The organism is Serinicoccus sp. CUA-874 (assembly GCF_001942225.1).
Lineage (GTDB): Bacteria > Actinomycetota > Actinomycetes > Actinomycetales > Dermatophilaceae > Ornithinicoccus > Ornithinicoccus marinus.
On record NZ_MKJZ01000002.1, the window covers coordinates 1 to 56,152 of the forward strand.

52 protein-coding genes, 2 tRNA genes, 6 pseudogenes and 1 riboswitch (1 of these 61 cut by a window edge) are annotated in these 56,152 nt (G+C 70.8%); of the genes and pseudogenes, 18 read left to right on the forward strand and 42 right to left on the reverse strand.

Annotated features, from left to right (window positions below):
* Nucleotides 1-141 precede the first annotated feature (141 nt).
* Nucleotides 142-633: a DUF1801 domain-containing protein gene (locus tag BJF80_RS00545; protein ID WP_083673369.1), complete on the forward strand. Its 492-nt coding sequence runs from the start codon at nt 142-144 to the stop codon at nt 631-633.
* A gap of 10 nt (nt 634-643) precedes the next feature.
* On the opposite strand, the gene BJF80_RS00550 is transcribed toward BJF80_RS00545, so the two are convergent.
* The 9 genes from BJF80_RS00550 to BJF80_RS00595 all read right to left on the reverse strand — a co-directional run bounded on the left by BJF80_RS00550 (nt 644) and on the right by BJF80_RS00595 (nt 10,696).
* Complete coding sequence (locus BJF80_RS00550; RefSeq protein ID WP_075810814.1) at nt 644-1,333, reverse strand: ABC transporter permease; 690 nt, start codon at nt 1,331-1,333, stop codon at nt 644-646.
* Complete coding sequence (locus tag BJF80_RS00555; RefSeq protein WP_075810815.1) at nt 1,330-1,959, reverse strand: ATP-binding cassette domain-containing protein; 630 nt, start codon at nt 1,957-1,959, stop codon at nt 1,330-1,332. Before BJF80_RS00555 ends, BJF80_RS00550 begins: the two co-directional genes overlap by 4 nt.
* A 457-nt stretch (nt 1,960-2,416) precedes the next feature.
* Nucleotides 2,417-2,578 carry a hypothetical protein gene (locus tag BJF80_RS18650; protein WP_158068449.1) on the reverse strand — a complete coding sequence of 54 codons (162 nt, stop codon included), beginning with the start codon at nt 2,576-2,578 and terminating at the stop codon, nt 2,417-2,419.
* 236 nt (nt 2,579-2,814) lie between these two features.
* Complete coding sequence (locus tag BJF80_RS00565) at nt 2,815-3,288, reverse strand: hypothetical protein (RefSeq protein ID WP_075810817.1); 474 nt, start codon at nt 3,286-3,288, stop codon at nt 2,815-2,817.
* 63 nt (nt 3,289-3,351) lie between these two features.
* The gene (locus BJF80_RS00570; protein ID WP_143456357.1) at nt 3,352-4,017 is read right to left on the reverse strand and encodes a hypothetical protein; all 666 of its coding nucleotides are present in this window, start codon (nt 4,015-4,017) and stop codon (nt 3,352-3,354) included.
* On the reverse strand, nt 4,017-6,593 hold the full coding sequence (locus BJF80_RS00575; protein WP_075810819.1) for a DEAD/DEAH box helicase: 2,577 nt from the start codon (nt 6,591-6,593) through the stop codon (nt 4,017-4,019). The genes BJF80_RS00570 and BJF80_RS00575 overlap by 1 nt, the downstream gene beginning before the upstream one ends.
* A gap of 2 nt (nt 6,594-6,595) precedes the next feature.
* A complete protein-coding gene (locus BJF80_RS00580; protein ID WP_075810820.1) occupies nt 6,596-8,716 on the reverse strand; it encodes a site-specific DNA-methyltransferase in 2,121 nt (706 codons plus the stop codon).
* Between the two features lie 333 nt (nt 8,717-9,049).
* Complete coding sequence (locus tag BJF80_RS00590; RefSeq protein WP_143553919.1) at nt 9,050-9,616, reverse strand: hypothetical protein; 567 nt, start codon at nt 9,614-9,616, stop codon at nt 9,050-9,052.
* Nucleotides 9,617-9,619: 3 nt separating this feature from the next.
* Nucleotides 9,620-10,696 carry a hypothetical protein gene (locus BJF80_RS00595; RefSeq protein ID WP_143553920.1) on the reverse strand — a complete coding sequence of 359 codons (1,077 nt, stop codon included), beginning with the start codon at nt 10,694-10,696 and terminating at the stop codon, nt 9,620-9,622.
* 300 nt (nt 10,697-10,996) lie between these two features.
* Between BJF80_RS00595 and BJF80_RS00600 the strand changes: the two genes are divergently transcribed.
* Both BJF80_RS00600 and BJF80_RS00605 read left to right on the forward strand, forming a co-directional pair.
* Nucleotides 10,997-11,254, forward strand: coding sequence for a helix-turn-helix transcriptional regulator (locus BJF80_RS00600; RefSeq protein WP_075810879.1), 258 nt, complete (start codon nt 10,997-10,999; stop codon nt 11,252-11,254).
* Between the two features lie 50 nt (nt 11,255-11,304).
* A complete protein-coding gene (locus BJF80_RS00605; RefSeq protein WP_075810824.1) occupies nt 11,305-12,108 on the forward strand; it encodes a hypothetical protein in 804 nt (267 codons plus the stop codon).
* Between the two features lie 126 nt (nt 12,109-12,234).
* Here the strand turns inward: BJF80_RS00605 and BJF80_RS00610 are convergent, their stop codons facing one another.
* Complete coding sequence (locus tag BJF80_RS00610) at nt 12,235-12,456, reverse strand: hypothetical protein (RefSeq protein WP_202817120.1); 222 nt, start codon at nt 12,454-12,456, stop codon at nt 12,235-12,237.
* 215 nt (nt 12,457-12,671) lie between these two features.
* Between BJF80_RS00610 and BJF80_RS00615 the strand changes: the two genes are divergently transcribed.
* Entirely contained in the window at nt 12,672-13,625 is a 954-nt protein-coding gene (locus BJF80_RS00615; protein WP_075810825.1) for a site-specific integrase, read from the forward strand.
* Nucleotides 13,622-15,352 (forward strand): hypothetical protein, encoded by a 1,731-nt coding sequence (locus BJF80_RS00620; protein WP_075810826.1) that lies wholly within the window; start codon nt 13,622-13,624, stop codon nt 15,350-15,352. Before BJF80_RS00615 ends, BJF80_RS00620 begins: the two co-directional genes overlap by 4 nt.
* Before the next feature lie 218 nt (nt 15,353-15,570).
* Here the strand turns inward: BJF80_RS00620 and BJF80_RS00625 are convergent.
* Both BJF80_RS00625 and BJF80_RS17400 read right to left on the reverse strand, forming a co-directional pair.
* A tRNA-Lys gene (locus tag BJF80_RS00625) sits at nt 15,571-15,646 on the reverse strand.
* A gap of 152 nt (nt 15,647-15,798) precedes the next feature.
* On the reverse strand, nt 15,799-16,743 hold the full coding sequence (locus BJF80_RS17400) for an NUDIX domain-containing protein (protein ID WP_083652736.1): 945 nt from the start codon (nt 16,741-16,743) through the stop codon (nt 15,799-15,801).
* Nucleotides 16,744-16,910: 167 nt separating this feature from the next.
* Here BJF80_RS17400 and tdh point away from each other — a divergent pair.
* From tdh to BJF80_RS00655, 4 genes and pseudogenes are all read left to right on the forward strand, one after another.
* Nucleotides 16,911-17,962 (forward strand): annotated as a pseudogene (gene tdh, locus BJF80_RS00640) (L-threonine 3-dehydrogenase, zinc-binding type).
* 10 nt (nt 17,963-17,972) lie between these two features.
* Entirely contained in the window at nt 17,973-19,166 is a 1,194-nt protein-coding gene (gene kbl / locus BJF80_RS00645) for a glycine C-acetyltransferase (RefSeq protein WP_075810827.1), read from the forward strand.
* A gap of 52 nt (nt 19,167-19,218) precedes the next feature.
* Nucleotides 19,219-19,707 carry a hypothetical protein gene (locus BJF80_RS00650; protein ID WP_075810828.1) on the forward strand — a complete coding sequence of 163 codons (489 nt, stop codon included), beginning with the start codon at nt 19,219-19,221 and terminating at the stop codon, nt 19,705-19,707.
* Nucleotides 19,708-19,736: 29 nt separating this feature from the next.
* Nucleotides 19,737-20,207: a hypothetical protein gene (locus tag BJF80_RS00655; protein WP_075810829.1), complete on the forward strand. Its 471-nt coding sequence runs from the start codon at nt 19,737-19,739 to the stop codon at nt 20,205-20,207.
* Nucleotides 20,208-20,386: 179 nt separating this feature from the next.
* Here the strand turns inward: BJF80_RS00655 and BJF80_RS20615 are convergent, their stop codons facing one another.
* Nucleotides 20,387-20,590: a hypothetical protein gene (locus BJF80_RS20615; RefSeq protein WP_269087359.1), complete on the reverse strand. Its 204-nt coding sequence runs from the start codon at nt 20,588-20,590 to the stop codon at nt 20,387-20,389.
* On the opposite strand from BJF80_RS20615, the gene BJF80_RS00660 reads away from it, so the two are divergent.
* Entirely contained in the window at nt 20,591-22,564 is a 1,974-nt protein-coding gene (locus BJF80_RS00660; RefSeq protein ID WP_414819932.1) for a heavy metal translocating P-type ATPase, read from the forward strand. It abuts the gene before it with no gap.
* A 32-nt stretch (nt 22,565-22,596) separates the two neighbouring features.
* Here the strand turns inward: BJF80_RS00660 and BJF80_RS00665 are convergent, their stop codons facing one another.
* Nucleotides 22,597-22,875, reverse strand: coding sequence for a DUF3618 domain-containing protein (locus BJF80_RS00665; RefSeq protein WP_022924315.1), 279 nt, complete (start codon nt 22,873-22,875; stop codon nt 22,597-22,599).
* Nucleotides 22,876-22,963: 88 nt separating this feature from the next.
* Between BJF80_RS00665 and BJF80_RS00670 the strand changes: the two genes are divergently transcribed.
* Nucleotides 22,964-23,446 carry a peroxiredoxin gene (locus BJF80_RS00670; RefSeq protein ID WP_075810831.1) on the forward strand — a complete coding sequence of 161 codons (483 nt, stop codon included), beginning with the start codon at nt 22,964-22,966 and terminating at the stop codon, nt 23,444-23,446.
* 92 nt (nt 23,447-23,538) lie between these two features.
* Here BJF80_RS00670 and BJF80_RS00675 read toward each other — a convergent pair.
* The 6 genes and pseudogenes from BJF80_RS00675 to BJF80_RS19500 all read right to left on the reverse strand — a co-directional run bounded on the left by BJF80_RS00675 (nt 23,539) and on the right by BJF80_RS19500 (nt 27,726).
* Nucleotides 23,539-23,621: transfer RNA gene (locus tag BJF80_RS00675), tRNA-Leu, on the reverse strand.
* Between the two features lie 66 nt (nt 23,622-23,687).
* Nucleotides 23,688-24,584, reverse strand: coding sequence for a homoserine kinase (locus BJF80_RS00680; RefSeq protein WP_237767360.1), 897 nt, complete (start codon nt 24,582-24,584; stop codon nt 23,688-23,690).
* A gap of 7 nt (nt 24,585-24,591) precedes the next feature.
* A pseudogene (gene thrC, locus BJF80_RS00685) lies at nt 24,592-25,677 on the reverse strand (threonine synthase); the annotation flags it as partial.
* Between the two features lie 161 nt (nt 25,678-25,838).
* A complete protein-coding gene (locus BJF80_RS00690) occupies nt 25,839-26,570 on the reverse strand; it encodes a non-canonical purine NTP pyrophosphatase (RefSeq protein ID WP_075810881.1) in 732 nt (243 codons plus the stop codon).
* Nucleotides 26,567-27,359, reverse strand: a pseudogene (gene rph / locus BJF80_RS00695) (ribonuclease PH). The gene BJF80_RS00690 and the pseudogene rph overlap by 4 nt, the downstream one beginning before the upstream one ends.
* Before the next feature lie 91 nt (nt 27,360-27,450).
* Nucleotides 27,451-27,726, reverse strand: a complete 276-nt coding sequence (locus BJF80_RS19500; RefSeq protein WP_237767361.1) for a hypothetical protein — start codon at nt 27,724-27,726, stop codon at nt 27,451-27,453.
* A gap of 42 nt (nt 27,727-27,768) precedes the next feature.
* On the opposite strand from BJF80_RS19500, the gene BJF80_RS00705 reads away from it, so the two are divergent.
* A complete protein-coding gene (locus tag BJF80_RS00705) occupies nt 27,769-28,053 on the forward strand; it encodes a DUF7218 family protein (RefSeq protein ID WP_075810832.1) in 285 nt (94 codons plus the stop codon).
* A gap of 42 nt (nt 28,054-28,095) precedes the next feature.
* Here BJF80_RS00705 and yczE read toward each other — a convergent pair.
* A pseudogene (gene yczE, locus BJF80_RS17410) lies at nt 28,096-28,808 on the reverse strand (membrane protein YczE).
* Nucleotides 28,809-28,914: 106 nt separating this feature from the next.
* Here yczE and BJF80_RS00715 point away from each other — a divergent pair.
* The gene (locus BJF80_RS00715) at nt 28,915-30,513 is read left to right on the forward strand and encodes an aminotransferase-like domain-containing protein (protein WP_237767362.1); all 1,599 of its coding nucleotides are present in this window, start codon (nt 28,915-28,917) and stop codon (nt 30,511-30,513) included.
* A gap of 90 nt (nt 30,514-30,603) precedes the next feature.
* Nucleotides 30,604-31,914, forward strand: coding sequence for an MFS transporter (locus BJF80_RS00720; RefSeq protein WP_075810833.1), 1,311 nt, complete (start codon nt 30,604-30,606; stop codon nt 31,912-31,914).
* Between the two features lie 39 nt (nt 31,915-31,953).
* On the opposite strand, the pseudogene BJF80_RS00725 reads toward BJF80_RS00720, so the two are convergent.
* The 6 genes and pseudogenes from BJF80_RS00725 to BJF80_RS00750 form a co-directional block, all read right to left on the reverse strand.
* Nucleotides 31,954-33,575, reverse strand: a pseudogene (locus BJF80_RS00725) (molybdopterin-dependent oxidoreductase).
* Nucleotides 33,576-33,627: 52 nt separating this feature from the next.
* Nucleotides 33,628-34,047: a hypothetical protein gene (locus BJF80_RS00730; RefSeq protein ID WP_075810834.1), complete on the reverse strand. Its 420-nt coding sequence runs from the start codon at nt 34,045-34,047 to the stop codon at nt 33,628-33,630.
* A 154-nt stretch (nt 34,048-34,201) separates the two neighbouring features.
* Entirely contained in the window at nt 34,202-34,960 is a 759-nt protein-coding gene (locus BJF80_RS00735; RefSeq protein WP_075810835.1) for an MBL fold metallo-hydrolase, read from the reverse strand.
* 104 nt (nt 34,961-35,064) lie between these two features.
* On the reverse strand, nt 35,065-36,081 hold the full coding sequence (locus BJF80_RS00740) for a CNNM domain-containing protein (RefSeq protein ID WP_075810836.1): 1,017 nt from the start codon (nt 36,079-36,081) through the stop codon (nt 35,065-35,067).
* On the reverse strand, nt 36,078-37,490 hold the full coding sequence (locus BJF80_RS00745; RefSeq protein WP_075810837.1) for a hemolysin family protein: 1,413 nt from the start codon (nt 37,488-37,490) through the stop codon (nt 36,078-36,080). Before BJF80_RS00745 ends, BJF80_RS00740 begins: the two co-directional genes overlap by 4 nt.
* A 132-nt stretch (nt 37,491-37,622) precedes the next feature.
* Nucleotides 37,623-39,194 carry an inorganic phosphate transporter gene (locus BJF80_RS00750; protein ID WP_143553923.1) on the reverse strand — a complete coding sequence of 524 codons (1,572 nt, stop codon included), beginning with the start codon at nt 39,192-39,194 and terminating at the stop codon, nt 37,623-37,625.
* Nucleotides 39,195-39,323: 129 nt separating this feature from the next.
* On the opposite strand from BJF80_RS00750, the gene BJF80_RS21380 reads away from it, so the two are divergent.
* On the forward strand, nt 39,324-39,620 hold the full coding sequence (locus tag BJF80_RS21380; RefSeq protein WP_075810838.1) for a ribbon-helix-helix protein, CopG family: 297 nt from the start codon (nt 39,324-39,326) through the stop codon (nt 39,618-39,620).
* The gene (locus BJF80_RS00760; RefSeq protein WP_075810839.1) at nt 39,571-39,948 is read left to right on the forward strand and encodes a type II toxin-antitoxin system VapC family toxin; all 378 of its coding nucleotides are present in this window, start codon (nt 39,571-39,573) and stop codon (nt 39,946-39,948) included. Before BJF80_RS21380 ends, BJF80_RS00760 begins: the two co-directional genes overlap by 50 nt.
* Here BJF80_RS00760 and murI read toward each other — a convergent pair.
* The 5 genes from murI to BJF80_RS00785 are packed head-to-tail and all read right to left on the reverse strand — an operon-like array spanning nt 39,942 to nt 42,649.
* The gene (gene murI, locus BJF80_RS00765) at nt 39,942-40,769 is read right to left on the reverse strand and encodes a glutamate racemase (protein WP_022924334.1); all 828 of its coding nucleotides are present in this window, start codon (nt 40,767-40,769) and stop codon (nt 39,942-39,944) included. The two genes, BJF80_RS00760 and murI, sit on opposite strands and share 7 nt — an antisense overlap.
* A 13-nt stretch (nt 40,770-40,782) precedes the next feature.
* Nucleotides 40,783-41,211, reverse strand: coding sequence for a TA system VapC family ribonuclease toxin (locus BJF80_RS00770; protein WP_075810840.1), 429 nt, complete (start codon nt 41,209-41,211; stop codon nt 40,783-40,785).
* Nucleotides 41,208-41,459, reverse strand: coding sequence for an antitoxin (locus tag BJF80_RS00775; RefSeq protein ID WP_022924336.1), 252 nt, complete (start codon nt 41,457-41,459; stop codon nt 41,208-41,210). Before BJF80_RS00775 ends, BJF80_RS00770 begins: the two co-directional genes overlap by 4 nt.
* A 31-nt stretch (nt 41,460-41,490) precedes the next feature.
* Nucleotides 41,491-42,270: a fumarylacetoacetate hydrolase family protein gene (locus tag BJF80_RS00780; protein WP_075810841.1), complete on the reverse strand. Its 780-nt coding sequence runs from the start codon at nt 42,268-42,270 to the stop codon at nt 41,491-41,493.
* Nucleotides 42,271-42,313: 43 nt separating this feature from the next.
* A complete protein-coding gene (locus BJF80_RS00785; RefSeq protein WP_414899262.1) occupies nt 42,314-42,649 on the reverse strand; it encodes a DMT family transporter in 336 nt (111 codons plus the stop codon).
* A gap of 21 nt (nt 42,650-42,670) precedes the next feature.
* A riboswitch (guanidine-III (ykkC-III) riboswitch) is annotated at nt 42,671-42,737 on the reverse strand.
* An 81-nt stretch (nt 42,738-42,818) separates the two neighbouring features.
* Between BJF80_RS00785 and BJF80_RS00790 the strand changes: the two genes are divergently transcribed.
* Nucleotides 42,819-43,700, forward strand: coding sequence for a 3-methyladenine DNA glycosylase (locus tag BJF80_RS00790; protein WP_075810842.1), 882 nt, complete (start codon nt 42,819-42,821; stop codon nt 43,698-43,700).
* Between the two features lie 47 nt (nt 43,701-43,747).
* Here BJF80_RS00790 and BJF80_RS00795 read toward each other — a convergent pair whose 3' ends face one another.
* Nucleotides 43,748-44,848, reverse strand: a complete 1,101-nt coding sequence (locus BJF80_RS00795) for a branched-chain amino acid aminotransferase (protein ID WP_075810843.1) — start codon at nt 44,846-44,848, stop codon at nt 43,748-43,750.
* Nucleotides 44,849-45,197: 349 nt separating this feature from the next.
* Here BJF80_RS00795 and BJF80_RS21385 point away from each other — a divergent pair.
* Nucleotides 45,198-45,614: pseudogene (locus tag BJF80_RS21385) on the forward strand (ketol-acid reductoisomerase); the annotation flags it as partial.
* Between the two features lie 402 nt (nt 45,615-46,016).
* On the opposite strand, the gene BJF80_RS00805 reads toward BJF80_RS21385, so the two are convergent.
* From BJF80_RS00805 to gatA, 9 genes are all read right to left on the reverse strand, one after another.
* A complete protein-coding gene (locus tag BJF80_RS00805) occupies nt 46,017-46,859 on the reverse strand; it encodes an ABC transporter permease (protein WP_414899263.1) in 843 nt (280 codons plus the stop codon).
* Nucleotides 46,856-47,713, reverse strand: coding sequence for an ABC transporter permease (locus BJF80_RS00810; protein ID WP_075810844.1), 858 nt, complete (start codon nt 47,711-47,713; stop codon nt 46,856-46,858). Before BJF80_RS00810 ends, BJF80_RS00805 begins: the two co-directional genes overlap by 4 nt.
* The gene (locus BJF80_RS00815) at nt 47,706-48,629 is read right to left on the reverse strand and encodes an ABC transporter ATP-binding protein (protein WP_083673370.1); all 924 of its coding nucleotides are present in this window, start codon (nt 48,627-48,629) and stop codon (nt 47,706-47,708) included. The genes BJF80_RS00810 and BJF80_RS00815 overlap by 8 nt, the downstream gene beginning before the upstream one ends.
* 56 nt (nt 48,630-48,685) lie before the next feature.
* A complete protein-coding gene (locus BJF80_RS00820) occupies nt 48,686-49,090 on the reverse strand; it encodes a SixA phosphatase family protein (RefSeq protein WP_083673371.1) in 405 nt (134 codons plus the stop codon).
* A gap of 257 nt (nt 49,091-49,347) precedes the next feature.
* The gene (locus BJF80_RS00825; protein ID WP_075810846.1) at nt 49,348-50,121 is read right to left on the reverse strand and encodes a cell wall-binding repeat-containing protein; all 774 of its coding nucleotides are present in this window, start codon (nt 50,119-50,121) and stop codon (nt 49,348-49,350) included.
* Nucleotides 50,118-52,193 (reverse strand): S8 family serine peptidase, encoded by a 2,076-nt coding sequence (locus BJF80_RS00830; protein ID WP_158068450.1) that lies wholly within the window; start codon nt 52,191-52,193, stop codon nt 50,118-50,120. Before BJF80_RS00830 ends, BJF80_RS00825 begins: the two co-directional genes overlap by 4 nt.
* 237 nt (nt 52,194-52,430) lie before the next feature.
* Nucleotides 52,431-53,375: an NAD(P)-dependent oxidoreductase gene (locus BJF80_RS00835; RefSeq protein WP_075810848.1), complete on the reverse strand. Its 945-nt coding sequence runs from the start codon at nt 53,373-53,375 to the stop codon at nt 52,431-52,433.
* A gap of 7 nt (nt 53,376-53,382) precedes the next feature.
* Complete coding sequence (gene gatB, locus BJF80_RS00840) at nt 53,383-54,939, reverse strand: Asp-tRNA(Asn)/Glu-tRNA(Gln) amidotransferase subunit GatB (protein WP_075810849.1); 1,557 nt, start codon at nt 54,937-54,939, stop codon at nt 53,383-53,385.
* Nucleotides 54,936-56,152: the 3' portion of an Asp-tRNA(Asn)/Glu-tRNA(Gln) amidotransferase subunit GatA gene (gene gatA, locus BJF80_RS00845; RefSeq protein WP_075810850.1), read on the reverse strand. The gene runs 334 nt beyond the window's last position; only the last 1,217 of its 1,551 coding nucleotides appear in the window; its start codon lies off the right edge, out of view; its stop codon occupies nt 54,936-54,938. The genes gatB and gatA overlap by 4 nt, the downstream gene beginning before the upstream one ends.

Sequence of the window (56,152 nt, forward strand, 5' to 3'; positions counted from 1 at the left end):
TCCTTCGAGTAGGCGTGTGGTCAGAGACCGCCATCATCGAAGGAGCCCCGCTCCGTCCCCGGATTGGGGCCACAGGGTGGGGAATTTCAGTGAGCAGAACTGGGGAGAATCACCTGAGCGCCGTCACGGCTGAAGGAGGCGATGGGTGACGAAGGGCTGGCGCTGCGGGACGGGCACGCGGTCTGGAGCGCGACCGACCGCGGGGAGCGGCCGCTCGCCGGCAGCGGCGGCCGCACGGCGGAGGCGAAGACGACCCCGACCGGCGAGTCGCCCCGTGCCTGGATCGAGTCGCTCCCCTGGCCCAAGCGGGTGGAGCAGGGGCTGGAGCTGCTGGAGCTCTTCGAGGACGTCACCGGGGCACCACCCCGCATGTGGGGCCCGTCGATGGTGGGCTTCGGCGAGGCGCACTACCAGTACGCCACCGGCCGCGAGGGCGACACCGCCCGCGTGGGCTTCTCCCCCCGCAAGGGCGCGATCACCCTCTACGGCCTGCAGTCCTATGGCTCGCGCGAGGACCTGGTCGAGGCGCTCGGCAGGACGAGGCTCGGCAAGGGCTGCATCTACGTCAACAAGCTGGAGGACATCGACCTCGCCGCGCTGCGACGGCTGGTCGCCGCCGCCTGGGCGGGCTGAGGCAAGTACGTCACGCAGGAGCGGCGTGTCTCACGACGTGAGGACGAGCACGCAGGCTGCGCCAGGCGAGCATGAGACTCAGCAGCACCAGCGCGGCTCCGTAGACGCTGGCGTGGATCGCGGCGGATCTCAGGTCGCCCGCGCCCTCGACCCCGTGAGTGAGCAATTCTCTGATGGACCAGAGCGGCAGCAACTTCGCCACAGCGGACTCGGGGTCGACGATGGTCTGGAGCCCGACGACGGTGATCAGGACGAGCATTCCCTCGAAGTCCCGTGGGACGAGTCGAGCGATGAGCATGCCCAGCGGCACGGAGATCACCGCCGACAGCAGCAGCGCCGCCGTGATCGACCACGGGTTCTCCGGCGCCTGATCGGCAGCGATGAGCGCGGCATACACCCCACCGACCACCAATGCCACTATCACCAGCGCGAGGACCCGGCCCGCCAGCAGCGCGCTGACCCGGGCACCGGCCAGTCGAAGTCGCGGTTCAAGTGATTTGGCGCTGATCGTGGAGAACAGTGCGACCGTGCTCAAGGCCCACGCGAGACCCATGCAGGCGAACCGGATGCCCTGCCAGCTAGCGTCCCCCCGGCGAGCGCCATAGAAGACCAGCGGCACCAGAATGAGGAGGAGCAACGCCCATCGACGCCCGACAAGATCGCGCATGGTCATCTCCGCCGTCCGGAGGAAAGCGCTCATGCCGCCCTCCCCGCGCCGAGATCGAGCACCTCATCCACACGGTGCAGTTCTCGCAGCAGATGAGTGACCACGATCACTGCAGCACCGCCGGCGCACCATCTGTCGACCATGTCCCAGAAGTCGAGGTAGCTGCCCTCGTCGAAGCCTTGGTAGGGCTCGTCGAGCAGGATCACCTGCGGATCGCCGAGCACGGAGCAGGCCACATTGAGCTTCTGCGTCGTGCCGCCGCTCAAGTCGCCGACCTGCTTGGACGTCACCTGCCAGTCGAGGGAGGCCGCGAGGGCCCGACCGCGCCGACGGCTTCCCCGCGCCCTCAGGCCCCCGGCCGCCCCGAACCATGTGAAGTGATCGTCCGATGTCAGGAAGTGGCCGAGGTCCGCCTGCTGCGGGCAGTAGCCCACTCGCCCGGAGACCCTGACGATGCCTGCGTCCGGTGACAGCAGGCCCGCACAGATCTTGAGCACCGTCGACTTGCCGCAACCGTTGGCTCCGATGATTGCGAGGGAGCGCCCGGGCCGCACCTCGAACGAGACGTCGTCCAGCACCGCGTGCCGTCCGTAGGACTTGGTGACGCCACGTACCTCGATGAGCGGGTGCTGGCCCTCGGTCCCGGCGGGCTGTTGCATGGCGCCCCTCCTTCGTCTGCTCCCTGCAGACAGCACCTTAGATGAGGACGGCTGTCGGTGTCCTTCGCCGCGTCGGTTGCTGCCCCCCAGGAAACTTGCTCGGACACGGCGAAACCCCCGGTCAGATGTGATCTGACCAGGGGCTTCGTGAATCTAGGTGACAGTTCACCGCGATGTACATGTGGTGGGTACTTCACGAAATCCCCTGACCACGGGGTATGCAGACCCTCCGGTCGGGGCGGGTACGTAAGTCGGGCGGGATTTGTACACCGACCCATAGAGCGACGCGCCGAACCTGCCCTCCGGACGCCTGACAGCATCCTGTGAGGTTCGTGGCAGTCGGTCATTGGCGCGCTCGCGAAGCAGTCGTAGCCCGTGCCATGCACCGAGAGGGTGAAGTGGGGCATCGGGTCGCAGAACCCACGCTCGCACTTGAGAGGGCCCGCATCCCGGATCGCTAGTGGCTCCCGAGGTCCAATTTCAGGATACGAACCACGGGATGCGGCGTCAGCCCTTCCGACACCTGGAGGCCAGCGTGAAACTGATAGTCGATCCGGGCCATGGAACTCGCCTCATAGTGGTAGATGGGCGACCAGCCGTCCTTGGCGTACTTCTTCATGCCCTTCAACTTGCTGCACCGTCCGATGGATGGCTGCTTCCCCGGCTGCATCGCGAGGTGGTCCCAGGCTCGCTGTGCATTCGCCAGCCCTAGCCGATCCACCAGCACGTCCCACTCATCGAGCCACTTGTGATGGACGAGGACCCGGTACTCCGGCTTGGTGCTTGGCCTGCCCCCCGGCCTGCGGGCGGGCGTGTAGGGAGAGTAGGCACTACTGGTACCCGGGCTCACTCCACTCAGTCCTCCGCTTGCTCTGGGCGCAAGACCTCACTGAAGTCCTCGATGCCGCCGTCAAGTGCTGCAACGGCATCCTCGTCAGCCATGAAGGAGGCAGTGGCTCGCCACTCGTCCAGAAGGCTGTCCACGGTGTCGACGCCGGAGCATGCACGCATGAGGGCATCGCTCATCTCGTCGCGGAACTCGACAAGTTGGTCCTCGTCCAGTGAGAACGCGAACGCCCACGCGCCGAAGTCAGCCGCTCGACGCTCTTCGCGGGGCCGACGAAGGGCACTATCCAGCATGACGAAGCCGAGTGCGTGGTCCTTGATGTGGGACAGTCGCTCCAGTTCTGCGTGAGGCAGAAACGCCAGCGCGTCCCCGCTGGGGGTTCGGAGCAGGGTAGGCCCACGCTGGGCGGCCTCCACGATCTCCTTGCGTCGGGAGCCAGCCAAGTCGGAACTCTGGTAGATGTGGTGGGTGTCGACGCTCATGCACTCAGCATAGCCTGCGCACCAAGATCATGGGCAAGATTTTGGTTACGATTTGGACACTCGTCAGAACAGCCGCAGACCGGCGTCCAACTGGAGGTGTAGCAGCCAGAGGTCAGCCGTGAACTGCTCCAGGGTCATGTCGTGGGCGTCAGCGGACATCTGGAGGACCGCAGTGACCCGCGGCAGCAGCAAGGTGATCAGTTGGGCGTCTCCCAACTCATCGCGAGCATCGAAGCAGAGCACCCAGTGCAGGATGTGCACACCCGTTGCGAGTTGCCCCAACGCTTCAGGTGTCAGACGGTCTCGAATGCCCCACGGCTGTCGTCCCGACCTGACGAGCAGATGACTAGCCAGCGCGGTCTGGGCTGCGCGAACCGCACGTTCCAACGACGGCGGAAGCCCCTCGAACTCTGTCCCTATGACGGTGATGGCCAGAGACCGGGGGTCGACTCCGCGCTCCCTCGCCACTGCGTCCAGGACGTCTCCGAGCATCCACTGGAGGAAGTTGAACCTCGCGCTAGCAGTGTCTGTCGACCCGACAACAGTGGAGGCGAAGAAGAAGTCCAAGAAGCAGGCGAGCATGTTCTCGTCGCAGCAATACTCTGAGAGCAGGGAGTCCCGAAGGTCGACGTCACCCCGAATGTGGGCGCTGATGACTTCCTGTGCCTGCTGCCGATGGGCGGGTCCATACTCTGCACGGGCGCTCCCTCCTGCATCATGGCTGCTCATCAGTAATCGCTGGCGATCTTGGAGTCATAGAGCCCCTTGGCGCTGGTCGCGTCACGGATGGCCTGCCGCACGTTAGCCTGCGTGAGGTCGAGCACTCGCAGCCTTCCGTTCGTCTCTGCCACGGACTCGATGCGCCGGAAGTCGCCCTTGAACTGCTCTGCGAACTCGACCAGGCCGCGCAACTTGGGCAGCGCGTCCGCAAGGTGGTGCCCGTGCGGGTCCACCAAGTCCGCGACGACCGTTCCATCGTGCTGGGTGGCGAAGAAGATGAAGTCTGGGCGCAACGCTCTCCAGGTGCCTTCGGCGTCCTTGTAGGCGACTGCGAGGGACTCCTTGGTGGCGCGGGACGGGTTGCGATACCAGGCGGCGAAGCCTGGCTGCTTCATCTCGGAGTCGAGAACCTTGCGCTCCCAGTCGTTGAGGTCGATGGGATACGTGCGGTCCTCGGCTGCCATGAGATGCAGACGGCGCGTCGGGAGGTCGCGCTCGGTGCCGTCCTTCTCACGGACCTTGGTGTCGGCTTGCGCCGTCTTCGGCTCGGTCAGGGCTACCCGCTCGGGCTCGGTCGACATGCCTTCGAGGCGGTCGTATTCGGCCTGGCGCTCGTCGGGGAGCCCCTTGCGGGCAACGCGGGTCTCGCTCAGCCACTCCTTGGCGAGGTCGTCTGCGGCGCGCTCGACGGCACCTACGACCTCTGGCACCGCACCGAGAGAGGCGACCTTGACCTCGGCCTCCAGCAGTTCTTCAGGCTCGGCGTCCGGAGGCGTGTCGTGCTCCACGTAGGCCTTGGCCAGGGCGGGGGTCAGCGCCTGGCCAGCAAGCCGGTAGGAGTCGTGGATGGCGCGCTCGTCCGCGCCCATCTCGAAGCCGTCGTAGGAGAAGCCTTCAGCGCCGAGGCGACCGCGCACCTCCTCTCCGGTCATCGTGAGGACATCGGTGCGCGCGGAAGCGACCTTCTCGTCGTGCTGGGCTGCCTGACCGTCGAGGACCTTGCACAGGTGCTGCCGCGCCTGCTCGACCGCGCCAGGGACGATCCGGTCGTTGGACAGCGCTACGGCCAGAGCGTCGAGCCGCCTGATCGGCTTGACGTGCGCCTTGGGGATGGTCACCGAGGGGATCGTCACGAGCAGGTCCCAGACCTCCTGCGGGACGTCAGGGTTCTGGTCAAGCCGCACCGGGTCGAAGAGCACCCTGCGTGTGTCGTCCTCGCGGTCCTCGTCGGTGTCATCGGAGTCCAGTGCGGTCTTGCCCTTCATGAGCATCTGCGCGATGACTGTGGACGTCTCGCGGTCGAAGTGCGGCAGCAGGCAGTCGACCGAGTTCAGGACCTCGTTGCCGGGGATGCGCCGAGCCAACGGCGTGCGGAGCATGCGCCCCAGCAACTGGTGGATGTAGGTTGGCTCGTTCCTGGTGCGGAACGACACGAGCACCTCCGCCCGTGGGCAGTCCCACCCCGTGGAGATCGCCTCGATGGCCAGCAGCACCCGGATGTGCGTCGCGTCCTGCACTCGCTGCGGCTCAACGTAGGGGACAGGCTGCTGCCCGACGAGGAGGTCGGTGTGGGAGCCGAAGACGTGCGCCACCGCATCGCCAGGAAGATCAGGCCACTCGTCGTAGATGACGTCGAGCACCTGGGCCAGGTCGTCCGGCGAGGGGGCATCGCCCATCTGGACCACCATGAGCGGTACCACCGGGTCGGGCTCCTCTTGCTCGACCCCGTAGGCAGCCCACGCCTCGGTCGACTCCTTGACCCTCTGCACTGCCCGCCGCAGCAGCGTCGTGTCGAAGACGCCCTTCTCCTTCGGGATGGTCAGCACGATGTCGTCCTTCAGCAGACCTGAGGCCTGCACGAGCGAGGAGTCCACCTCGACCGGAGGAAGCGCCGTCCGATTCGTGATCTTCTTCATCGCCTCGGTGAAGCGATCCACCGTGGCAGAGATGCCGAAGACGACTGGCATCGGCGGCGTCCCGTTGGCTCCGTTGATGAGCCGCTGCACGATGGTCTGCCGCTCCGAGGTGGTCCGCATCCCCCGGTGCGCCTCGTCAAGGATGAAGTAGAGCGTCCTGCCCTCCGCTTGCACGGTGTTCGAGATCACGTCGTAGATCGTCTGCTGCACCATGTCCGGAGCAGGCTCGAACAGCCGCTCCTGCCCCGGCGACGTCCGTTCCCCTCGCACGAGCCGCGAGTTCTTCGACAACTTCTGCGCGTTGAGGAAGTACACCATCCCCGGCTTGAACGAGGCTTCCGAGAAAGTCGACTCCACCACCCGCAGGCGGGAGTCCAACTCACTCGCCGCTGCCTGGATGCGGGCCCGCGACTGCTCGTTCAAGTCCGGAGAGTCCGAGAACCACAGCACCGTCGCACCGGGGTCGGCCTGGAAGTCGAACTCGTCAGAGCCGAAGAACAGCGCCTCGATGATCGCCGCTGCCATGACCGTCTTACCCGCTCCAGTCGTCGCCGCGAGCGAAAACTGTGAGAGCGAGCCATAGCGGTGGTACATGTCCCGAGCCTGCGTCAGCCGCTGGAGCGCATCCCGGACAGCCTCCGCCTGGTAGTCCTTCAGGGTGTAGCGCATCGTCAGGACCTCCGGTTGATGGCGAAGTTGTTCAAGTACGACTCATACAGCCGGACCGGAGTCACCCTAGAAGGCAGATCGCGGCACGCCATCTGAAACGCCGCGTCGCTGTCGGTCACGACAAAGGCGGTCCCCACTGTCTCGACCTCTGCGACGCGCCCAAGGAAGTCCGGCATCTTGTCCAGGTCACGCAGGACGCCATACGCCTCAGCAACATCCCAGCCTTCGTCACCGAGTTCCTCGATCACCCGGCCAACTGAGCCCGCTCGCAGCCACAGCATTGGCGCGATCCTCGCGAACGCTCGGTCGTGTCGCACCGACAGCGGGTCCTCGTAGGTCAGCGTGAAGAATGCCGCGTTCTCCTCGAACCCATCGCTCATCGGGAACTCGTCAGTGAACTTGTAATCACCCTTGATCGGCTCGCCCTCCGGCGTCGTCCCCGTGATCGCTGCCGTAACGCGAGGCTTGGTCACGTGATCGCAGATGCCGAGCGCCTCCCACTCCGGGTCACCCGGGCGCAGACCCTGCTTGCGCAGCGTCTTCTGTTCGGCAGCACTCACCTCGTTGTTGGTCACCGAGATGCACTGACGCTGGCCGCCGTCCTGCCGGTTGAGCCGCATGACGGCGTGAGCGGTCGTGCCGGAGCCAGAGAAGAAGTCGAGGACTATGGAGTCCTTCTTCTCCTTTAGGAAGAGTCTCAGAGAATCCTCCACCGCGTAGAGGCTCTTCGGGAACGGGAAGCGACGGCGGGGTCCCAGCGTGGCTCGGAGTACACCCGTACCACCGCGCTGCGCGTCATGGGCCACTTCGGACCAATGGGTTGTAGGGTTCCGGGTTCCGCCTCCGCGATAGACGGCTCGCACCGAGCCGTCAGGATTGTTTCCTAAAACTGCCGCCTTGCCCTCCTTGATGTCCGCAACGGCACCGCTTTTAAGATATGAGATGACGTACGTTTGAGGCTTGTCGGGCTCATGCCGTCCCACGCGAACGAAACCGTCCTTCATGCGGGTTAGCAGAGATTCTCTAGTCAAGGACCAGTTCATTTCTGTCCCATCGGGCCTAATCGGGAACACTGCTACACACCCCTCGACCTCTGGTGCCGTCGACCTTTCGGTGCGGTGGTCGAGCGCTTCTCCGACCTGCTCAATCTCTTGCGTGGAGCAGTTGACGTAAATGGGGTAGAACTGGGCACTGCCCCCTTTTGTGGTGCCCCGCCGAGATTCGTAGTCAGTTCTGCGGAGTGTTCGCCAAGGGATCTCTATGTCACCCCCGGTCACTGTGATCGGGTGCAGTTGCGACGCTCCAAGCCGTACGAAGTAGTAAAACTCATTCGTCCGTGAGAACTCGTTTGCGCGACTTGTGCCCTCAGCCTTGATGACAACACTCACCATCTGAATCCGTGCCTCTGGGAACGTCTGTTCCAGGAGCAGCCCCAGCCTCAGGTACTCCTTCTCGTCAATCGTGACAATGAGCACCGAGTCCTCGGGGTTGAGTAGTTCCCGGGCGACCTCCAGCCGTCGCTCCATGAACGCCAGCCACTTGCTGTGTCGGTAGTCGTCGTCGCCTTCGACGTAGTTGTTGTTGTACTTCCAGTCCTTCGCACCCGTGTTGTACGGAGGGTCGATGTAGATGGCATCGACCTTGCCGCGATGGGTGTACGTCAACATCTCCAGGGCGTGGTAGTTCTCCGCGTTGATGACGGTGTGGAAGGGCTTGTCGCCGCCGCGCTCTACTCGTCCGGTCTCAACGAGCCCCGGGTAGATGCGGTCGTTGAACTCTGCGACCACCACGAGGTCCTCAGCGACCACCGCTTGCGTCTCCGGCTCCTCCGCGTCCAGTTCGAGCAGGTGCGCGACTCGCCTTCCCTCCGCGCGCTCGATCCGCTCCACCCGCCACAGCCGCTGGTCACCGGCCTTGACTTCGCCACGAGGGGGCAGCACCCGCACCTTGTCGCCACGCCGCACAGCACGGCCCGGTAACTCGACGGCCTCGGGCTGATGCTGCTCGAAGACCAGGCCGAAGGTGCGCCGCTTCATGAGCGCCCCGACTTCTTTCTCCAGGTCCCGCCCCAGGGACGGGTCCTTGGCTTTGGCGCGCGCGATGAGGTCAGTCAATGTCGACACTCGCTGGTGCTCCCTACAGATGGCTCGCGAGTGCCCTTCGACCCGCTCTGGGCAAGAGTAGACAGCAGGACTGACGAGCCGGAGAAGGCTGGCCGAGCATCGCGCGACCGATCCTCCCCCCGACCGTCGCAAGATTCAGTGCGTCAGTGCTTCAGCCACGCCTTTTTCGTGCGTCTGACCACCGCGCTTGGACTCCCATGTCCGCCCAGCCCTCGAACGTCTGGGGGTTGTCGAACCGCTTCTCAGCGTCTATCGCTCGCCGGTCCTCGCGCTCGTCGGCGGCGATCTGAGACTCCAGATCGGCCATCCAGTCCGGCAGTGACTCTGGCCTGCTCACACGTCGACCAGGTGATCGAGGTGGTGGGCTTGGAGACGCTGTGCGGCCTCAAAGGCCGTCAGGTCGCCTGAGCGCACTGCCTGCTCGGCCCACTCGCGCTCCGCCCAGAAGGCGGCGTAGCGCTCGTTGAGGTTCCAGCAGATGCGTCTGTTGTTCTCCCGCAACTGACGGACAACGAAGATCGCAGCGCCGGGGAGCCAGCCGGTGAGGACGGCGGCGATGAATGCGCCCATCACGGCTCCGAGGATGTCCATGGCGAGTGGCCACTCGGGGTCGGCCAGGCCGAAGACGAGCATGAAGATGCTCACCGGCACGGCGACGACCAACATCCCAAGGGCGAGGCTGGAGAGCACGCGCAGCGGTAGCGAGCGCTTCTTCTGGGTCAGCGGGAGGACGGGCTGCGCGGACGGCAGGTGGCCGTCCCGCCCGAGCACGAAGAGGTCCTGCTCGATCTGCGCGTTCATGGCCTGCGCGGCCCTCTCGAAGGCGCGGTTCGCGGCTCCGACAGTTGCGCCGAACATCCCGGCTCCGAGGCCGAGTGCTGCTCCGCTGCTGGCTTTCATGGCTCACTCCTTGATCTGGTTGGCGGTGAGGATGGCGTCTTCGGGGTCCCAGTGGATGGCGATGTCGCCGTCCATGACGCCTATGGGCAGCCGTGCCCCTTCAGCCAGATCAGACACCACGGGCTCGCCGGACGGCGGCAGGTCCACGAAGCGCGTCTCGTTGGCTCCTTGGTGGGCGACCCCGAATGCTCGCCCCGAGTCCGTAATGGCGTGCAGAATCACGCGACGCTCACCCTCGCCGCCACCGACGCACTCCACCTCGCCGTTGGCGTCGATGCGCATGGAGTCGAGGACGCCCCACTCACGACCTGGGCTGGTGACGAACTGCGTGGGTGTCGGTGGATCGCACTCTGGGTTGGAGAGCACCTCCCCGGTCTCGACGTCCAGCACCTGCAACACGCCCTCGCCGTAGGGGACAGCGAAGCGCACCAGCAGAAGGTCCTCGGCGTTGCTGGCTTCCATGGCCCCGATCTCGAACTCTGGTCCTGGGGCGAGGTCCTCCGAGTCGTAGGACTCCCCGGCGAACCGCTCGGGAGCCTCCTCGGTGCCGCCGCTGAGTGTGAAGGCGTGATCTCCGACCGTCACCACACCCACGAGGTCGTCGGTCGCCGGGAGTGCCTCCACCTCCCCGGAGGCAGTGACCGCGACCGCCTCGCGCTCACCCGCATCGGTGCGGACCAGGAATCCGAGGCCGCTCTCACCGATCTTTGGAAGAAATCTCTCGCCACCCTCGACAGAGACCTCCTCGATCACGGTTCCCGAGGTGATGTCGAGCAGAGTCACCCGTACTTCCTGAGTGTCGGCGTCCAGGCCTTCGCCGTCAGACCTCCCCCCATCGACCACCGCGACGACCTCTGGCGCGACCTGACGCAACAGCGGGTAAGGCGAGCCCGGATTCCGTTCGTCGGCGGTGAAGGCCTCCCAGCCCTCTGACCACGCTTCCTGGCCCTCCGCGTCCAGGGCACGCACCTGCGTCCCGTCGAGCACCACGACCCGCTCGGCAGTCACAACAGGCGTCCACGGAGCCTCCTGAAGCCCGAGCGTGATCCCCCAGGCAGGCTCCGCGAAGACCTCCGCCACCGGCAGCGAGACAGCGGGCTCCGATGGTTCTGCGGTGCTGCTCGTGACGGCCTGCGCGTCTGCCGTGCTCGGGGTCGAGTCCCCTCCGGACGCGCTCGAACAAGCGGAAACCGTAACGAGCGTTACGGCCATCAGCGTGGCGGTGCGGGTGTGAGTCATAAGTGAGTCCTCCCTGCGCACTGGCGTGACCGCCCCAAGGGGGACCGTCAAGTGGTGAGACACCCTCAGTGAAGCACCTTTGACCAGATTGGTGCAAGGGCTTGTACTGTGCTCGCCCCCCAAAACCAGTGGGCTATCCCGGTGAGCATCTTCCCGGTCCCTGAGCCCGAACTTGACCGCCTACCTGCGATCTTCTCCGAGCGGAAGACGGCCAGCGGGCTGTCCTACGACCAACTCGCAAACCGCAGTGGCCTGACCAGGACGACACTGATGAACGTCGCACACGGGCGCTACCACGGCGACCTCCGCACCTGGTTGCGGCTGTCGAAGGCCTGGCAGATCAGCCTGGACGAGTTGCTCGCGCCCGTGTGGGAGCACACGAAAGGCGGCACGAAGTAGTGACGCCTGCCGCTCCGGGCGAACCCGCTGGCGAGAGAAAGCCTCGCGAGGTGCTGGACTCCCTCAGGCCCCGGCACAGGGACATCCCCTTCGTTGAGCAAGCATGGCGACGGGACGTCCCCGACCACACGCCGCTCGCCTTGCGAATCGCTCTCGCCGTGACCTGCGCCTTGGACGGCGAAATCACGAGCATGAGGTCACAGCGGGAGGGTTTCGTCTATCGCAAGGACGTGATGGAAGACCTGGGAAAAGAGGTAGGCATCACCGAGCGGACGTTGCGTCGCCTGGAGGCGGGCCAGCGGTGGGTCACGATTCCCGAACTCGAACGTCTCGTGGGCCACGCCAGGATGGGAGAACGTCTCCGCGAGCGCTTCCGAACGTTGGGGGTGAGCACATTTGCTCCTCGGCCAAATCTGGCCGATGTCAGCGGGTCACCCGTCCAGGCCAGCATCGTGGAGGGCATGGAAGACGATGTCTCGACGGGCTCGGCAGAACAGTCCTGGGACGCGCCCGTGCCACCGGCAATCCCGGCTGAGCCGGCGCCGCCAGCAACCTTGGCGCGCCAACTCAGGAGCCAGGGACTGAGCATCGTCGAACTCGTTCGCGAGGTCTTGCGAGACTCGGGCGGCCCCACCCCGGTCCGCACGATCTGGCACGGGGTCAACAAGCGAGCCCGCGTTCTCCAAGCAGAGCATGACTGGCCGCTCATCCCTGCCACACGTCGCCAGATCACCGAGGCGCTCACCTACCTACGCGCCGGAGAGGAGGTTGAGAGTCAGGAGGGTGAACACACCCTTGTCAGTACCGTGCGCCGCGACATCTTCCAGCGACGTCGCATCCTCAGAAAGGAATGATCACACACCATGCACACGCGCCCTTGGGCGCGCGGACATGAAGAAACCCCCACGGCGAACCGCAGGGGCCTTCTAGGTATTGGAACCACCTACCAGGCTACCCGTCAGATCGCCAGAGTCAAGGGCTCATTCTTCTGCCGCGTGTCGATCCCGTCCTGCCCTGATCTCCGGCCCAGGCCACAGATCACGGCTCAACCACTCCTCCAGCCGTGCGATGGCACCGAAGTCGGGGAGCACCTCGCCGTCGAGCGTGCGCTCGATGGTCTTGCGGCTCACCTGAGCCTCGCGCTCCGCAGCCCGCAGCGAGAGGCCGTCACCGTCATCGAGGGCTTGCCGCAGTCGCAGCACGAACTGCTGAGCGTAGGCCGCCGAGACCGGCGCGCCCTTCTTCAGCCGTCCAGTCGGCCACGACCCCCGCGCAATGTACTCCCGTGGCGCGGCGTCACCTCCGGACCTGGGCATGCCCACACCCTAGATCAGCAGCACGCTTGCCATGTCGGCCTCAGGCTTTACTATAGTTGGCACGGGTCTTATAAGACCCACCGACGATTGGGAGCCTGGGTATGCCGAAGCACCGCGTCATCGGAGGTCGCATCGTGACGACTCCCGAAGAGGTCTTCGCGCACTATCGCCCGAAGCCGCATCTCGTAGACCCCGACCTCTGGACCAAGGTCCGCCCCCACGCCGTCGAGGCAACCCGAGCCGCCGACTACGTGAGCGTCGCTTCGGCGCTCAACTCCATGAGCGCCGTCACGCACTTCCTGGTGTGGACGTACGGCCAGGGACTCGGCCTCGAACTGGAGGAGTGCTTCCTACCGGAGCACGTCGAGCATTACTGCGCAAGCACAATGCAGTCCCTATCGCCCGAGTCGCGCTCGACCCGTCGCGGCTACCTCAGGAGGGTGGGTCGGGCCTGCACGAAGGATGCGCCGTGGCCCGCTGAGCCGAGGCCGTTCTCGGGCAACAACACAATCCTCCCGCCCTACACGCCGGAGGAGGTCGAAGGATTCTGGAAGGCTGCGGAGGCGCAGAGCACCCCGCTGCGCACTCGTGTCGCCCTCGCCATGCTGACGCTGGGCCTCGGGGCTGGTGTCCAGCCCGGCGAGATGTTGCGGGTAACTGCCGACCACGTGGGCATCCACCCGGACGACCACCGCCTCATGGTGATCCGCCTAGAGTCCAGAACCACCCCGGTGCTGGCGAAGTACACCGACAGACTGCGGGACCTGTGCTCCCGCTACTGCGAGGAGCCGCTGGTCGGCAAGCACCGAGCCACGGCGAAGGACCCGCTCGGTGCCCTTCGGCAAGACGTGGCCTGGCCGGACTGGCTCCCGAGGTTCCGCCCGTCCCGCCTACGCACCACCTGGATGGCGGACGTGCTCACTCTCGACCTGCGGATCAGCGAGTTCATGGTGATCGCAGGGACTGTCTCGTCCAAGTCGCTGGAGGTCATCGCCCCCGATGTCCCTGGCCGTTGGGACGGCGACGCCTATCTGTTCAAGGGGGCGGGACTGTGAAGCAGCACGATCCCGTCACCAAGTACGTCTTCCGCCGAGCCGTCGCCGCCGTCCGTGGCGGAGACCTCGCGAGCGTCGTCCAGCAGGACATGACCTCCACGGTGGGACGCACCAGGTCCCAGCGTTGGGACGCCATGTTCGTCCTCTTCATGGTCGCGGCCATCGAGGGTTGCGGAGACCTTCACCTGACGTCGGTGCATGAGGTCAGCGATCGTCTGAGCAGAAAGCAGGTGGAGCAGATCGGGTTGCGGTTGCCCGTCACCTACAGCCAGGTGGAGAGCGCGGTCTCCGACCTCGCGGACGCCATGACCGAGCAAGTGCACCCTGAGACCGGCGAGGTCCAGGAAACACGGCTCTCCCTCTCCCTGACCGACTTCATGACGAGCCTGGTCTCCCAGGTCATTCCTCGTTCACTGCGCGGACGAGCGACGCTGGCCCTGGACTCCACGGACTACGAGGCCTGGTCAAGAAGACGGTCCTGGGCCAGCCACATGAGGGCCGACGACGCGCCTGGGTCGTTGCCAGAGCCGGACTTCGAGCCGCCGAAGAAGCGTGCCGTGAACGAGCCCGGGTGGCCCAAGCCTGGTCACGACGGCAGGCTTCAGCACACCGTCGATCCAGACGCGCGCGATGGCTACCGCAGCGGGAAGAACCTCGCCCGCAAAGGCATCTTCTCCGGCTGGGACGTCCACCTGGCGACGCACATCCCCGAGCACGGAGGACAGGCCGAGGCTGCGCTCACCCAAGCGGTGTGCCTCGCTCCGGCAGGCTCCTACAAGGCGGCGGCTGGCGTCGAGGTGGTCGACTCGCTCGTCCGTGCAGGGATGGCACCGGAGACGCTCCTGGTGGACCGGGGCTACTCCTACGCCAAGCAGGACGCCTGGGCACTTCCGCTGGTCGAGCGTGACGTGGAGCAGGTCTTCGACCTGCACCCCTCGCAGCGCGGCACCCGACCCGGGCCGATCAACGGCACGATCTGGGTGGACGGTGGCCTGTTCCTGGACCACCTCCCGAAGGACCTGCGCGACCTCCCGGGCTACAGCCTCGGGATGACCGCCACGGCGAAGGCACAACTCGCGCAGACCTACGACCGACGTCAGCCCTGGGCGTTCACACCCATGGGCGGGCCACACCCAGAGCGAGGCACGCAGCGCTTCCGAGGTCCGGCCTTGGCTGGACGAGTGCGCTGCGTCAATATCAGCCGCTCGATGCGCCTGAACCCCGCGAGCAAGCCGACTACCTCCTGCCGGAAGGGTGAGACCTGCGCCTGCGGGAGGACGCTCACCCTTGCCCGGGAGGAGATGGCCCAACTGCGGCAGCGGGACCTGTTTGGGACCACAGCCTGGCGGGCGTCCTACGGTCGGCGCGGTGGAGTCGAGTCGCTAAACGCCTCGCTCTCCGAGCACCACGGGCACCTGAGGCGCGGCTCCACCCGCGTGCTCGGCACGCACCGGACCGGCATCCTGCTCGGGTTCATCCTGGCCGCGACCAACGTGCGCATCCTCATGGCCTGCTATGGCTACGACATCGGGAACCCTCCGCCCGAGGGGACCGAGATCAAGTCGCAGCCGTCGACAAGCCAGGCGCTGCACCGCAGGCTTCCGTTCAAGCGCCGCCAGCGCCGGGCAAAGAGCCGACCACCCGGGTCGGGCCCGCCACGCTCCGGACCGCGACTGGGCAGTACCACCGCCTGGGAGCCGCTGAAGGACAACACCAAGACCGACTGACCGCCGAGGCCGATAGCCCCTGCCCCGCAGCCCGCGAGGCAGGGGCTTCGTCATGCCTATCCGCGCTGGCCGGTCGGTGGTCCGCGCTCGCCCGTCCCCCGAGAGAGCCCGTGACGGCACTACAACTCACGTGAGCACCAGACGGCGAAACCCCCGGTCAGAAACGATCTGACCAGGGGTTTCGTGAACTCAGGTGGCAGTTCATCGCGAACTACCCGTGGTGCGCCCACAGGGACTCGAACCCCGAACCCGCTGATTAAGAGTCAGCTGCTCTGCCAATTGAGCTATAGGCGCGCAACAGCGCAGAACTTTACCACCGGGTCAGCCGGGCGACGAAATCCGCGCAGGGCGCCCGAGGTGACCGTGGAATGTCTGCCGGGGCAGCACTTCGCCGGTCGGGGCGCGGGGGTGACCGTGGAAAGCCCGCCGGGGCCGGACTTTCCCGGTCAGCGCGGCGCCGGGGTGGTGTCGAGAACCAGGTCGGCGCGCTCGCGTGTGCCGTCGGCGCCGAAGACCTGCTGCTCCTGGTCCGCCCAGCGCTCCCAGTGCGGGCGGAACGTCTCGCGGTCGCGAGCGAGCCCCCGGCGCCGGCGCAGGCCCTCCTCCGCCTCGACCCACACCCGCACGTCGGCGTGCTCCGACGCCGGCCCGACGCTGGACCCGCAGCCCTCCACCACGAGCACCCCGCCGGGCTCCACCACGACCGGCACCGGCTCGGCGGCCCAGCGATCGGCATACCAGTCCCACCGCCGGTATGCCGCGCGCTCGCCCCGTGAGAGCGGCTCGAGCACCTGCTCGGCCAGCAGCGCGGGCGAGGCGGCCAGCCCGTCCCAGCCGGGGTAGAGGTCGTCCATCTGCACCAACGGGGCCCGCAGGTCGCGGGCCAGAGCCGTGGCCAGCGAGGTCTTCCCCGATCCGCTCAGACCGTCGATCGCGACCACCCGCACGTCTCCCCGCCGCGGCGAGGAGGCGTCCACGAGCTCGCGGACCCCTGCCACGTGACCCTCGTCGACGGGCACGCCGCGCAACGGCGGCTGGCGCAGCCCTGGCCCGCCTGCCGCGCGCCAGGCCACGTCCACGACCGAGGCGCACGGCAGGGTGTCCAGCTCGTCGAGCGGCACCCAGCGCACGTCGTCACTGCTGCCGTCACGCTCCACCCGCAGCTCGCCCGACACGACCTCGGCGCGGAAGACGACCTGCACGATCTGCAGCGCCTTCCCCGGCTGCCGGGCGCGGTCGTGCGGGGCGACGGCATACCCCTGGGAGGTCAGCAGCGGGCCGACCTCGACGTCGTAGCCGCTCTCCTCCCACACCTCCCGGACCACGGTCCGCTCCGGCGTCTCCCCGAGCTCGAGCCCGCCCCCCACGAGCGACCACGCCGCCCGGATCACGCGCCCGTCGTCGGTGCGTCCCCCCGACCAGTGCTCAGCAGGACCGCCCCATCGCGCTCCACCCAGGCGTAGCAGCCCACTCGCGTGTCCCAGTCCATCGCGTCAGCCTAAGCGCGCCGCCCCGCCCACCTCCCGCGACGGCTTGACCCATGCGTCAAGATGGACCCATGCGTGCCCTGATCAAGCCCAGCACCGGGCCGGGACTCGAGCTCACCGACGTGCCCGAGCCGCGCCCGGACCGGGCGAGGTCAAGATCCGGGTGCTGCGCGCCGGGCTGTGTGGCACCGACCTGCACCTCGAGGCGTGGGACGACTGGGCCGCCTCGATGCTTGAGCCGCCGCTCGTCGTGGGCCACGAGTTCTACGGCGAGATCGTCGAGCTCGGCAACGGGGTGCCGACCGACGAGCGCTACGGCCTGCAGGTCGGGCAGCGCTGCTCGGTCGAGGGCCACGTCGTCTGCGGCGTCTGCCGCAACTGCCGCGCCGGCCGGCGTCACATGTGCGTGCGCACCTCCAACCTCGGGGTCAACCGGGACGGCTGCTTCGCCGACTTCGTCGTCGTGCCGCACACCAACGTCTGGGTGCAGCCGGAGCTGATCGACCCCGACCTCGGGTCGGTCTTCGACCCGCTCGGCAACGCCGTGCATACCGCGCTGTCGTTCCCGCTGGAGGGCGAGGACGTGCTCATCACCGGCGCCGGACCGATCGGCGTCATGGCCGCGGCGATCGCCCGGCACGCCGGCGCGAGGTATGTCGTGGTCACCGATGTCTCCGAGGCGCGGCTCGAGCTGGCCCGCCGCGTCGGCGCCGACCTCGGCGTCGACGTCTCCGGCGACCGCATCGCCACGGCGCAGGAGCGGCTCGGGATGGACGAGGGCTTCGACGTGGTGATGGAGATGTCGGGCAACCCGCGCGCCATGGCCGAGCTCATCGACAACTGCACCCACGGCGCCAGGGTGGCGATGCTGGGCATACCCGCCGAGCCGTTCGCGATCGACTGGGGCAAGGTGATCTCGCACATGATCACCCTCAAGGGGATCTACGGCCGCGAGATGTACGAGACGTGGTACAAGATGACCGCCATGCTGCAGAGCTCGGAGCTGCTGCGCGATCGCGTGCGTTCGGTCATCACCGACCGCTTTTCCGCCGAGCGGTGGCAGGACGCCTTCGCCGCCGCCCGCGCGGGGCAGGGCGGCAAGATCATCATGGACTGGAGCTAGGAGCGATCAGATGTATGCCGATGTCAAGGACCAGCTGAGCGAGGAGCTCGCGCAGATCGAGGCCGACGGGCTCACCAAGGCCGAGCGGCAGATCACCACGCCGCAGTCGGCGCACATCGCGACGACGGCCGGCGAGGCGCTGAACTTCTGCGCCAACAACTACCTCGGGCTCGCCGACCACCCGGACGTCGTGGGCGCCGCGCGGCAGGCGCTGGACGACTGGGGCTTCGGGATGGCCTCGGTCCGCTTCATCTGCGGCACCCAGACCCAGCACCGCGACCTGGAGCGGGCGATCGCCGACTTCGTGGGCGCGCAGGACTCGATCCTCTTCCCGTCCTGCTTCGATGCCAACGGCGGCATCTTCGAGGTGATCTGCGGCAAGGACGACGCGATCATCTCCGACCAGCTCAACCACGCCTCGATCATCGACGGGGTGCGGCTGTCCAAGGCGCAGCGCTTCCGCTACGCCAACCGCGACACGGACGACCTGCGCACCCAGCTGCAGGCCGCGCGGGACGGCGGGGCGCGGCGGGTGCTCGTCGTCACCGACGGCGCCTTCTCGATGGACGGCTACCTCGCGCCGCTGGAGCAGATCTGCGACCTGGCCGAGGAGTTCGGCGCGATGGTCATGGTCGACGACAGCCACGCCACCGGCTTCGTCGGCGAAGGGGGCCGCGGGTCGCACGAGGCGTGCGGCGTCATGGACCGGGTCGACATCGTCACCGGCACCCTGGGCAAGGCCCTCGGTGGCGGCAGCGGCGGCTTCGTCGCGGCGCACCAGGAGATCGTCGACCTGCTCAAGCAGCGGGCCCGGCCCTACCTCTTCTCCAACGCGGTCGCCCCCTCGGTCGTCGCCGGCTCGCTCAAGGCCCTGGAGATCGCCCGCGACAGCGACGAGCCGCGCGCGCAGCTGCGGCGCAACGCCGAGCTCTTCCGGTCGCTCATGGGCGAGGCCGGCTTCGAGCTGCTGCCTGGCGAGCACGCGATCGTGCCGGTGATGTTCCCCGGCGAGGACGGGGCCCGCACGGCCAGCGAGGTCGCCGACGCCATGCTCGAGCGCGGTGTCTACGTCATCGCCTTCTCCTACCCCGTCGTCCCCAAGGGGCAGGCCCGGATCCGGGTGCAGCTGTCGGCCTCGCACTCCGAGGAGGACGTGCGCGCCTGCGTCGACGCCTTCGTCGACGCGCGCGACGCCGTGGGTTGACGTGGCCCCGCAGCGCGACGAACGAGAGGCCCTTCGCACGCTGGCGCGAGGCGTGTCGCACCGGGCGTCCCGCGGCGAGCTGGCGTTCATGTTCGTCGTGCTCGGCGGCCTGATGTTCGTCTTCCGTGCCGTGTGGGCCGACGATCCCGTGGCCGAGGCGGCGATCTTCTCGACGATCTACGCGACCGTCTTCGTGGTGATGTGGGCCTGGGCCGAGCGCCGCCGACGGGCCACCCGCTCCTCGGCGCTCGACGCCACCGAGGTGGAGCCGGGTGTCGTCACGGCCACGGAGCGCGGCACGGTGACGGTGCGGGGCGAGCGGCACGAGGTGACGTGGCGGCCCGACTCGACCTTGGGCCTCCGGGCCGGTCAGCAGGTCTGGGCCGCGCCGCGGATCGCGCCGGGCGAGTGGATCGTCCTGGTCCGGGCCGCCCGGTCCTTCGGTCTGACGCAGGACGTCGTCGGCAGCCGGTCTGACGCGGTCGAGGCCGCGGCGCGACCGGACGGTCATGCCGGCGCGCCAGGACGACGCAGGAGGTGAGTGTGAGCAGGCGAGACAGCGCGGACCCCATGTCAGAGGCGCAGGCCAGGCGGATCCTGCGGGCCGAGGCGCGACGCACGCGGCTTCTCCTCGCCCTCTCGGTCCTGTTCGTCCTCGGCCTCTATCTCGGCTTCGAGGTCTGGCTGCTCGGCCGGCCCCTGGGTGAGTCCCTCAGGTTCGGCATCGTGCTCCTCGCCGGGATCGGGTTGGTGCAGTACCTCTTCCTCGGGCCGGTCTGGGTCCGGCGGCCGGGAGGTCCGCTGGTGGAGGCTCGGGTCGAGCGGGTCGGGACTGCGGAGTCTCGTGGCGAGGTCGTCGTGCTGGCGCGGGGCGACGTCAGCGTGCGTGTGGTGATGCCACGCGGCACCTCCGGGTTCCGCCGCGGCGACACGGTGCTGGTCTGCCCCCGCCTGGACTACGGCAACTCCATGGGTCTGGTCGTCCCGGAGCACGTCAGCAGCACGCGTCCCGTCCTGACGGTGCGGGGCAGCGCCGCCTGAGCAGGCACGCCGGCATACCCCGCCAGCGCACGACCTGGCGGCCGCCGCACACCCCGGTATGCCCTGTCCGGGCGTCAGCGACGGGACCTGGGCAACGTTCTGCACCACAAGCACCCTTCTCGACGCTGCCTACGGTGCAGAGCCTTGCCCAGGTCCGTGAGCTGGTTGACATATACCCCCTAGGGGTATATGTTCGGGCCATGGAGCACGCCCGGCACACGCAACAGCAGCACGACAGCGGCGGCCACGGCGGCCACGACGGCCACGACGGCCACGACGGCCACGAGCAGCATGCGGGCCAGGGCCAGGGCCACGACAGGCACGAGCACCCTGCGAGCGAGGGTCACGGCGACCACGCGGGCCACGGGGGGCACGGCGATCACGTGGCGCAGTTCCGCCGCCTCTTCTGGATCATGCTCGTCCTGGCCGTCCCCACGGTGCTCGCGAGCGGGGCCTTCGCGCACCTGCTCGGCTACCACCTGCCCGACGCCGCTTGGGTGAGCTGGGTCTCGCCGCTGCTCGGCACGGTGATGTATGCCTGGGGCGGGCGGCCCTTCCTCACCGGGGGGATCGCGGAGCTCCGCTCGCGGCAGCCGGGGATGATGCTGCTCATCGGCATGGCGATCACCGTCGCCTTCCTCGCGTCGTGGGGGGCCACGCTCGGCCTGCTCGACGGCAGCCTCGACTTCTGGTGGGAGCTGGCGCTCCTCGTCGTCATCATGCTGCTCGGCCACTGGATCGAGATGCGCTCGCTGGCCGCCACGAGCTCGGCCCTGGACAGCCTCGCCGCCCTGCTGCCGGACGAGGCGGAGAAGGTCGAGGGCGACACCACCGTCACCGTCTCCCCCGCCGACCTCGAGGTCGGCGATGTCGTCGTCGTGCGCCCCGGAGCCGCCGTGCCCGTGGACGGTCGCGTCGTCGACGGCTCGGCCAGCATGGATGAGTCGATGGTCACGGGTGAGTCCACCCCGGTGCGCCGCGAGCAGGGCGACGACGTGGTCGCCGGGACGGTCGCGACCGACTCCGGCCTCCGCGTCGAGGTCACCGCGACCGGTGACGAGACGACCCTCGCCGGCATCCAGCGCCTGGTGAGCGATGCGCAGTCCTCCTCGACCCGCACCCAGCGGCTCGCCGACCGCGCCGCGGGCTGGTTGTTCTGGTTCGCCCTGGTCGCCGCGGTCGTCACGGCGATCGTGTGGTCGACGCTCGGTATGCCCGACTCCGCCGTCGTGCGGGCGGTCACCGTCCTGGTCATCGCCTGCCCGCACGCGCTGGGTCTGGCCATCCCGCTGGTGGTCTCGATCGCGACCGAGCGGGCGGCGCGCGGAGGGGTGCTCGTCACCGACCGGCTGGCGCTGGAGGCGATGCGCGGGGTCGACACAGTGCTCTTCGACAAGACCGGCACACTCACCGAGGGCGAGCCCCGGGTCACCGCCGTGGAGCCCGCAGGCGAGGCCGGCGAGGACGACCTGCTCCGGCTCGCCGCCGCGGCGGAGGCCGACAGCGAGCACCCGCTCGCCCGCGCGATCGTCCGCGCCGCGCAGGACCGCGACCTCGACCTGCCGCGCGCGGCCGACTTCTCCTCCTCACCCGCGGTGGGGGTGCGCGCCACCGTGGACGGGACGACGGTGCAGGTCGGTGGCCCCTACCTCCTCGAGCAGGAGGGACTCGACGAGCTGCCGGTGGCCGACGCCTGGCGGGAGGAGGGCGCGATCATCCTGCACGTCGTCGTCGACGGCGAGGTCGCCGGCGCGCTCCGGCTCGCCGACGGCGTCCGCGAGGAGTCCCGCGAGGCGGTCGACGCGCTGCACGCGCAGGGCGTCGAGGTCGTCATGATCACCGGTGACGCCCGAGCGGTGGCCGAGTCGGTCGCCGGCGAGCTGGGCATCGACCGGGTCTTCGCCGGGGTCCGCCCCGAGGACAAGTCGGACAAGGTCGCCGAGCTGCAGGCCGAGGGCCGCACGGTGGCCATGGTCGGCGACGGCGTCAACGACGCCCCGGCCCTGGCCCAGGCCGACGTCGGTCTCGCGATCGGCGCCGGCACGGACGTGGCCATCGGCAGTGCCGGGGTCGTCCTCGCCGGCTCCGACCCGCGGTCGGTGCTGTCGGTGATGGAGCTCTCCCGCGCGAGCTACCGGAAGATGACGCAGAACCTCTGGTGGGCCGCCGGCTACAACCTGGTCTCGGTCCCGCTCGCGGCCGGGATCCTCGCCCCCGTGGGCTTCGTGCTCCCCATGAGCGTGGGCGCCATTCTCATGTCGGCCTCGACGGTCGTCGTGGCGCTCAACGCCCAGCTGCTGCGGGGGCTCGACCTCTCCCCCGAGGCGAGCGCCGGCCGGGTGCGCGAGCGGGCCTGATCACGCAGCCGCGGCGCGGCCCCGCATACCGCTCAGCTGCGGTTGAAGACCCGACGCAGGCTGCCGAGGGTGACCGCCAGGACGGCGACGCCCCCGAGCACGGTCGCGAGCCGGTCGAAGCGCGGGTTGCCCTCGGCGTCCATGGTCGCGTCGTTGACCTTGCCCTTGAGCGACGCGACCGCGTTGGCCTTGATGGTGTCCGGGCTCACCCGGTAGGTCAGCTCGTCGACGGTGCGCGCGAGCCGGCTGCGGGTCGCCGAGATGTCGGCCTCGATCTCCTTGACGGAGCGGGCAGGCTGCTTGTTGGCCATGTGGTGAAGTCCTCGGGTCGACGTGGTCGTGCTGTCTGCTGAGACGATAACTTAGGCCTGCCCCGTTGGTGACGTCGAAAGGACCCCCGTGCCCCGCCTCGAGCCTGGCCAGCCCGCCCCCGCCTGGACCCTGCCCACCGCCGACGGCGGCGAGCTGAGCCTCGCCGACCTCGCCGGCCGCAAGGTCGTCCTCTACGTCTACCCCGCCGCGATGACGCCGGGCTGCACGACGCAAGCCTGCGACTTCCGCGACAACGAGGCGGTCTTCACCCGCGAGGGGTATGCGGTCGTCGGCGTCTCCCCCGACCCGGTGGGCAAGCTCGCGACCTTCGCCGAGCAGGAGTCGCTCGGCTTCCCGCTCGTGTCCGACGAGAGCAAGGAGATGCTCACCGCCTACGGGGCCTACGGCGAGAAGCGGAACTACGGCAAGACCGTCGTCGGCGTCATCCGCTCGACCTTCGTCCTCGACGAGGAGGGTGTCGTCGAGGTCGCGAAATACAACGTGCGCGCCAAGGGCCACGTCGCCTCCCTGGCCAAGCAGCTCGGCGTCGAGCTGCCGGGAGCCGGCTGAGGGTATACCTGTGCGCCTGGTGGTGCGCTCGCTGGTGACGCAGGCGTCACCATGGCGACGCCCAGGTCACAGGGAGCCGCACCAGCGTGCGGTGCGCTCGGCGGGACTCGAACCCGCACACCCACAAGGCACAGGAACCTAAATCCTGCGTGTCTACCAGTTCCACCACGAGCGCGTGAGGGACCAGCCTAGCCAGCCGCGTCGGTCACCACGTGCAGCCCGGTGCTCGGTATGCCCGGGGTCAGGACCCGCCAGCCGAGTCCCCACGAGCGGGCCTCGGCGAGCACGTGGTGAGGAGGTCGGCGGTCGTGAGGCAGAGGACCGTCGGGCCGGCCCCCGAGACGACGGCTGCGTGCCCGAGGGCCCGCAGGGTGTCGACCGCCCCCATCGTGACGGGGTATGCCTGGCGCCGCTGCTCCTGGTGCAGCCAGTCGCTCGTGGCGTCGAGCAGCAGGGTGGGGTCGCTGGTCAGCGCGTGCACGAGCAGCGCGGCCCGGCCCGCCTGCCGCACCGCGTCGGTCCGGGGCACCGTGGGCGTCAGCACCGCGCGGGCGGTGGCCGTGTCGAGGCGCTGCCCCTCCGGCAGCAGCACGACCGGCACGACGTCGCGGTGCAGCGGGGGCCGCGCGGTGCGCACCACCTGCGCGCTGGGCATCCACGACACGGTGAGCCCGCCGTGGACGGAGGCGGAGGAGTTGTCGGGGTGCCCCTCGGCGACTCCGGCGTGCGTGTTGACGAGGCCCAGGTCGGCCTCGGTCAGGTCGCCGCCGCGCACCAGCGCGAAGCCGAGCCCCAAGCCGCCCACGATCGCCGTCGCCGAGCTGCCCATGCCGGCGGCCATCGGGATGGTGTTGGCGCAGGTCAGCCGCAGCCCAAAGCCGTCGAGCCAGCCGACCCCGCACGCCTGCAGCGCCTCCCGCAGCCGGGTCGCGACGAGGTGCCGCTCGTCCGCGGGCAGGTCGCCCGCCCCCTCGCCCGCGAGCACGAGCTCCAGGGCGCCGGGCTCGGGGAGGACCTCGACGGCATACTCGTCCCAGATCCCGAGGGCCAGCCCGACGCTGTCGAAGCCCGGGCCGAGGTTGGCGCTGCTGGCAGGCACCCGCACCCGGGCGGTCGCGCCGGGGGTGAGCGGCGCCATCACTCCAGCCCGAGGCGTCGGCGACGCTGACGACGTCGACCGAGACCCGCACCGGGTCGACGTCGCTGCCGTCGGCTCCCTTGAGCGCCCACTGCGGGTCCTTGAGCCCGTGCCCGGTGACCGTGCACACGATCGTGGCGCCGGCCGGGACCTGCCCCGCGGCGTGCCGCTTCAGCAGCCCGGCGACCGAGGCTGCCGACGCGGGCTCGACGAAGATCCCTTCGCGCGAGGACAGCAGCCGGTGCGCGGCGAGGATCTCCTCGTCGGTGACGGCGTCGACGAGCCCTCCCGACTCGTCGCGGGCCGCCTCGGCCTGCTCCCAGGAGGCCGGGTTGCCGATGCGGATGGCGGTGGCGATGGTCTCCGGGTCGTCGACCGGGTGACCCATGACGATCGGTGCGGCCCCGGCGGCCTGGAATCCCCACATGCGCGGTCGGCGCGAGGCGGGAGCGGTGCCGCCGGCGCCGGGAGCCTGCGGGTCGGCATACTCGCCGTAGCCCTTCCAGTAGGCCGTGATGTTGCCGGCGTTGCCCACCGGGAGGCAGTGGATGTCCGGGGCGTCGCCGAGGGCGTCGACGACCTCGAAGGCGGCGGTCTTCTGCCCCTCGATGCGGGCCGGGTTGACCGAGTTGACCAGCTCGACCGGGTAGGCCTCGGCCAGCTTGCGCGCGAGCGTGAGGCAGTCGTCGAAGTTGCCCTGCACCTGGATGAGCGTCGCGCCCCCGGCGATGGCCTGGCTCAGCTTGCCCATCGCGATCTTGCCGTCGGGCACGAGCACGCCGCACTCCATCCCGGCCTTCGTGGCGTAGGCCGCGGCGCTCGCGCTGGTGTTGCCGGTCGAGGCGCAGATGACGGCCTTGGCGCCCTGCCGCGCGGCGTCGCTGATGGCCGCGGTCATGCCCCGGTCCTTGAACGAGCCGGTGGGGTTGAGGCCCTCGTACTTCACGTGCACGTGCGCCCCGACGAGCTCACTGAGGTGCTCGGCCGGGATGAGCGGCGTCCCGCCCTCGCGCAGGGTCACGACCTGCTCGGTGATCGAGGCGGGCAGGCGGTCGGCATACTCGGCGATCACGCCGCGCCACTGGTGGGCCATCGTGGGGTGTCTTTCGTCGCAGGTGACCACGGGTCAAGGGACAAGGGTATGGGGTCGCGCGCCCCGTCCTGCACCTCACCCGGGAAGCGACCACGCCCCACTGCGGGAGTGACCACGGCCTGGCACGACCGTCATCGCCGACGTTGCTGATGACGGTCGTGCTATCCCGACCACGGTCCGGAGTCGGGGCCGAGCAGGGCCTCCAGGTCTCGGGCCAGCGTCCGGAAGGCCTCGCCGCGGTGGGAGATCGCGTGCTTCTCCGCAGCCGTGTGCTCGGCGAGGGTGCGGCCGTCCGGGCGGACGAGCAGCGGGTCGTAGCCGAAGCCGTTGCTCCCGCGCGGCTCCCGGCCGAGCACGCCGCGGCACCGGCCCTCACGGACCCACTCGGTCCCCGGCACCTGAGGGCTGACGCCCCCGGCGGCGACGACCGCCTCGGGGGTGCGGCGATCGGGCAGCACGAGCGCCGCCGCACAGACGAACTCCGCCCCGCGGTGCTCGTCGGGCACGTCGGCGAGCTGGGCCAGGAGCAGATCGTTGTTGGCCTCGTCCTTGCTGCGGCCGGTGGCCTCGCCGAGCGGGCCGGACCAGCGGGCGGAGAAGATCCCCGGCGCACCGTGCAGCACGTCGACGGCCAGCCCGGAGTCGTCGGCGAGCGCGGGAACGCGCGTGGCGGCTGCGGCATACCGGGCCTTGAGCAGGGCGTTCTGCGCGAACGTGACGCCGGACTCGACGACGTCCTCGAGCCCGGGGAAGGCGTCCAGCCCGACGAGCTCGAGCCCGGCCCGGTCGAGCACGCCCGCGAGGATGTCGCGCAGCTCGCCCACCTTGCCCGGGTTGCGGGTGGCGAGGACGACCTGGCCAGGACGGTCCGCGCCCGAGGTGGGGTCGCTCACCACGTGGGCGGGCCCTGGTCCACGTCGGCGCCGGCCTCGTGGCTGTCCGACCCGGCCATGTCGTCGGCCCCGAAGGCGGCGGCCTGGCGGGCGGTCAGCTCGGCGCAGCCTCGGCGGCCAGGTCCAGCAGCGCGTCGAGCAGCTCGCGGTCGAAGGGCGTGCCCTCGGCGGTGCCCTGCACCTCGATGAAGCGACCGTCGCCGGTCATGACGACGTTCATGTCGGTCTCGGCGGTCGAGTCCTCCGGGTAGTCCAGGTCGAGCACCGGCTCACCCTCGACGACGCCGACGCTCACGGCCGCGACCGAGCCGGTGATGGGCTCGGCCTTCTTGGCGATGAGCCCCTTGGCGCGGGCCGTCTCGACGGCGTCGACCAGCGCGACGTAGGCGCCGGTGATCGCCGCCGTACGGGTGCCGCCGTCGGCCTGCAGCACGTCGCAGTCGAGCTGGATCGTGTTCTCCCCCAGGCGTCCAGGTCGACGACAGCGCGCAGCGAGCGGCCGATGAGCCGGCTGATCTCGTGCGTCCGGCCCCCGAGCCGACCCTTGACCGACTCACGGTCCGACCGGGTGTGCGTGGAGCGCGGGAGCATGGCGTACTCCGCCGTCGTCCAGCCCTTGCCGCTGCCCTTGCGCCAGCGCGGGACGCCCCCGGTGAACGACGCGGCGCACAGCACCCGGGTCTTGCCGAACTCCACGAGGACGCTGCCCTCGGCGTGGTCGAGCCAGTTGCGGGTGATCCGGATCTCGCGGAGCTGGTCGGCGCTACGGCCGTCGTGGCGTGAGGTCATGGCAGCCAGGGTAGGCGCTCGACCCCGTTCCCCCCGAGCGAGCGCCGCCAACGGTTGCCCTCAACCTCACCGAGCGCCGCGAATGGTTGCGTCAGCCGTTCCGCTCGTCCCGCCACGCGAGCCAGGCGTCGAGCTGGTCGAGCGGGTGGTCCGGGCCGCCCGTGGTGACCGTGACGAGCCGTGCGCCCTCGGCATACAGGTCCTGCGCCGCCTGCCCCGGCCCGGGACCGTCGAGCGCGCCGCCGGCGACCGACACCTCGATCGCGCCGATGTCGTAGCCGTACTCCGCGTAGTCCCGTTCGAACCACCCCGACCCGATCCCGAGGATCAGCCGCCCTCCGCTGACGTGGTCGACGGTCCGCGCCATGTCGCCATGCGGCCCAGCGTGGCACGGCATACCGTCGGGAGCATGGCAGGCGAGAAGAAGACGCAGGACGACCCAGGCCCGAGCGTCAAGGACCCCGAGGTCTACGAGGCGGTGCGCGAGGACGGCGCGAGCAAGGAGAAGGCGGCGCGGATCGCCAACGCCGCGGCGAACTCCTCCCGCTCCGAGGTCGGCGAGCGCGGCGGTGAGGCCTCCGACTACGAGGACCGCACCGTCGAGGAGCTGCGCGAGCGGGCCGCCGAGCTCGACATCGAGGGCCGCTCCTCCATGACCAAGGACGAGCTCATCGAGGCCCTGCGCGAGCACTGAGCCGACGCGCACAAGAGCAGGCCGGCCGACCGGCGGGCACCGTCACCGCCGGGCGCGGTCCCCGAGGTCGACGGTGAACCACGGCAGCAGCGCCTGGGTCAGCGGGCCGATGGCCACGGCATACACCACCGTGCCGAGGCCGACCACGCCGCCGAGCAGCCAGCCGAGCGCGATGACCGTCACCTCGATGCCCGTGCGCACCAGCCGCAGCGACCACCCCGTGCGGCGCGCCAGCCCCGTCATCAGGCCGTCGCGCGGGCCCGGGCCGAGCTGGGCGCCGATGTACATCGCGCTGGCGACCCCGTTGAGCAGCACCCCCGCGGTCATGAGCGCGCTGCGCTCGACCCAGCCCTCGCCCGGCGCGACGAGCCACAGTGTCGCGTCCGCCGCGAGGCCCACGAGGAGGGCGTTGGCGATGGTGCCGAGCCCTGGCGACTGGCGCAGCGGCACCCACAGGAGCAGCACGAGCACCGACACCACGATGATGATGACGCCGAGGCTGAGCGGCACGTGCCGGGCGACGCCTGGTGCAGCACGTCCCACGGCATGTTGCCGAGCACGCCGTGCACCATGAGAGCGATCGAGGCGCCGTAGAGGGCGAGCCCGACGAGCAGCTGCGGGATGCGGCGACCGAGCCGCCCGGCGCGCAGCTGCTCGACCGGACCGAGCGCGGCGAGCTGGCGGCGCGGGTCGGCCGCGCGGCGCCGCGCGCTCGTGACGGCCCGGGAGTTCTCCACGTGGGTGAGGATGCTCATACCTCCAGGGTGGGCGCAACTGGCTATGCGATCCATAGCCACTTACGAGCCGGTGGACACGAAGTGGCTATGGACGAGAGGGCCACCTGTCGAACACAGTGGGGGTATGCCCCGCGTCCTCACCGCCCGCGCCGTCGCCGACCTCGTGGCGCCGGCGCTGGCCGCCGAGTCGTCCGGGCCGGCCTACGGCCGCCTCACCGAGGCGCTGCGGCACCTCATCGCCGACGGCCGGCTGCCCGAGGGCAGCCGGCTCCCCTCCGAGCGGGACCTGCCCGGTCCACTGGGCCTCAGCCGGACCACGGTCACCCGTGCCTACACCGAGCTGCGCGCCCAGGGCTACCTGCACACCCGCCGGGGATCGGGCAGCGTGGTCCAGGTGCCGGACGTGCCGGGCGGGCGCATCGACCACCTGCTGACGCCCTCGGCGCTCAGCGACGGCGCGATCGACCTGACCTGCACCGCGGCCGGTGCGCCGGGTGGCACCTCGGAGGCCTACGGGCAGGCGCTGGAGGAGCTCGGGGCCTACCTGCCCGGCACCGGCTACTACCCCGGCGGCCTCCCCGTCCTGCGCGAGGTCGTCGCGGAGCGGTTCACGGCACGTGGCCTGGCGACGACACCGGACCAGGTCATCGTCGCGCCGGGGGCCCTGGCCGGAGTGGCGATCGCGGCTCGGGCGCTGCTGGCGCCACGGGGCCGCGTGCTCGTCGAGACGCCTACCTACCCCAACGCCATCGCCACCCTGGAGGGCGCCGGTGCGCGCACCGTGGCGCACCCGATCGAGCACGCCCACGACGACTGGGACGTCGCAGGGCTGGGCCGGACGCTGCGTCAGAGCGGGGCGCGCGTCGCCTACCTCATCCCCGACTTCCACAACCCCACCGGCGCTCTCATGCCGGCTGGGCAGCGGGCCGAGATCGGCCGGATGCTGCGGGCCGCGGGCGTCGTGCCGATCATCGACGAGTCGATCGTCGACCTGCCGCTCGACGGGCAGGTCGTCCCTGAGCCGCTGGGCCGTCACGTCCCGGACGCGATCACCGTCGGCAGCGTGAGCAAGTCGCTGTGGGGCGGGCTACGGGTCGGCTGGCTGCGGGTGCCTCGGGGCCGCGCCGCAGACATGGCGGCGAGCCGGCTCAAGCTGGACCTGGGGGTGCCGGTTCTGGAACAGCTCGTCGCCGCACGGATGCTGCAGGCGGCGCCCGAGATCCTTCCGCAGCAGCAGGCCCGGCTCCGGGCGGGCCGCGACGTCCTGCTGGCCGGGCTGCGCGAGCACCTGCCCGACTGGCGGGTGCGGGTGCGAGCGGCGGCATGGCGCTGTGGTGCGCCCTGCCGCGCCCGGGATCGACCGCGCTGGCGACCGCGGCGCGGGCCTATGATGTCGCGCTCGCCGCCGGCCCCAACTTCGCCGCGGGCGGCGGGCTCGACGGCTGGGTCCGACTGCCCTACGTGCTCGGCCACGACCAGCTCGAGCAGGTCGCACCGCGGCTCGCGCAAGCCTGGGCCGACGTGCTGGCAGGCCGGGTCAGCGCTGGCCGGGAAGACCGGCGCGGACTTCAGCCGGTCGAGCCCCGCATCATCGCCTGACCAGCCCCCCACCGAGCGCCACCAGTGGTTGCCCCAGCCCCCACCGAGCGCCGCCAGTGGTTGCCCCAGCCCCCACCGAGCGCCGCCAGTGGTCGTCTCGTGCCAGACCGGGCTCACGAGATAGACTGGTCGTGCTTGACAAGGGTTCTGCGCGCCGGGTGGCTGGGACGGCGCGTGCGTCCGTCCACGACGGACCGATGCGAGAGGCATACCCGTGTCACCCGTCCAGTCCTACCGTCAGCTCTTCGCGCTCACCGGCCCGATGTATGTCGTGATCGCCTTCCTCGGCCGGCTCCCCCTGGCCATGTCGCAGATCGCCGCCCTGCTCGCCGTATCCGGCGCGACCGGATCGTATGCCGCGGGCGGCGCGACCGCGGGCGCCCTCGCGGTCGCGAACGCCCTCGGCTCCCCGGTCGCCGGGGCCCTCACCGACCGGGTGGGTCAACGCCCGGTCCTGCTGGTGCAGAGCGTGCTCGGGGCCGTCGGCCTCCTGGCTCTCGCCGTCCTCACCCTCCGGACCGAGGCCGGTGATCCCTGGTGGCCGCTGCCTCTCGCGGCCGCCCTCGGCGGAGCCTTCGTCCCGCAGGTCGGCACGATGGCCCGCGTGCGCTGGCGGCCGATCAGTGCGGCCGGCCTGCGAATCGGCCCGACCAGCGCGGCGGCAGCAGACCATGCACCTCCCCGGACCGCCGCCGACGCCCGTGTCATGGACGCCGCCTTCTCCTACGAGGGAGCAGCCGACGAGGCGTCCTTCGTGCTCGGCCCCGCGCTCGTCGGCCTCATCGTCGCGGCCGCCGCCCCGGTGACCTCGCTCGTCGTGGCGGCGGCTCTGCTCGGTGTCTTCGGCACGTGGTTCGCGCTGCACCCGACGGTCGCCCTCGTCGGTCGCGACACCAGCGGCGGTGCGGGCCGAGGCCGCCTGGTCACCCCCGCCCTCCTCGTGCTGGCCGGCATCCAGCTCAGCATCGGCATGGTCTTCGGCTCGATCCAGACGGGGACCTCGGTGCTCGCCACCCAGGCCGGCGCCCCCGGGCTCACCGGTCTGCTGCACGCGCTGCTCGGCGTCGGCAGCGTCCTGGCTGGGCTGGCGGTCGTCGCGCTCCCCGAGCGCGTCGGGCACCTGACCCGGCTGCGCGTCTTCAGCCTCGCGCTGGTGGTCCTGGCCCTGCCGCTGCTGCTGGTCGACTCCGTGGGGTCGCTGTCGCTGGCACTCCTGGGTCTCGGCATCGCGATCGCGCCCTCCATGATCACGACGTTCACGCTGGCCGAGCGGACCACGCCGGTCCGGCGGCTCGGCGCGGCCATGACCGCCCTCGCCGCGTCGACCGGCGCCGGGTATGCACTCGGCGCGGCTCTCGCCGGTCGCTTCGCGGACCTCGGCGGACATCTGCCCGCGTTCGCTGTCACCGTCGCGGCCACGGCGCTCGCGGCAGGGCTGGCCTGGGCGGGTGCAGGTGTCGTGCGCAGTCAGGCGCAGACTCCTGCGCCGGCACCCAGGACGGAACTGGCGCCCACGGCGCAGTAGGCATACCGCGAGCAACCATCCGCGGCGCCCGGTCGGGGGTCAGGCGACGGTGAAGTCGACCGTGTGCCAGCCGCTCGCGCCGTTCGGCGCCGGGGCGGCGCTCTCCTCGGTCTGCGTCTGTCCGTCGGCGTCGGTCGCGCGCACCCGCACCTGGTGGTCGCCGGAGGTCGCCTCGGGCCAGGCATACGTCCACAGCCGCCAGCGTCCACGGTCGGCTCCTCCAGCAGGGTGGCCTCCTGCCAGTCGCCGTCGTCGACCTGCACCTCGACCCGCTCGATGCCGCGGTGCTGGGCCCAGGCGACCCCGGCGAGGACGACGGCGCCGTCGGCGTCCGGCTCGAGCCGACCCCCCGAGCGCGGCACGTCGATCCGGGAGGCCGTCTTGATCGGGCCCCGGGCCGACCAACCGCGCGGCGTCCAGTACCCCTCGTCCGCGTCGAAGCGGGTCACCTTGAGCTCGGTCACCCACTTGGTCGCCGAGACGTAGCCGTAGAGCCCCGGCACCACCAGCCGCACCGGGTAGCCGTGCTCGGCCGGCAGCGGCTCGCCGTTCATCGCCACCGCGAGCAGCGCGTCGCGGTCGTCGGTCAGCGCCTCGATCGGGGTGCCGGCGGTCCAGCCGTCGGTGCTGCGCGAGAGCACCATGTCGGCCTCCGGCTGCACCCCCGCACGGGCGAGCAGCTCGCGCACCGGCCAGCCGAGCCACCGCGCGTTGCCGACGAGGTCGCCGCCGACCTGGTTCGACACGCAGGTGAGGGTCACGAGTGCTTCGACGTGCTCCTCAGCGAGCAGGTCGGCATACGTGATCTCGACCTCCTGGTCGACCAGACCGGTGACGCGCAGCGTCCACCCGGCCGCGTCGACGCGGGGCACGCGCAGCGCGGTGTCGATGCGATAGAAGTCCTCGTTGTCGACGAGGTATGGCGTGTGCCCGGTGATGTCGCTGGTCGCGCCCCCGGGCACGCTCACCGTCCGGGTCGGCGTGGGCAGACCGAGCGCCTCGGCGGTGCGCTGCACCGCGCGGCCACCCGTGGACAGCACCTGACCCGCGACGACGCCCAGCACACCGAGGCCGGTGAGGCCACCACCGAGGAGCAGGACGCTGCGCCGGGTGGATCCGCTCGCTGGCGCCGCGGACGGGTGGTGCGACGAGCTCGGGCCGCCGTCCCGCACGCCGGCCACCCGGTCGAGCAGCCACAGCAGCACCCGTCCGCCGACCACCACGCCGAGGGCGGTGGGCACGAGGTCGAGCAGACCCGTGGCCGGACGGCTGTAGACGGCCGCCAGCCCCACCAGGCCCACCACCGCGAAGGCGCCGATCCCTGGCCCCCGGCGACGCAGCGCGAGGACGCCGATGAGCGCGCACACGACGGTGAGGGTGATCGCCATGCCGACGCCCAGCGCCAGCTTGTCCGCGGTGCCGAAAGTCTCGATGGCCCAGTCCTTGAGCCACGGCGGTGTGCGGTCGACGAAGGCGCCACCGACGGCCAGCAGGGGCGAGGAGGTCCCGGCCGAGCCCAGCCAGCCGGTCCACACCGCGGCCAGGACCTCGGCCAGACCCAGGGTCAGGGCCCCGGCAGCGATCCCGGCGAGGGCCGCGAGCAGGCCGCGGCCCTGGGGTCGCTGGGTCGAGGTCGGCTCGGGACGGGTCAGCACGGACATACCTCCATGATGCGCGCCCCGAGGCCCGTCCGCGCACCGGAGCCGTGGATCGTCATCGTTTCGTCAGACGTGGCCCGGGGCGACGGGACGCCACCTGGGCAAGGCTCTGCACCGCAGGCAGCACTCTCGAGAGGGGTATGCGGTGCGGAACCTTGCCCTGGTCGGCCCAGGGGAAGATCTCTGGACGCGGCGCGGGCCCCACCTCCGGACGCGGCGCGGGCGCCGACCCCGTGGAGGGGACGACGCCCGCGGCGCGCCGAACAGCCAGACCAGCAGCGAGGCGATCTGCCCCAGCGCCGCCCCCAGCGTGACCGTCGGAGGACTGGCGCTGCAGGAACTTGGCCCTGCCCACCAGCTTGGTGGAGCCCGCCTTCACCAGACGCGCCTCGATCCACGTGACGATGAGGATGATGAGGGCGATCCCGGCCTTCTCGGCCAGCCCCACCCAGTCGCAGTCCCGCCAGGTATCCATCTCTCCTTGGGTCGAAGTCTGCCCGGTCACGGCCCGCCAGATGGCATGGACCTCGCCGCAGGGGAAAAAACCTGACACCAACCTGAGAGCCGAAACCCCCCGAAACATCACTATCTGCCGTGACTGGTGTGGCACTTGGGGCTTTTGAGGTCACTCAGAACTCCCACATCCCTCCTTCCTCAGCCAACGTCGTCGAGCCAGCCCACGCTTCTCCCGCCTGCCGCCGCGCCTCCTTCCGGTCGGCCCAGGGCGGCAGGTGGGTGAGGACGAGCCGGCCCACGCCTCCTGCCCCGGCGACCGCCTGCCCGGCCCGCTCCGGCGTGAGGTGTATGCCCCGCGTCGCCTCCGCGGACTCGAAGCCCGCCTCGACCAGGGCGAGGTCGGCGCCCTGCAGCAGCGGCACCAGAGCCTCGCAGCTGTCGGTGTCACCGGTGTAGGCCAGCACCCGCCCACCCGCCTCGACCCGGAAGCCGAAGGCCGCGACAGGGTGGCGCACGGCATACGGGGTGATGGTGAAGGGTCCGACGCGCACCGCGACCCGGTCGGTGAGCTCACCCCAGGCGATGCCCCGCAGCGGCTCCGCGGCGCGCACCCCGTGCGCCCGGGCCATCCGCTCCGCCACGCCCGGCGGACCCCACACCGGCAAGGCGTCCCTCGCCGGGGTGGGACCGTGCCGGCGCAGCACGTGCAGGCCGGTGAGGTCGAGGCAGTGGTCCGGGTGCAGGTGCGTGAGCAGCACGGCGTCGAGCGCGAGCGGATCGGTATGCCGTTGCAGCGGCCCGAGCGCCCCCGAGCCCAGGTCGAGCAGCACCCGCCACTCCCGGTCGCCGCCGTGCGCGCTGAGGAGGTAGCAGCTCGCGGCGCCGCGCGGCCCCGGCAGCGAGCCGGAGCAGCCGATCACCGTGAGTTTCATGTCCCCATGCTGCCGCACCGATCAGACAGACCCGGACCGCGTGGGCGTCGGCGCTGTTCGTGGCCGCGCTGGCCGCGACCCCGCCTCCGGCGACGTCCGCGACCTCAGCCGGCCGACCGCTCTAGCGGCAGCACCCGGTGCATGATGTCGGCGATGCTCACCAGCCCGACCAGCCGCCCCTCGCCGCGCAGCACCACGAGCTGCTCGCCCGAGCCGCGCATGGTCGTGAGCGCCTCGTAGACCGGCGTCTGCGCCGGCAGCACGAGCGCGGCTCGGGCCAGCGGCTCGGCGCGCTCCTCACCGGAGTGCAGCAGCGTGTCCCGCACGTGGACCACGCGGGGGTCGGTGGTGTCGTCGTCGAGCATGAGGATGCGCTTGTGGCCGGTGCGCGCCGACGCCTCCTGCACCTCGCCGATCGAGGCGCTGGAGCCCACCGCCGCCAGATCGAGCTCCTCCGGCGCCACCTGCGCCAGGGTGAGGTCCTGCAGCTCGAGGGCCTCGGAGATCTGCTCCTGGTAGGTGCTCTCCAGCGCCCCCTCGGCCGCCGACTGCTCGACGAGGACGCGGATCGTCTGCGCGTCCTGCCCGCCGACGGCGGCACGGTCCACCGGGGTGACCCCGCTGGCGGACACCAGGCGGTTGGCGACGGCGTTGACCCAGACCAGCAGTGGCCGGACGACGGTGATGAAGCCGCGCATCGGCAGCGCGATGAGCCGCGCCGCCCGCTCGGGGTGCGCGATCGCCCACGACTTGGGCGCCATCTCGCCGACCACGAGGTGCAGGAAGGTGACGAAGAGCAGGGACAGGCCGAAGGACATACCCCCGGCCAGCCAGCCGGGCAGCCCGAGGTCGGCGAGGATCGGGCCGAGCCAGTAGTCGAGCGCCGGTTTGGTGACCGCGCCGAGGGCGAAGGTGCAGGCCGTGATGCCCAGCTGGGCGCCGGCGAGCATGACGGTGAGCTCGTTCATGCCGCGCAGGGCGGCCCGGGCCGAGGCCGAGTGCTCGGCCTCGTTCTCCAGCCGGCTGCGGCGGGCACCCAGGAGGGCGAACTCGACGATGACGAAGAGCGCGCTCAGCACGATGAGCAGCACCGTGACGAGGGTGACGGTCAGTCCGTTCATCGCTGCTCCTCCTCGCGCCCGGCGGCCTCGGTGTCGTCGTCCATCGACTCCGGGTCCTGCGACAGCGCCCGCTCCACCAGCCGCACTCCCAGCAGGCTGGGCACGTGCCGGTCGATCTCCCGCACCTCGATCTCGACCGACCGGGTGACCCGCTCGTCGAGCACCATCTCGGCGGGGTCCTCGGCGAGGTCGACGACCACGGTCTGGCCGACCTCCGGCAGCGCCCCGAGCTCGGCGATGACCAGGCCCGAGACGGTCTCGTAGTCGCCCTCCGGCAGGTCGTGGCCGAGGGCGCGCTGCAGCTCGTCGACGTGGACGTCGCCGTCCATCCGCCACAGGTGCTCGTCCTCGCCGACGATCCCCTCCGGCACCTCGTCGTCGTGCTCGTCGGTGATCTCGCCGAGCAGCTCCTCGGCCAGGTCCTCCATGGTCAGGACGCCGGCGAAGCCGCCCCACTCGTCCACCACGCAGGCCAGCTGCTGGCCCGAGCTGCTCAGCTCGGCGACCGCGTCCGGCAGCGCCATCAGCGTGGGCACGATGAGCGGCTCCCGCATGATCTGACTGGCGTGCTCGGCGTCGGGGTGCCGGAGCACGTCGACGAGGTTGACCACGCCCACCGGCTGGCCCTCGTCGTCGATGACCGGATAGCGGGTATGCCCGCGCGCCATGAGCTCCCGCAGCTCACCGACCGGGGTGGCGGGGGCGATGGTGTCGACCCGCGAGCGCGGCATCTGGGCGTGCTCGACGTCCTGGTCGGGGAAGTCCAGGATCCGGTCGAGCAGCACCGACAGCTCGGCCGGCAGGTCGCCGCTGTCGCGAGAGTCGGCGACGATCCGCTCGAGGTCCTCCGCGGTCGCCGTGGTGTCGAGGTCGTGGATGGGCTCTATCCCCACCAGCCGCAGCAACGCGTTGGCCGACCAGTCGAAGACCTTGATGAGCCAGCCGAAGACGGCGAGGTAGATGAGGGTCGACCGGGCGAGCGCGCGGGCGAGCGGGCCGGCGTTGGCGATGGCGAGGTTCTTGGGGTAGAGCTCGCCGAAGATCATCTGGACGACGGTCGCGATGGCCAGCGCCGCCACCGTGCCGACGGTGATGCTCAGCGCTTCCGGCACGCCCGTGCCCCCGAGGATGACCGACAGGCCGCGCCCGACGAGGGGCTCGGCGACATACCCGACGAGCAGGCCGGTGACCGTGATGCCGAGCTGGGCGCCGGAGAGCATGAAGGAGGTGCGGCGGGTCACCCGCAGCGCACGCTCGGCGGCCTCGTCCCCGCTCTCGGCCTCTGCCGCGAGCCGCAGCCGGTCCACCGACATGTAGGCGAACTCCTGGGCCACGAAGTAGCCGTTGGCCGCGATGATGACGGCGATGGCGAGCATGCCGACGAGCAGCAGCAGGATGGCGGTCGTCACGAGAGCACCGCCGTGGTCGGGGCGGGCAGGGACGGGCCGTCAGGACAGCCAGGGGGCATGGAACCGTTCTTCGGTGCGAGGGTCGGGGCGAGGATCCAGGATACGTGAGCGCAGCGAAGCGAGCCGCCCCGGTCAGGGGAGCAGCATCCCCCGCAGCGCGAAGAAGAACAGCGCCGAGAGCAGCCCCGCCACCGGGACGGTGATGACCCAGGCGGAGGCGATCTTGAGGATGTGCGAGCGGCGGACCAGCTGGCGCTTGAGCGCCTTGCGCAGCTTCTTGCCCTGGGCGGCGGTGATGACGGCCTCCGGGCCCATCTCCTGCAGCGTGTCCAGCATCCGCCGCTTGTCCTCGGGCCGCGCCTCGCGGAAGGCCTCGAGCATCCCCTCGACCTTGGCGAAGTCGGTGTCGTCGCGGTGGGCGCGGAGCACCTTCTCGATCGCCCGGTTCATCCGGTCGTCGAGGAACTCCCGGAGGAAGCCGACGCCGAAGATCCCGCCGAGCGCGACGTGGGTCGAGCTCACCGGCAGGCCGAGCTGGCTGGCGACGATGACCGTGACGGCGGCGGCCAGCGCGATGCAGAAGGCCCGGGAGCGGTCCAGGTCGGTGATCTCGGAGCCGACGGTGCGGATGAGGCGGGGGCCGAAGAGGGCCAGACCCACCGAGATGCCGACGGCACCGATGACGAGGACCCAGAGCGGTATGCCGGCCTCACCCCCGGCCGCTCCCCCGTCGAGCACCTCGACGATGCCGGCCAGCGGCCCGACCGCGTTGGCGACGTCGTTGGCGCCGTGCGCGAAGCTCAGCAGCGCCGCGGCGCAGATCAACGGGATCGTGAAGAGGCTGTTGACCCCCTCGGTGTCCTGCGTGAGCCCGGGCGCGGCGCGGATGACCATGGGGCGGACGACGGCATACGTGATGACGGCGATCACCAGCCCCCCGAGCAGCGCGACCGGGAAGGAGATGCTGACCAGGTTGGACAGGCCCTTGAGCGCCAGGTAGGTGGTGAACGCCCAGGCCATGACTGCGATGAGCAGCGGCACCACCCGGGTGGCGGCGTCGACGGGCTCGTCGCGGAAGAGCACGGTGCGCTTGAGGAGATAGAGCGTGCCGGCCGCGATGAGACCCCCCACGAGCGGCGAGATCACCCAGCTCATGGCGATCGAGCCCATGACGTCCCAGTTGACGATCGCCCAGCCGGAGGAGGCCACGCCGCCGCCGAGCACCCCGCCGACGATGGCGTGGGTGGTCGAGACCGGGGCCCCCATGAAGGTCGCGATGTTGAGCCAGAGCGCCGCCCCCAGCAGCGAGCCCAGCATCACCCAGACGAAGATCTGCGGGTCGCCGATGCTGTCCGGATCGATGATGCCGTTCTTCACCGTGTCGACGACGTCGCCGCCGGCGATGATCGCCCCCGCCGCCTCGAAGACGGCCGCGATCCCGATCGCGGTCGCCATCGTCATCGCCATCGACCCGACCGCGGGGCCGACGTTGTTGGCGACGTCGTTGGCACCGATGTTGAGCGCCATGTAGCCACCGATGACCGCCGCCGCGATGAGCAGGTATGCCTGCTCCACGTGACCGAAGGCCGCGCCGGTGAAGACGATCACGCCGACGATGAAGAGGATGGCGACGCCGATCCGCCCCACCTCTCCGGCGGTGCTCCTGGTGGCCTTCTCCACGGGCCGGAAGTCCACCTGGGTCACCAGTCACCTGCTCTCGCCTGTCGTGCGGTCGAACGTCCGGTGAACACTAACCCACCGTGGTGCGCGGCGGTGGGGTCACGCCGAGCCACCGGGCAGAGACCACCGGCCAGAATGATGTAGTCTTACATCATGCAACGGACGCAGATCTCCCTCACGGCAGAGGACCGGCGCCTGCTCGACGCCGCAGCCGCCCGCACCGGCCTGTCGCTGTCCCGCCTGATCCGCGATGCGGTGAACCAGACCTACGGTGCGGGCCGCGACGCCGACGACGACCTCGCGGCCATCGCCTCGGCCAGCGGTGCATGGGTCGGCCGCGACGTCGACGGCGCGACTACGTCGAGACGCTGCGCTCCGGGTCTCGGCTGCGCGAGAAGGCATGACCGCGCTCGTCGACACCTCCGTGCTCATCGACACGCTGCGCGGTGACGCTGCCGCGACCTCGCTGCTGCTGTCCTGCCGCCGGGCCGGACCGGTTCATGCCAGCGAGATCACGCGAGCCGAGGTGCTCTGCGGGATGCGCCCTCGCGAGCGGCGGGCCACCGAGAGCCTTCTCTCCACCCTCACCTGGCACCCCCTCGACGCCGGCCTCGCAGAGCTGGCTGGGGATCTCGGGCGTCGCTGGCTGCCCAGCCACCGCGGCATCGACACCGCCGATCTCGTCATCGCCGCCACGGCGGTGCACCTCGAGGTCCCGCTGCTGACGCGCAACGTCAAGCACTTCCCCATGTTCCCTGACCTCGCGGCGCCCTACTGAGCGGCGAGCCGCTCGTCGGCCCGCCCCACGAAGGCGCGGTGCACCTGCTCCACCTCCGGCCCGAGGAACCGGCGCGCGAGGTAGTGGAAGCCGTCCGGGTCCCCGGTCGTGAGCCACTGGTGCACCGGCTCGTTGTCCTGCGCCGCGAGCAGCCCGGAGTCGGTGAGCACCCGGAAGAGGTCGGCCGCGGTCGCCGCCGCGGACGAGACGAGCTGGACCTGCTCGCCGAGGACGTACTGCAGCGCCTGCGTCAGCAGCGGGTAGTGCGTGCACCCCAGGATGAGGGTGTCGACGTCGCGCTCCTGCAGCGGCGCGAGGTAGTCGCGCGCCACCTCGATCACCTCCGGACCGCTCGTCACCCCCGCCTCGACCAGCTCGACGAAGCGCGGGCAGGCCTGGCTCGCGACGTGCACCGAGGGCGGGGCCGCGACGAAGGAGTCGAGGTAGGCCCGTGACTGGTGCGTCGCAGCCGTCGAGATCACCCCGATCTGCCCGTTGCGGGTCACCGCCATCGCGCGCCGCACGGCGGGTCGGATGACCTCGACGACGGGGACGGCATACCGCTCCCGGGCGTCGGCGAGCACCGCAGCGGACGCGCTGTTGCACGCGATGACCAGCGCCTTCACCCCGTGCTCGACGAGCCGGTCCAGGCACTCGAGGGAGAACTCGCGGACCTGCGCGATGGGGCGCGGCCCGTAGGGGGTGCGCGCGGTGTCGCCGAGGTAGAGCACCGACTCGTGCGGCAGCTGGTCCAGCACCTCGCGGGCGACCGTGAGCCCGCCGAAGCCGGAGTCGAAGACCCCGATGGGCGCCTCGGTCATGATCGACGCCCGATCATCGGACCGGGTCCACGACGTCCAGTTCGGCGAAACGGCCGAAATCGGTGTCGTGCGTCGCGACCGCAGCACCTTCGATGAAGGCGTGGGCGGCGATCTGGGCGTCCGTGGTCAGCGCCGCGGCCGTGCCGACACCCGTCAGGACCTCGAGCGTGCGGCCGAGGTGTTCTCTCCCGCTTTCCAGGATCTGGACGCCTGGCTGAGCGAGCCACGACTCGACGACGGCCTGCGCCTGCTGGACGCTGAAGGGTCGGGTGAGCACTCGACGGCTGGTCGCGATGCGGATGAAGCCGAACACCACGACGGGCGCCAGGCCCACTGGCCGGCCCGCCGACAAGGTCTCCTCCCACCACGTACGGGCTCGGTCGTGCTCCGGGAAGGCATCGACGTGCGCATAGAGGAGGACATTGACATCGGGGACGATCATCGGTGGCGCTTGTCCACGATCGTCTCGTCCTCCAGCTCGTCGGCGAGCTGGTTGAGTCGTGCTGGGTCGACCCCGACCACCAGCTCGCTGTGGTGCACGTCGACGCGATAGGGACGGGGAGCCTGCGCTGGTCGAAGGGCCTGCCGCAGGGCGTCGTTGACGACGCTCTTCATGGAGGTCCGCCGGTCATGGACGGCCTGCTCGAGCAGCCGGACCACGTCCGCGTCCAGGGTCAGCGTGGTCCTCATGAAGACATCATGATGCATCGTGCGTGTGGCATCAAGATGCGTCGCCAGCCACGAAGGGGTTGGCGAGCGTCCCGATGCCCTCGATCTCCACCTCGCACCGCTGCCCGGCGGTGATCAGACCGACCCCCGCGGGCGTGCCGGTGAGGATGACGTCGCCCGGCAGCAGCGTGAAGGCGGCCGAGGCGTGCGCGATGACCTCACCGATGCCGAAGTGCATGTCGGCGGTCGTGCCGTCCTGGCGCACCTCCTCGTCGACCGTGCAGGAGATCCGCAGGTCGGAGGTGTCGAGGTCGGTCTCGAGCCACGGCCCCAGCGGGGTGAAGGTGTCCATCCCCTTGGCGCGCGCCCACTGCCCGTCGCCGCGCTGCAGGTCGCGCGCGGTGACGTCGTTGGCGCAGGTGTAGCCGAAGACCACCGACTTGGCGTCCTCCGCCGCGACGTCCTTGCACATCCGCCCGATGACGACGGCGAGCTCGGCCTCGTAGGAGATCTCGGTCGCGAAAGGGGGGATGACGACCGGGTCGCCGGGGCCGCACACCGAGGTGTTGGGGATGAAGAACATCATCGGCTCGGCGGGCAGCTCGTTGCCCATCTCGCGCGCGTGGTCGGCGTAGTTGCGGCCCACGGCGACCACCTTGCTGCGCGGGATGACCGGCGCCAGCAGCCGCACGTCGGCGACGTCGACGGTCTCGCCGGTCAGGTCGATCCTGGTGTAGAGCGGGTCGCCGGAGATCTCGGCGATCCGCTCCCCGGCCCCGTCGACGAGGCCGAAGCGGGGGTCGTCACCGTCGGTGAAGCGGCAGATACGCATACCGCCAGGGTATGCCGTGCCGCGCCACCGTCCGAGCGCGGCGTCAGTGGCCACCCGAGCCGGTGAGCTGCAGGCCGACGATGCCGCCGACGATGGCGACCAGGCAGATCACCCGGGCCACCGAGACCGGCTCACCCAGGGCGAGGATCCCCCAGAGCGCGGTGCCGACGACACCGATCCCCACCCAGACGGCATACCCCGTGCCGAGCGGGATGGTCCGCAGCGACCAGCCGAGCCCGATCATGCTCACGGCGAGCGCGACGCCGAAGAGCACGCTGGGCCACAGCTTGGTGAAGCCGTCCGAGGCGGTGAGGGCCGCGGCCCAGACGCTCTCGAGGACACCGGACAGGATGAGGACGATCCAGGAGATGGCCACCATGATGACGCCCTCCTCGGGCGCGCCACGTCGTCGTCGGAGCCGGGTACGACGTGCCTCGTCCGGGGAACCGCCCACCGCGGGCGTCCACGTCAAGAATCTCACACGGGCGACGATCGGGGCCAGCTCCGCGCGCCCTCGCGGCACCGGGTCGGCGCTAGGCTGGGCCGCCGTGCCGACCCCCACCACCGACCTCCAGCTCCTCGAGGCAGAGGTATGGCGGGCGCGCGCCACCGCGCACGCGGAAGCCGTGGACGCGCTGACCGCCGGCCGCCTCGCCCGCCAGGTGGAGGGGCGGACCCACCCCGTCGACGACTTCCTCTGGGAGTACTACGCCTTCCGCCCGGCGCAGCTCGCGCGCTGGCACCCCGGGCCGGGCGTCGGGCTCGCCGACGCCCACGAGCGCGCGGCGTGGAGCGGCTATCTCGTCGACGGGAGCGGGACGGCATACCTCGACGTGGCCGGCTTCGTGCGCCGACGGGGCCGGACCGTCGGCTTCGTCCGCGACCTGCTGACCGCGACGCTGTCCCGGCCGGGACGCTTCGGCTGCTTCGGGCTGCACGAGTGGGCGATGGTCTACCGCGCCGACGAGACGAGGCACGACTGGCCGCTGCGGCTGGGGCGCGAGGGCACCGACGCGGTGGTCGAGGGCCACCAGGTCGCGTGCTCGCACTTCGACGCCTACCGCTTCTTCACCCCGGACGCCGCCCCGCGCAACGCGCTGCGCCCGACCCGGGAGAGCCAGGTCGAGCACGAGCAGCCGGGCTGCCTGCACGCGGGGATGGACGTCTACAAGTGGTGCTTCAAGCTCGCCCCCGCGGTGCCCAGCGACCTCACCCTCGACGCCTTCCTGCTCGCCCGGGACATCCGCGAGCTCGACATGCGGGCGGCGCCCTACGACCTGCGCGCGCTGGGCTACGCGCCGGTGCGGATCGAGACGACCGAGGGCAAGCGCGAGTATGCCGAGGCGCAGCGCGCCTTCGCCCGCCGGTCGAACGCGCTGCGCCAGCGGCTGCTGGACGTGCTCGACGGGCTCGGACCGGAGCTGGGCTGAGGTGCGCCGAGGCGACGGTCCGGTGACCGAGGTCCACTCCCTCGCGCTCAGACGAGCTGGTAGAGCCAGCCGTGCCGGTCCTCGGCGCGACCGTACTGGATGTCGAGCAGCTCGGCGCGCAGGTCCTCGGTGAGCTTGTGCTCCTCCGGCATGTCGAGCTCGCCGCCGCTCCACGCCAGCCGCCCGACCGGCGTGATGACGGCCGCCGTGCCGCAGGCGAAGACCTCGGTGATCTCCCCCGAGGCGACCCCGTCGCGCCACTCGTCGAGGGTGAAGCGGCGCTCCTCCACCTGGTGGCCGCGCTCGCGGAGCAGGTCGAGCAGCGAGGAGCGGGTCACCCCCGGGAGGATCGTGCCGGTGAGCTCGGGGGTGACGACCCGGCCGTCGGCATACAGGAAGAAGAGGTTCATCCCGCCGAGCTCCTCGACGTAGCGGTGCTCCACCGCGTCGAGGAAGACCACCTGGTCGCAGCCGTGCTCGATGCCCTCGGCCTGGCTCGCGAGGGACGCGGCGTAGTTGCCGCCGCACTTGGCCGCCCCGGTGCCTCCCGCTGCGGCGCGGACGTACTGGTCGCTGACCCACAGGCTGACCGGCTTGAGCCCGCCGGAGAAGTAGGCGCCGGCCGGGGAGGCGATGACGCTGAAGAGATAGCGGTTGCTGGGTCGCACCCCCAGCGCCTCCTCGGTGGCGATCATGAAGGGCCGCAGGTAGAGCGACATCTCACCCGCGTCGGCGCCCGGGACCCAGGCCTCGTCGAGGCTGACCAGCTCCTTGATCGCGTCGAGGAAGAGCGTCGGCGGCAGCTCGGGCATGGCCAGGCGGCGTGCCGAGCTGTTGAAGCGCTCGGCGTTGCGCTCGGGCCGGAAGGTCCAGACCGTGCCGTCCTCGTGCCGGTAGGCCTTCATCCCCTCGAAGATCTCCTGCGCGTAGTGGAAGACCGCGGCCGAGGGGTCCAGCGGGATCGGCCCGTAGGGCACCACCCGGGCGTCGTGCCAGCCCTGCTCCCGGTCCCACTCGACCATCACCATGTGCTCGGAGAACAGGCTGCCGAAGCCGGGGTTGCGCAGCAGCTCGGCGATCTCCTCGGGCGAGCGACGGTCGCTCACCTCGGTGACCGCGAAGGACGGGGACGACGCTGTCTGGGTCATGGGCGTCAGGGTATCCACCTGACGAGGCGTCACCGCCAGCGGCAAGGTTGACGCAGCGTCACGCTGGACCGCTGACCTCCGGGTATGCCTGATCCCACGCCGCCCGCACGAAGGTGCTTCGTCGTGCGCCGAAGCATGTGTCGCACGCGTGCTTCTGGGCACGCCTGCGTCCCCAGGAGACGCACGACGCCGCGCACAAGCATCGTCGGCTCCGTCACGCATACCCCCTCGGGCCCTGGGCACACAGCCGGACCCAGCAGGCCCGGCACGCACTCGTAGGCTAGGCGCCGTGACGACCCTCGACCCGGACAGCGCCGACCTGACCCTGCTCCAGGACCGCCAGGTGGCTGTGCTGGGCTTCGACGCCGTCGCCGCGGCGCACGCGCTCAACCTGCGCGACAGCGGGGTCGACGTCTGGGTCGGCACCGACCCGGAGAGCCGGCTGGCGGCCCGCGCCGAGATCGAGGGCCTGCCGGTCGTCCCGCCGCAGGAGGCGGTGCAGCGGTGCGACATCATGCTGGTGCCCGGCGGGGCGCGCGGTGAGCAGGACATCGACACCGTGCAACGGCTCGTGCGAGAGCACACCGAGCCCGGCGACCTGGTCGTCGTCACCGGCGCGGACGCCGTGCACAGCGGCCGGCTGACCGTCCCCGCGGGCGTGGACCTCGCCATGCTCCGCACCATCGGCGACGGCGACCGGGTGCGCGAGGAGTACCTCGACGGTCGCGGCTGCCCCGCCATGGTGGCGGTCGAGCACGACCGCAGCGGCGCGGCCTGGGCCACGCTGACCGCCTACGCCGCCGCCATGGGTGCGCTGCGCTCGGGCGCCGTCGTCACGACGGTCGAGCACGAGGCCCTGGCCATGGAGGCTGCCCGCGAGCGCGTCCAGACGCCGTTGCAGGAGGCCCTGGAGTCCGCCTACGACGAGCTGGCGGCACGCGGCGTCGAGCCGGAGGTGGCCTATGTCGCGCTGGTCCACGAGCTCAAGACGCACGTCGACCAGATCTACTCCGCCGGCTTCGCCAGCCACCACGGTCCCTCGGGGCAAGCAGCCGGCGAATCGGCAGCGACCTCCCGCCGGGAGGCGCCGCCGGAGCCACCCGCTCGAGCGCGCCGGTCGCGCGGTGCGGCAGATGACCAGCTGGTTGCGCTGAGGCCCCCACCTCGGTCAGCGCAGGAAGAGCGTCCGCAGCCGCAGCGTCGTCAGCACCAGCCCGACCACCGTCATCCCCACGAAGTAGCCGGCGTGCACCACGGTGGAGGTGTCGAGATAGCCCACCGAGAGTGCCCGCATGAGCTCCACCCCGTGCCACAGCGGCATCGCCATGATGAGCCACTGGATCCACTCCGGGTAGATCGCGATGGGGTAGAGCGTCGCGGAGAAGAGGAACATCGGCAGCAGCCCGAAGTTGACGAGGTCCATCTGCTGGAACGTCGTCAGATAGCTCGTGACCGCCATGCCGAAGGCGGCGAAGCCGAGGGCGATGACCAGCGCCGCCGGCACCATGAGCAGCGCCCACCACGACGTCACCAGGCCGAGCACGGCGATGACCCCGAGGAAGCCCAGGGCGTAGAGCAGACCGCGGAAGAGCGCCATGAGGATCTCCCCGAGCGCCACGTCCAACGGCCCCAGCGAGGTCTGCAGCATCGCCTGGTAGAGCTTGGACAGCCGCAGCTTGAAGAAGACGTTCCAGGTGGAGTCGTAGACCGCCCCGTTCATCGCCGAGGTCGCGAGCAGCGCCGGGGCGATGTAGGCGGCATACTCGACCGGCTCCCCGCCCGGCCCGCTGACCTCGCCGACCAGCGCACCCATCCCCAGCCCCATCGCGAGCAGGTAGAGCACCGGCTCGAAGAAGCCGGAGACGAGGATGACGCCGTTCTGGTTGCGGATCACCCTGGCGTTGCGCTCCACGACCGAGCGCACGTTGCCCGAGGACAGCGACGCGAGCACCGGTATGCCCGTCCGCACCCTCGCCGCGACCTCGCGAGGACCGCCGGTCGCCGTGCTCACGAGCGCAACCTGCGCGTGTAGTTCCGCACGCCCCACCACAGGCCGAGCGCGGAGCAGGTGAGCAGGAACAGCAGGTGGACCGCGGCCTGCAGCGGCGGCAGGTCGGCACCGTAGGACGCCCAGCGGGCCAGCTCGGTGCCGTGCCACACGGGGGAGATCCAGCCGATCCAGTGCAGGTAGCCCGGCATCGCCGAGAGCGGGAAGAAGGTGCCGGAGAAGAGGAACATCGGCATGACGACGAAACGCTGGATCAGCGAGAACTGGAAGCCGTCGTCCAGGGTCGCGGCATACGCCTGGAGCGGTGCGCCGAAGGCGGCCGCCGCGAGCATGCCGACCGGCACCACCAGGACCGACTGCACCCACCCCGCCGGCGCGGCGCCGAAGGCGAGCATCACCAGCCAGAAGATGAGGCCCTGCGCCAGGAAGCGCAGCATCACCGCGGTGAAGTGGCCCAGCGCCACCTGGCTCGGCTCCAGCGGCGAGGCGACGGGCCCGTAGTAGAGCCGGTTCCACTTGAAGCCGCTCATGACGGGAAACGTCATCTCCGCCGAGACCGACATGACGACGGTCGAGACGAGCAGCGCGGGGGCGACGAAGACGAGGTAGTCCACGCCCGCCACCGACCCGACGCCGCGGTCGACGAGCGCCCCCAGGCCCACCCCGAGGGCGATCATGTAGAGCAGCGGCTGGGCCACGGCATACAGGGCGATGGGCAGCGCGAAGGCGCGCATGCCCCGCAGCACGGTCTCGGCGTAGAACCAGATGCCGCAGCGTCGCGCCCGCGCCGCCATCTCGGTGTGGGCGGGGGCACCCCCGACGCCGGTCGTGACCAGGGCGTTGTCGACCTCACTCAACGAGCGACCTCCCGGTGAGCCGGAGGAAGACGTCCTCCAGCGAGGACCGACGCACCAGCGAGGTCGTGGGGTGCAGACCCCGGCCCGTGACCTCCTCCAGCGCCGCCTCGCCGTCCGGGGCGTAGACGAGGATGCGGTCGGGCAGCACCTCGTGGCGCTCCCCCACCCCGTCCAGCTGCTGCACCACGGCGGCGTTGCGGGCCGACCCGAAGCGCAGCTCGAGCACCTCCCGCGTCGAGTGCTCGCGGATGAGCTGAGCCGGCGAGCCGTGCGCCACGATGCGCCCGTGGTCGACCACGACCAGCCGGTCGCACAGCTGCTCCGCCTCGTCCATGAAGTGCGTGGTCACGACCAGCGTGGTGCCGGACTCCTTGAGCCGGAAGAGACGGTCCCACAGCACGTGCCGGGCCTGCGGGTCCAGACCGGTGGTCGGCTCGTCCAGGAGCAGGATGCGCGGCTCGTTGACGAGGCCGCGGGCGATGGTCAGCCGTCGCTTCATGCCGCCGGACAGGTTGACCACCTTCTCCTGGGCCTTGGCCTCCAGCTGGGCGAAGGCCAGCAGTTCGTCGGCCTTCGCCGCGAGGAAGGACCGGGGCAGCCCGAAGTAGCGGCCGTACATCACGATGTTCTCCCGGACCCGCAGTTCCTCGTCCAGGTTGTCCTGCTGCGGGACCACCCCCAGATGGGCCCGGACCGCCGGGCCCCGGACGCCGGGATCCAGGCCCAGCACGTCCAAGGACCCGCTCGTGCGGTCCAGGGTGCCCCCGATCATCCTCATGGTCGTGGACTTGCCGGCGCCGTTGGGACCGAGCAACCCAAAGCTCTCCCCCGCCTCGACCTCCAGGTCGATCCCGTCGACGGCGTGGACGTCGCCGTAGGTCTTGCGCAGCCCCCGGGCCGTGATCACTGCTGGCACGACGACCCACCCTATGTCGCCGGAATCGCGACGTCAGCCGGTGTTGCGCCTGCGTGTCACCCGTCCGGCTCCTCACCCCGTCCGGTATGCCTGCCCACCAGGCGCGCGCAGCCGAGGTCCACCTCGGACCACGGGACGTCCAGCTCGAGCACCGCGGCGGTGGCGGTCGGCATACCGCTCGACATCGCCTCGCGCAGCGCCGGCCCGGTCCGCCCCGGGTCGGTGAGCTCCCACGCCGACGTCGACATGACCGGCTCGTGCCCGACGACCCACAGCACCTCGACGTGGTCGGGCACCTCCCGCACCGCCTCCAGGACCCCGTCGAGGCCCCCGTCGTAGACCCGCCTCGTCGGCCAGGTCTGGACGCCGTCGTCGCCGAGCATCGACTCCAGCGTCTGTCGTGCCCGCGCCCCGGTGGACACGACCGCGAGGTCCGGGAGGAGACCCGAGTCGCGCAGCATCTCCCCCAGCGCCGCCGCGTCCCGGCGGCGCGGGCCACCAGCGTCCGGGCGTGGTCGCCTCCTGGGCCGGACGGGGTGGCCTCCGCCTTGGCGTGTCGGACCAGCACCAGCGTGCTCATGTCTCTCCTTCCTGGCCCGCTCCGCGGGCTCGACCATCGTCCCGCATGCCCACGCGGGGACGCCGCAGGGCCGGGGCGGATACCCGCCCCGGCCCTGCGGGTCATGCGTGCCGGGAGACCCGGCCGGTCAGGTCAGCTTCAGCCGACCCAGCCCGGGTACTCCTCGTTGAGCCGGTCCTCGACGTCCTGCGACACCGCGTTGGTGCCACCGAGGATGACGACCCGCTCCGGGCTCAGCCGCTCCAGCTCGGCCAGGGTGGCCGACGGAAGCTGGTCGGGCTTGGTGAGCAGCACCGGCACGTCCTGGGTGCCCGCGAGCGCGGAGCCGGCCAGGGCGTCGGGGAAGTCACGGCCCAAGGCGATGTGGACGATCTCCACGTCGGGCTCGTGCTCCTGCGAGATCGCGACAGCGGTCTCGTAGCGGTTGGCGCCCGCGATGCGGTCGTCCGCCTGCACCGCGGTGTAGACGACGTCGTTCACCGCACCCTCGCCGCCGAGGACGATGACGTTGTCGGGGTTCAGGGTCGCCAGCGCCTCGGCCGTGGCGGCCGGCACCATGTCCGGACGGGTCAGCAGGACCGGAGCGGTCTCGCTGCCCGCACGGGCCGCACCGGTCAGGGCGTCCGCGTAGGCGGCGTCTGCACCAGAGGCGAGGTAGACCGTGTCGACGTCCTCACCGAACATCATGGCGAGGTTGGCGGAGGTCTCGTAGCGGTCCGTCCCCTCGACCCGGGTCACCTCGCCGTAGTTGGCGAGCTCGGCCTCGACGTCGCCGTTGACGGCGCCGTCACCACCGAGGATGACGATGTTGCTCGGGTCGACCTCGCCCAGCGCCGCCGCCGTGGTGTTCGGCAGCCGGTCGTTCTTGGTGAGCAGCACCGGGGCGGGGTCACCGTCCGGCGTGGTCATCATCCGGGGCACGAGCCTTGGCTGGCGGCCGGCGAGCCCGACATGGCGTCGGCGAAGCCGGTGCCGGAGGCGACGTAGACCGTCTCGATGTCCGGGTAGAGCGCGGAGATCTCGGCGGCGGTGTCGTAGCGGTCCGAGCCGAAGACGCGCTCGACCATCGGCTCGGGCTCGGGCTCGGGGTCCTCACCGGCGACCTGGCCGCGGGCCAGGACCGGGATCTCGACGACCGTGTCGCCCGAGGTCCAGCTGAGGTCGCCCTCCTGCCACTCGTCCGTCGGGGCGCCGGTGTTGGCGACCGTGATGGTCACCTCCGCGGTGCCGCCTGCGGGGACGGTGGCCGAGGCGGGCTCGACGGTGACGGACAGGGTGTCCGGCCCGGCGAAGGAGGCCTCGAAGGTGGCGTCGGCGCTCCCGGGGTTGGTGACCGTGCGGGTCACCGTGGTGGGCTCGGTGCCCAGCTGCGGGATGTGCACGTAGGCCGCGTTGAGGTCGTAGCCCGTGCTCGGGTCGGCCAGGAAGGCGTCCCAGTCGGCCTCGGTCGAGTCGAAGACCAGGCCGGGGTTCAGGAAGTCGCGCGGCTCGACGAAACCGGTGCCGCCGACGAAGGCCTGGTTGCTCTCGGCGTTGGCGTAGTCAGCGGCAGAGGTCTGCATGGCCGACTTGATCGCCATCGGCGACCAGTCCGGGTACTCCGCGGCCAGCAGGGCACCCAGCCCCGCGATGTGCGGGGAGGACATGGAAGTCCCGGTCAGGTAGCCCCAGTTCGGACCGTCGGCGTCGCTGGCGTAGGCGGCCAGCACGTTGATGCCGGGGGCACCGATGTCCGGCTTCAGGATCGTCTGGTCCTCGGCGTCCACGGAGATCGGGCCGCGGCCGGAGAAGGAGCCGACGGACGGGACCGGGCCGTCCTCCTCGCGGTGAACGGCGGCGGCGACCGTGGTCTGCCACGGGCCCAGGTGCGCGACCGGCACGTCGTCCCCGGCGGAGTTGCCGGCGGAGGCGGCGGAGAAGACCCCGGCAGCGGCGGCGTTCTTGAAGGCCAGGTCGACCGGGTCCTCCAGCGTCTCCGGGTCACCGCTGATAGAGAAGTTCAGCACGTCGACCCCGTCGGCCACGGCGGCGTCGATCGCCGCGATGGAGTCCTCGGGAGCGCATCCGGCGCTGCCGTTGCTGAAGTCATAGCAGACCTTGTAGGCGGCCACGTGAGCACCCGGCACCATCCCGGCCATCTCGTAGGTGTTGCCACCGGTGTCCTCGACCGAGACCTCACGGCCGGCGGCGGTGCCGGCGACGTGCGACCCGTGGTTGTCGGTGTCGAGCGGGCTGACGCTGTCCTCGTCGGCGACCTCGAGACCGTAGCTGCGGGCGCCCTCGACGAAGTAGCGGCCACCGACCAGCTTGTTGGTGCAGGCCGACGCGGGGAAGTCCCCGGCGTCGTCGCCCTCACCGGTCTCGCACTCGCCGGACCAGGAGGCCGGCGGAGCGGGGATGCCCTCGCCGGCGAAGGCGGGGTTGTCGAAGGCGATGCCGGAGTCGATGACGCCGACGACGGTGCCGGCGCCGGCCGACAGCGGGCCACCGACCTGCGACCACACGCCGCCCTGACCACGCAGGCCGAGGACGTCGGGGGAGATCTCGGTGTCCGGTTGCGGCATCCCGCCGTCCGGGCCGTTGACGACCTCCTGCAGCTGGCGCAGCGAGGACTTCGTCACGGAAGCCACGTCGGAGCGCTGCGACAGCGCTGCGGCCTCGGCCGCGGTCAGCGTCGCGGAGAAGCCGTTGAGCGCCACGGTGTAGCGGTAGGTCGGCTCGGCGGCGACACCCTGCAGGACGGCGTCCTGCTGGGCGAGGAGCCGGTCGGTGTAGGCGACGGCGTCGGCCGAGGTGGTGTCGGTCTTGGCCAGGTCCGACCCGGCGGTGCCCGGGTTGGTCGCCAGCGGGAGGTCGTTCAGCACCACGATGTAGGTGCCGTCCTGGAAGTCACCGGTCGCGCTGACCGGCCCGGCCGGTGCCGGCCCGTCGATCGCGGAGGCGGCTGCTGGCGCCAGTCCGGCCACGAGGCTGATCCCAGCCACCATGGCCAGGGCGCGGCGTGCCCCCGACGTTGTCCGTTGCGTCACTGCAATAGCCCCTGTTTCAGTGTCACGCCAGATCGCGGCGAGGCGACCGGCAGGTGGAGCCGCCGCCTTCCATGGGCACCGGCTTCACGCACCCTATACCGAGGTCGGTAGGTTGGCGCAAGGGTCAGGGGACGCTGTGGCCAGATGTTCACCTGGAGATGTATTTGTGCAGGTCAGGCGGTGGGTGAATGCTCAACTACCGACGGTGTGGCGCAGCTGTCTCGTGTCCCGGTATACCTCGAGCTGGGACCGGAGGTAACTTCCCATGCGCGGCAGCGAGGCCGGTGAGGCTCCCCCGACGTGCGGCACGACCAGCACCCCCGGGGTGGAGAACAACGGGTGCCCGTCGGGCAGCGGTTCGGGGTCGGTGACGTCCAGGGCGGCCCGGAGCCGGCCGGACGCGCACTCCGCGAGGAGGGCGTCGGTGTCGACGACCGGGCCCCGGGCGATGTTGACCACGAGAGCGTCATCCGGCAGCGCCGCCAGCTCCCTCGCACCGAGCAGTCCGTTCGTGGCGTCCGTGAGCGGCAGGGTCAGGACCACGACGTCCGCGGCGGGCAGCAGGTCCGGCAGGTGCTCGATGCCGTGCACCCGGTCGACGAGGTCGTCACCGTCCCGGTCGGTGCTCGCGACCGCCACGACCTCGCACTCACACGCCCGCAGCCGGCGGGCGAGCGCGGTCCCGATGCCGCCGTAGCCGACGACGAGCACCGTGGAGTCCGCCAGCGAGCGCCACGGTCCGGGTGCCGAGCGGTCCCACACGCCCTGCGCCTGGCGCAGCACGTGGTGCGGCAGGTGCCGCTGCGCGGCGAGGACGAGCGCGAGCCCGAGCTCGCTGGTCGCCGTGTCGTGCACGCCCACGGCATTCGCCAGCTGGACCCCGCCGGGCAGGTAGGGCAGCGCGTGCTCGTAGCCGGCCGAGGCCAGGACGACGGCCCGCAGACCCGGCACCTCGTCCATCCGCCGCAGCCACGGCCCGGCGATCATCGACAGCGCGAGGACGTCGACATCCCGTCCGCCACCCGGCAGCGCCCCGGCGTCGTGGTGGTCGTAGGGCAGGACCTCGACTGCCGCCACCTCCCCGAGGTAGGGCACCAGCTCCTCGGGGACGGCCGCGACGGGCGGGCGGGAGGGCATACCAGGCTCAGCCCTCGACGCCGAGGGTGGCGAGGATGAGCTCGCGGGCCTTCGCCGCGTCCGCCTGGCCGCGCATCTTCTTCATCACCTGGCCGATGAGGGCACCCACCGCCTGGGTCTTGCCGCCGCGGATCTTCTCCACGACGTCGCCGTTCTCGGCGATGACCTCGTCGACAGCGGTCTGCAGCGCGCCGTCGTCCCGGACCAGCTCCAGGCCGCGGGCGTCGGCGACCTGCGTCGGCGTGCCCTCGCCGGCCAGGACGCCGTCCAGCGTCTGCCGCGCCATCGAGTCGTTGAGCCGGCCACCGGTGACGAGGCCGTCGAGCTCGGCGACGTGGGCGGGGGTGACCCCCAGGTCGAGCAGGTCGACAGCGCCTCCCTCCGCACCCGCGGTCTTGGCCCGGCGGGCCAGCTCGCCCATCCACCACTTGCGCGCGGCGGCGGGCGTCGCGCCGGCGGCGACGGTCTCCTCGATGACCTCGACCGCGCCGGCGTTGACGACGTCGCGCATCTCGAGATCGGCATACCCCCACTCCCCCTGCAGCCGCCGGCGCCGCTCGGCGGGGTTCTCCGGGAGGGTGGCGCGCAGCCGCTCGACGTCCTCGCGGGTCGGGGCGACCGGCACCAGGTCGGGCTCGGGGAAGTAGCGGTAGTCGTCGGCGTCCGACTTGGGGCGACCGGAGGTGGTGATCCCGGTGTCCTCGTGCCAGTGCCGGGTCTCCTGCAGGATCGTCTCTCCGGCGTCGAGCACCGCGGCGTGCCGGGTCATCTCGTAGCGCACCGCCCGCTCCACCGAGCGCAGGCTGTTGACGTTCTTGGTCTCGGTGCGGGTGCCGAAGCGCTCGCCACCGGTCGGCATGAGCGAGACGTTGGCGTCGCAGCGCAGCGAGCCCTGCTCCATCTTGACGTCGGAGACGTCCAGCGCGCGCAGCAGGTCGCGTAGCGCGCCGACGTAGGCGCGCGCGACCTCCGGGGCCCGCTCGCCCGCGCCGGTGAGCGGCTTGGTGACGATCTCGATGAGCGGGATGCCGGCGCGGTTGTAGTCGACGAGGCTGTGAGAGGCGCCGTGGATGCGCCCGGTCGAGCCGCCGACGTGGGTCGACTTGCCGGTGTCCTCCTCCATGTGCGCCCGCTCGATCTCGACGCGGAAGGTGAAGGGCTCCTCGTCGACCCCGTCACGCGGGGGCACCTTGACGTCCAGATGGCCCTCGAAGGCGATCGGCTCGTCGTACTGGCTGGTCTGGAAGTTCTTCGGCATGTCCGGGTAGAAGTAGTTCTTCCGGGCGAAGCGGCACCACTGCGCGATCTCGCAGTTGAGCGCCAGGCCGATCCGGATCGCCGACTCCACCGCGGTGCCGTTGACCACCGGCAGCGCGCCGGGCATGCCCAGGCACACCGGGCAGGTCTGGGTGTTGGGCTCGGCCCCGAACTCGGTCGCGCACCCGCAGAACATCTTGGTCGCGGTGCCCAGCTCGACGTGCACCTCGAGCCCGATCACCGGCTCGTAGCGGGCCATCAGGTCCTCGAACGGGACGACGGCCTCGCGGGTCGCGGTCGTGCTCATGCTTCCACCTCGATCTCGGGAGCCTGCTCGATGACGTAGCCGCCGTGCAGCTCGCGCAGCCTGGCCTCCAGGGCCGCGCCGACGGCATACAGGCGCTGATCCTGCATCGCGGGGGCGAGGATCTGCAGCCCGGCGGGCAGACCGTCCTCGTCGGCGGTCCCGGACGGGATCGACATGCCGGGCACCCCGGCGAGGTTGGCGGGGATCGTCGCGATGTCGTTGAGATACATCGCCATCGGGTCCTGCGTCTTGTCGCCGATCGGGAAGGCCGTGGTCGGTGCAGTCGGGCTGACCAGCACGTCGACCTGCTCGAAGGCGGCCTCGAAGTCGCGGGCGATGAGGGTGCGGACCTTCTGCGCCTGGCCGTAGTAGGCGTCGTAGTAGCCGCTGGACAGCGCATACGTGCCCAGGATGATGCGCCGCTTCACCTCGTCGCCGAAGCCGGCGTCGCGGGAGGCACCCATGACCTGCTCGGCACTCGGGCTGCCTTCCGGCACCTCGCGCCGGCCGTAGCGCATCGCGTCGTAGCGGGCCAGGTTGCTGCTCGCCTCCGAGGGGAGGATGAGGTAGTAGGCGGCCATGGCATACCCGAAGTGCGGGCAGGAGACCTCGGTGATCTCGGCGCCCAGCGCGCGCAGCTGCTCCAGCGCCTCGTCGAAGCGGGCCTGCACGCCGGCCTGGAAGCCCTCGCCGCTGATCTCGCGCACCACGCCGACCCGCAGGCCGGTCAGGTCGCCCGCGGCGCTCGCGCCGACGACGTCGGGGACCGGCGCGTCGACCGAGGTGGAGTCCATCGGGTCGTGCCCGGCGATGACCTCGTGCAGGAGCGCGGCGTCGGCGACGGTGCGGGCGCACGGGCCGATCTGGTCCAGGCTCGAGGCGAGCGCGATGACGCCGTAGCGGCTCACCGCGCCGTAGGTCGGCTTGGTGCCGACGGTGCCGGTGACCGCGGCGGGCTGGCGGATCGATCCGCCGGTGTCAGAGCCGATCGCCAGCGGCGCGAGGTATGCCGCGACCGCCGCGCTGCTGCCGCCGCCGGAACCGCCGGGGATGCGGGAGAGGTCCCACGGGTTGCGGGTCGGGCCGAAGGCGGAGTGCTCGGTGGAGGAGCCCATCGCGAACTCGTCCATGTTGGTCTTGCCGAGGATGGGCATCCGGGCCTCGCGCAGCCGGGTCACGATGGTGGCGTCGTAGGGCGGCACGAAGCCCTCCA

Bases quoted from the DNA above. Each gene is read 5' to 3' on its own strand.
- BJF80_RS00545 (WP_083673369.1), top strand. From the start codon at position 142: ATGGGTGACGAAGGGCTGGCGCTGCGGGACGGGCACGCGGTCTGGAGC.
- BJF80_RS00550 (WP_075810814.1), bottom strand. From the start codon at position 1,333: ATGAGCGCTTTCCTCCGGACGGCGGAGATGACCATGCGCGATCTTGTC.
- BJF80_RS00555 (WP_075810815.1), bottom strand. From the start codon at position 1,959: ATGCAACAGCCCGCCGGGACCGAGGGCCAGCACCCGCTCATCGAGGTA.
- BJF80_RS18650 (WP_158068449.1), bottom strand. From the start codon at position 2,578: ATGAAGAAGTACGCCAAGGACGGCTGGTCGCCCATCTACCACTATGAG.
- BJF80_RS00565 (WP_075810817.1), bottom strand. From the start codon at position 3,288: ATGAGCGTCGACACCCACCACATCTACCAGAGTTCCGACTTGGCTGGC.
- BJF80_RS00570 (WP_143456357.1), bottom strand. From the start codon at position 4,017: ATGAGCAGCCATGATGCAGGAGGGAGCGCCCGTGCAGAGTATGGACCC.
- BJF80_RS00575 (WP_075810819.1), bottom strand. From the start codon at position 6,593: ATGCGCTACACCCTGAAGGACTACCAGGCGGAGGCTGTCCGGGATGCG.
- BJF80_RS00590 (WP_143553919.1), bottom strand. From the start codon at position 9,616: ATGAAAGCCAGCAGCGGAGCAGCACTCGGCCTCGGAGCCGGGATGTTC.
- BJF80_RS00615 (WP_075810825.1), top strand. From the start codon at position 12,672: ATGCCGAAGCACCGCGTCATCGGAGGTCGCATCGTGACGACTCCCGAA.
- kbl (WP_075810827.1), top strand. From the start codon at position 17,973: ATGTATGCCGATGTCAAGGACCAGCTGAGCGAGGAGCTCGCGCAGATC.
- BJF80_RS00655 (WP_075810829.1), top strand. From the start codon at position 19,737: ATGTCAGAGGCGCAGGCCAGGCGGATCCTGCGGGCCGAGGCGCGACGC.
- BJF80_RS00665 (WP_022924315.1), bottom strand. From the start codon at position 22,875: ATGGCCAACAAGCAGCCTGCCCGCTCCGTCAAGGAGATCGAGGCCGAC.
- BJF80_RS00680 (WP_237767360.1), bottom strand. From the start codon at position 24,584: ATGGCGCCGCTCACCCCCGGCGCGACCGCCCGGGTGCGGGTGCCTGCC.
- BJF80_RS19500 (WP_237767361.1), bottom strand. From the start codon at position 27,726: ATGGCGCGGACCGTCGACCACGTCAGCGGAGGGCGGCTGATCCTCGGG.
- BJF80_RS00705 (WP_075810832.1), top strand. From the start codon at position 27,769: ATGGCAGGCGAGAAGAAGACGCAGGACGACCCAGGCCCGAGCGTCAAG.
- BJF80_RS00715 (WP_237767362.1), top strand. From the start codon at position 28,915: ATGCCCCGCGTCCTCACCGCCCGCGCCGTCGCCGACCTCGTGGCGCCG.
- BJF80_RS00730 (WP_075810834.1), bottom strand. From the start codon at position 34,047: ATGGATACCTGGCGGGACTGCGACTGGGTGGGGCTGGCCGAGAAGGCC.
- BJF80_RS00735 (WP_075810835.1), bottom strand. From the start codon at position 34,960: ATGAAACTCACGGTGATCGGCTGCTCCGGCTCGCTGCCGGGGCCGCGC.
- BJF80_RS00740 (WP_075810836.1), bottom strand. From the start codon at position 36,081: ATGAACGGACTGACCGTCACCCTCGTCACGGTGCTGCTCATCGTGCTG.
- BJF80_RS21380 (WP_075810838.1), top strand. From the start codon at position 39,324: ATGCAACGGACGCAGATCTCCCTCACGGCAGAGGACCGGCGCCTGCTC.
- BJF80_RS00760 (WP_075810839.1), top strand. From the start codon at position 39,571: ATGACCGCGCTCGTCGACACCTCCGTGCTCATCGACACGCTGCGCGGT.
- murI (WP_022924334.1), bottom strand. From the start codon at position 40,769: ATGACCGAGGCGCCCATCGGGGTCTTCGACTCCGGCTTCGGCGGGCTC.
- BJF80_RS00770 (WP_075810840.1), bottom strand. From the start codon at position 41,211: ATGATCGTCCCCGATGTCAATGTCCTCCTCTATGCGCACGTCGATGCC.
- BJF80_RS00775 (WP_022924336.1), bottom strand. From the start codon at position 41,459: ATGAGGACCACGCTGACCCTGGACGCGGACGTGGTCCGGCTGCTCGAG.
- BJF80_RS00780 (WP_075810841.1), bottom strand. From the start codon at position 42,270: ATGCGTATCTGCCGCTTCACCGACGGTGACGACCCCCGCTTCGGCCTC.
- BJF80_RS00785 (WP_414899262.1), bottom strand. From the start codon at position 42,649: ATGGTGGCCATCTCCTGGATCGTCCTCATCCTGTCCGGTGTCCTCGAG.
- BJF80_RS00795 (WP_075810843.1), bottom strand. From the start codon at position 44,848: ATGACCCAGACAGCGTCGTCCCCGTCCTTCGCGGTCACCGAGGTGAGC.
- BJF80_RS00820 (WP_083673371.1), bottom strand. From the start codon at position 49,090: ATGCTGCGCGACTCGGGTCTCCTCCCGGACCTCGCGGTCGTGTCCACC.
- BJF80_RS00825 (WP_075810846.1), bottom strand. From the start codon at position 50,121: ATGATGACCACGCCGGACGGTGACCCCGCCCCGGTGCTGCTCACCAAG.
- BJF80_RS00835 (WP_075810848.1), bottom strand. From the start codon at position 53,375: ATGCCCTCCCGCCCGCCCGTCGCGGCCGTCCCCGAGGAGCTGGTGCCC.
- gatB (WP_075810849.1), bottom strand. From the start codon at position 54,939: ATGAGCACGACCGCGACCCGCGAGGCCGTCGTCCCGTTCGAGGACCTG.